This is a genomic window from Deinococcus terrestris (assembly GCF_009377345.1).
Taxonomy (GTDB): domain Bacteria; phylum Deinococcota; class Deinococci; order Deinococcales; family Deinococcaceae; genus Deinococcus; species Deinococcus terrestris.
Genome location: NZ_WBSL01000001.1, coordinates 882,107 through 938,283 on the forward strand (window position 1 = coordinate 882,107; position 56,177 = coordinate 938,283).

General features: G+C 69.7%; 51 protein-coding genes and 1 tRNA gene (2 of these 52 running past the window's edge). 25 read left to right on the forward strand and 27 right to left on the reverse strand.

Annotated elements, in window-relative coordinates:
• The 4 genes from F8S09_RS04395 to F8S09_RS04410 all read left to right on the forward strand — a co-directional run.
• Window positions 1-507, forward strand: the 3' portion of a protein-coding gene (locus F8S09_RS04395) for a proline dehydrogenase family protein (protein ID WP_152869223.1). 426 nt of this gene lie to the left of the window's left edge; 507 of the gene's 933 nt are visible here — the last part of the coding sequence; the start codon falls outside the window, past its left edge; it ends in the stop codon at window positions 505-507.
• A 14-nt stretch (window positions 508-521) separates the two neighbouring features.
• On the forward strand, window positions 522-956 hold the full coding sequence (locus F8S09_RS17595; protein WP_194165210.1) for a hypothetical protein: 435 nt from the start codon (window positions 522-524) through the stop codon (window positions 954-956).
• The gene (gene pruA / locus F8S09_RS04405; RefSeq protein ID WP_152869224.1) at window positions 953-2,524 is read left to right on the forward strand and encodes an L-glutamate gamma-semialdehyde dehydrogenase; all 1,572 of its coding nucleotides are present in this window, start codon (window positions 953-955) and stop codon (window positions 2,522-2,524) included. The genes F8S09_RS17595 and pruA overlap by 4 nt, the downstream gene beginning before the upstream one ends.
• Before the next feature lie 348 nt (window positions 2,525-2,872).
• The gene (locus F8S09_RS04410; protein ID WP_152869226.1) at window positions 2,873-4,621 is read left to right on the forward strand and encodes a S8 family serine peptidase; all 1,749 of its coding nucleotides are present in this window, start codon (window positions 2,873-2,875) and stop codon (window positions 4,619-4,621) included.
• 79 nt (window positions 4,622-4,700) lie between these two features.
• Here the strand turns inward: F8S09_RS04410 and F8S09_RS04415 are convergent, their stop codons facing one another.
• Together F8S09_RS04415 and F8S09_RS04420 are read right to left on the reverse strand one after the other, a co-directional pair.
• Window positions 4,701-6,089, reverse strand: coding sequence for a phytoene desaturase family protein (locus tag F8S09_RS04415; RefSeq protein WP_322618522.1), 1,389 nt, complete (start codon window positions 6,087-6,089; stop codon window positions 4,701-4,703).
• The gene (locus F8S09_RS04420; protein ID WP_152870119.1) at window positions 6,086-6,964 is read right to left on the reverse strand and encodes a UbiA family prenyltransferase; all 879 of its coding nucleotides are present in this window, start codon (window positions 6,962-6,964) and stop codon (window positions 6,086-6,088) included. Before F8S09_RS04420 ends, F8S09_RS04415 begins: the two co-directional genes overlap by 4 nt.
• A 265-nt stretch (window positions 6,965-7,229) precedes the next feature.
• Here F8S09_RS04420 and F8S09_RS04425 point away from each other — a divergent pair, with 265 nt between their 5' ends.
• Window positions 7,230-8,165: a MerR family transcriptional regulator gene (locus tag F8S09_RS04425; protein ID WP_152869228.1), complete on the forward strand. Its 936-nt coding sequence runs from the start codon at window positions 7,230-7,232 to the stop codon at window positions 8,163-8,165.
• The gene (locus F8S09_RS04430) at window positions 8,162-9,037 is read left to right on the forward strand and encodes a complex I NDUFA9 subunit family protein (RefSeq protein ID WP_152869230.1); all 876 of its coding nucleotides are present in this window, start codon (window positions 8,162-8,164) and stop codon (window positions 9,035-9,037) included. The genes F8S09_RS04425 and F8S09_RS04430 overlap by 4 nt, the downstream gene beginning before the upstream one ends.
• Window positions 9,038-9,097: 60 nt before the next feature.
• Here F8S09_RS04430 and F8S09_RS04435 read toward each other — a convergent pair whose 3' ends face one another.
• From F8S09_RS04435 to hspR, 5 genes are read right to left on the reverse strand one after another with little or no spacing between them, the layout of a single operon-like run.
• On the reverse strand, window positions 9,098-9,658 hold the full coding sequence (locus F8S09_RS04435) for a phosphoribosyltransferase family protein (protein ID WP_152869232.1): 561 nt from the start codon (window positions 9,656-9,658) through the stop codon (window positions 9,098-9,100).
• A 4-nt stretch (window positions 9,659-9,662) separates the two neighbouring features.
• A complete protein-coding gene (locus tag F8S09_RS04440; RefSeq protein ID WP_152869234.1) occupies window positions 9,663-10,238 on the reverse strand; it encodes a GNAT family N-acetyltransferase in 576 nt (191 codons plus the stop codon).
• A gap of 14 nt (window positions 10,239-10,252) precedes the next feature.
• On the reverse strand, window positions 10,253-10,783 hold the full coding sequence (locus F8S09_RS04445) for a phosphoribosyltransferase family protein (RefSeq protein WP_194165211.1): 531 nt from the start codon (window positions 10,781-10,783) through the stop codon (window positions 10,253-10,255).
• Entirely contained in the window at window positions 10,780-11,643 is an 864-nt protein-coding gene (locus F8S09_RS04450; RefSeq protein ID WP_152869238.1) for a metallophosphoesterase, read from the reverse strand. Before F8S09_RS04450 ends, F8S09_RS04445 begins: the two co-directional genes overlap by 4 nt.
• Window positions 11,640-12,401, reverse strand: coding sequence for a heat shock protein transcriptional repressor HspR, fused homodimer type (gene hspR, locus F8S09_RS04455; RefSeq protein ID WP_152869240.1), 762 nt, complete (start codon window positions 12,399-12,401; stop codon window positions 11,640-11,642). The genes F8S09_RS04450 and hspR overlap by 4 nt, the downstream gene beginning before the upstream one ends.
• Window positions 12,402-12,604: 203 nt before the next feature.
• Here hspR and F8S09_RS04460 point away from each other — a divergent pair, with 203 nt between their 5' ends.
• From F8S09_RS04460 to F8S09_RS04480, 5 genes are all read left to right on the forward strand, one after another.
• A complete protein-coding gene (locus F8S09_RS04460; protein WP_152869241.1) occupies window positions 12,605-13,984 on the forward strand; it encodes a dipeptidase in 1,380 nt (459 codons plus the stop codon).
• 58 nt (window positions 13,985-14,042) lie between these two features.
• The gene (purN, locus tag F8S09_RS04465) at window positions 14,043-14,615 is read left to right on the forward strand and encodes a phosphoribosylglycinamide formyltransferase (protein WP_152869243.1); all 573 of its coding nucleotides are present in this window, start codon (window positions 14,043-14,045) and stop codon (window positions 14,613-14,615) included.
• Window positions 14,612-15,163: a DUF402 domain-containing protein gene (locus tag F8S09_RS04470; RefSeq protein ID WP_152869245.1), complete on the forward strand. Its 552-nt coding sequence runs from the start codon at window positions 14,612-14,614 to the stop codon at window positions 15,161-15,163. Before purN ends, F8S09_RS04470 begins: the two co-directional genes overlap by 4 nt.
• 52 nt (window positions 15,164-15,215) lie before the next feature.
• Window positions 15,216-15,305 (forward strand) — tRNA-Ser (locus tag F8S09_RS04475).
• Between the two features lie 95 nt (window positions 15,306-15,400).
• Window positions 15,401-15,799 (forward strand): hypothetical protein, encoded by a 399-nt coding sequence (locus tag F8S09_RS04480; protein WP_194165212.1) that lies wholly within the window; start codon window positions 15,401-15,403, stop codon window positions 15,797-15,799.
• Here F8S09_RS04480 and F8S09_RS04485 read toward each other — a convergent pair.
• Both F8S09_RS04485 and F8S09_RS04490 read right to left on the reverse strand, forming a co-directional pair.
• Window positions 15,768-16,985, reverse strand: a complete 1,218-nt coding sequence (locus F8S09_RS04485) for an MFS transporter (protein ID WP_322618523.1) — start codon at window positions 16,983-16,985, stop codon at window positions 15,768-15,770. The two genes, F8S09_RS04480 and F8S09_RS04485, sit on opposite strands and share 32 nt — an antisense overlap.
• Window positions 16,978-17,397, reverse strand: coding sequence for a cobalamin B12-binding domain-containing protein (locus tag F8S09_RS04490; protein ID WP_152869249.1), 420 nt, complete (start codon window positions 17,395-17,397; stop codon window positions 16,978-16,980). Before F8S09_RS04490 ends, F8S09_RS04485 begins: the two co-directional genes overlap by 8 nt.
• Window positions 17,398-17,612: 215 nt before the next feature.
• Between F8S09_RS04490 and F8S09_RS04495 the strand changes: the two genes are divergently transcribed.
• Complete coding sequence (locus F8S09_RS04495; RefSeq protein WP_227978444.1) at window positions 17,613-18,620, forward strand: WD40 repeat domain-containing protein; 1,008 nt, start codon at window positions 17,613-17,615, stop codon at window positions 18,618-18,620.
• Window positions 18,621-18,629: 9 nt separating this feature from the next.
• Here F8S09_RS04495 and gltX read toward each other — a convergent pair whose 3' ends face one another.
• Window positions 18,630-20,072: a glutamate--tRNA ligase gene (gene gltX, locus F8S09_RS04500; protein ID WP_152869251.1), complete on the reverse strand. Its 1,443-nt coding sequence runs from the start codon at window positions 20,070-20,072 to the stop codon at window positions 18,630-18,632.
• Window positions 20,073-20,172: 100 nt separating this feature from the next.
• Between gltX and F8S09_RS04505 the strand changes: the two genes are divergently transcribed.
• Entirely contained in the window at window positions 20,173-20,688 is a 516-nt protein-coding gene (locus F8S09_RS04505) for a hypothetical protein (protein ID WP_152869253.1), read from the forward strand.
• A gap of 25 nt (window positions 20,689-20,713) precedes the next feature.
• Window positions 20,714-21,277, forward strand: coding sequence for a flavin reductase family protein (locus F8S09_RS04510; protein ID WP_152869255.1), 564 nt, complete (start codon window positions 20,714-20,716; stop codon window positions 21,275-21,277).
• On the opposite strand, the gene mutL is transcribed toward F8S09_RS04510, so the two are convergent.
• From mutL to F8S09_RS04530, 4 genes are all read right to left on the reverse strand, one after another.
• On the reverse strand, window positions 21,250-22,911 hold the full coding sequence (gene mutL, locus F8S09_RS04515) for a DNA mismatch repair endonuclease MutL (protein WP_152869257.1): 1,662 nt from the start codon (window positions 22,909-22,911) through the stop codon (window positions 21,250-21,252). The two genes, F8S09_RS04510 and mutL, sit on opposite strands and share 28 nt — an antisense overlap.
• Window positions 22,912-23,760 carry a DUF4238 domain-containing protein gene (locus F8S09_RS04520; protein ID WP_152869259.1) on the reverse strand — a complete coding sequence of 283 codons (849 nt, stop codon included), beginning with the start codon at window positions 23,758-23,760 and terminating at the stop codon, window positions 22,912-22,914.
• Window positions 23,753-26,218, reverse strand: coding sequence for a DNA mismatch repair protein MutS (gene mutS, locus F8S09_RS04525; RefSeq protein WP_152870126.1), 2,466 nt, complete (start codon window positions 26,216-26,218; stop codon window positions 23,753-23,755). The genes F8S09_RS04520 and mutS overlap by 8 nt, the downstream gene beginning before the upstream one ends.
• 170 nt (window positions 26,219-26,388) lie before the next feature.
• The gene (locus F8S09_RS04530; protein WP_152869261.1) at window positions 26,389-27,168 is read right to left on the reverse strand and encodes a hypothetical protein; all 780 of its coding nucleotides are present in this window, start codon (window positions 27,166-27,168) and stop codon (window positions 26,389-26,391) included.
• A gap of 343 nt (window positions 27,169-27,511) precedes the next feature.
• On the opposite strand from F8S09_RS04530, the gene F8S09_RS04535 reads away from it, so the two are divergent.
• The gene (locus F8S09_RS04535) at window positions 27,512-27,841 is read left to right on the forward strand and encodes a 4a-hydroxytetrahydrobiopterin dehydratase (protein ID WP_152869263.1); all 330 of its coding nucleotides are present in this window, start codon (window positions 27,512-27,514) and stop codon (window positions 27,839-27,841) included.
• On the forward strand, window positions 27,838-28,302 hold the full coding sequence (locus tag F8S09_RS04540) for an acyl-CoA thioesterase (protein ID WP_152869265.1): 465 nt from the start codon (window positions 27,838-27,840) through the stop codon (window positions 28,300-28,302). The genes F8S09_RS04535 and F8S09_RS04540 overlap by 4 nt, the downstream gene beginning before the upstream one ends.
• Before the next feature lie 115 nt (window positions 28,303-28,417).
• Here the strand turns inward: F8S09_RS04540 and F8S09_RS04545 are convergent, their stop codons facing one another.
• The 5 genes from F8S09_RS04545 to F8S09_RS04565 form a co-directional block, all read right to left on the reverse strand.
• On the reverse strand, window positions 28,418-29,035 hold the full coding sequence (locus F8S09_RS04545; protein ID WP_152869267.1) for a LysE family translocator: 618 nt from the start codon (window positions 29,033-29,035) through the stop codon (window positions 28,418-28,420).
• 79 nt (window positions 29,036-29,114) lie between these two features.
• Window positions 29,115-30,308, reverse strand: a complete 1,194-nt coding sequence (gene kynU / locus F8S09_RS04550) for a kynureninase (RefSeq protein WP_152869269.1) — start codon at window positions 30,306-30,308, stop codon at window positions 29,115-29,117.
• The gene (locus tag F8S09_RS04555; protein WP_152869272.1) at window positions 30,308-30,946 is read right to left on the reverse strand and encodes a cyclase family protein; all 639 of its coding nucleotides are present in this window, start codon (window positions 30,944-30,946) and stop codon (window positions 30,308-30,310) included. Before F8S09_RS04555 ends, kynU begins: the two co-directional genes overlap by 1 nt.
• Window positions 30,947-31,029: 83 nt before the next feature.
• Window positions 31,030-31,512 (reverse strand): hypothetical protein, encoded by a 483-nt coding sequence (locus tag F8S09_RS04560; protein ID WP_152869274.1) that lies wholly within the window; start codon window positions 31,510-31,512, stop codon window positions 31,030-31,032.
• Window positions 31,513-31,627: 115 nt separating this feature from the next.
• Window positions 31,628-33,661: a vWA domain-containing protein gene (locus F8S09_RS04565; RefSeq protein ID WP_152869276.1), complete on the reverse strand. Its 2,034-nt coding sequence runs from the start codon at window positions 33,659-33,661 to the stop codon at window positions 31,628-31,630.
• A 234-nt stretch (window positions 33,662-33,895) separates the two neighbouring features.
• Here F8S09_RS04565 and F8S09_RS04570 point away from each other — a divergent pair, with 234 nt between their 5' ends.
• A complete protein-coding gene (locus F8S09_RS04570) occupies window positions 33,896-35,860 on the forward strand; it encodes a DNA topoisomerase subunit B (protein WP_152869278.1) in 1,965 nt (654 codons plus the stop codon).
• Window positions 35,861-35,995: 135 nt separating this feature from the next.
• A complete protein-coding gene (locus F8S09_RS04575; RefSeq protein WP_152869280.1) occupies window positions 35,996-36,793 on the forward strand; it encodes a hypothetical protein in 798 nt (265 codons plus the stop codon).
• Window positions 36,794-36,802: 9 nt separating this feature from the next.
• Here F8S09_RS04575 and F8S09_RS04580 read toward each other — a convergent pair whose 3' ends face one another.
• From F8S09_RS04580 to F8S09_RS04600, 5 genes are all read right to left on the reverse strand, one after another.
• Window positions 36,803-38,329 carry a S10 family peptidase gene (locus F8S09_RS04580; RefSeq protein WP_152869282.1) on the reverse strand — a complete coding sequence of 509 codons (1,527 nt, stop codon included), beginning with the start codon at window positions 38,327-38,329 and terminating at the stop codon, window positions 36,803-36,805.
• Between the two features lie 61 nt (window positions 38,330-38,390).
• A complete protein-coding gene (locus tag F8S09_RS04585) occupies window positions 38,391-38,951 on the reverse strand; it encodes a GNAT family N-acetyltransferase (RefSeq protein ID WP_152869284.1) in 561 nt (186 codons plus the stop codon).
• Window positions 38,948-42,088 carry a DEAD/DEAH box helicase gene (locus F8S09_RS04590; RefSeq protein WP_322618524.1) on the reverse strand — a complete coding sequence of 1,047 codons (3,141 nt, stop codon included), beginning with the start codon at window positions 42,086-42,088 and terminating at the stop codon, window positions 38,948-38,950. The genes F8S09_RS04585 and F8S09_RS04590 overlap by 4 nt, the downstream gene beginning before the upstream one ends.
• A gap of 50 nt (window positions 42,089-42,138) precedes the next feature.
• Complete coding sequence (locus tag F8S09_RS04595) at window positions 42,139-43,233, reverse strand: serine hydrolase domain-containing protein (protein WP_152869286.1); 1,095 nt, start codon at window positions 43,231-43,233, stop codon at window positions 42,139-42,141.
• Window positions 43,234-43,274: 41 nt separating this feature from the next.
• Window positions 43,275-43,652 (reverse strand): MliC family protein, encoded by a 378-nt coding sequence (locus F8S09_RS04600; protein ID WP_152869289.1) that lies wholly within the window; start codon window positions 43,650-43,652, stop codon window positions 43,275-43,277.
• A gap of 77 nt (window positions 43,653-43,729) precedes the next feature.
• On the opposite strand from F8S09_RS04600, the gene F8S09_RS04605 reads away from it, so the two are divergent.
• On the forward strand, window positions 43,730-44,701 hold the full coding sequence (locus F8S09_RS04605; protein ID WP_322618525.1) for an ABC transporter substrate-binding protein: 972 nt from the start codon (window positions 43,730-43,732) through the stop codon (window positions 44,699-44,701).
• Between the two features lie 9 nt (window positions 44,702-44,710).
• Here F8S09_RS04605 and F8S09_RS04610 read toward each other — a convergent pair whose 3' ends face one another.
• Entirely contained in the window at window positions 44,711-45,067 is a 357-nt protein-coding gene (locus tag F8S09_RS04610) for a hypothetical protein (RefSeq protein ID WP_152869293.1), read from the reverse strand.
• A gap of 147 nt (window positions 45,068-45,214) precedes the next feature.
• On the opposite strand from F8S09_RS04610, the gene F8S09_RS04615 reads away from it, so the two are divergent.
• From F8S09_RS04615 to treY, 4 genes are all read left to right on the forward strand, one after another.
• The gene (locus tag F8S09_RS04615; RefSeq protein WP_152869295.1) at window positions 45,215-45,931 is read left to right on the forward strand and encodes a hypothetical protein; all 717 of its coding nucleotides are present in this window, start codon (window positions 45,215-45,217) and stop codon (window positions 45,929-45,931) included.
• Window positions 45,932-46,115: 184 nt separating this feature from the next.
• Window positions 46,116-48,251 (forward strand): glycogen debranching protein GlgX, encoded by a 2,136-nt coding sequence (gene glgX / locus F8S09_RS04620; RefSeq protein WP_152869297.1) that lies wholly within the window; start codon window positions 46,116-46,118, stop codon window positions 48,249-48,251.
• 160 nt (window positions 48,252-48,411) lie between these two features.
• Window positions 48,412-50,211, forward strand: coding sequence for a malto-oligosyltrehalose trehalohydrolase (gene treZ, locus F8S09_RS04625; protein WP_152869299.1), 1,800 nt, complete (start codon window positions 48,412-48,414; stop codon window positions 50,209-50,211).
• Window positions 50,208-53,039: a malto-oligosyltrehalose synthase gene (gene treY / locus F8S09_RS04630; protein WP_152869302.1), complete on the forward strand. Its 2,832-nt coding sequence runs from the start codon at window positions 50,208-50,210 to the stop codon at window positions 53,037-53,039. Before treZ ends, treY begins: the two co-directional genes overlap by 4 nt.
• Before the next feature lie 4 nt (window positions 53,040-53,043).
• On the opposite strand, the gene F8S09_RS04635 is transcribed toward treY, so the two are convergent.
• Window positions 53,044-53,415, reverse strand: a complete 372-nt coding sequence (locus tag F8S09_RS04635) for a hypothetical protein (RefSeq protein ID WP_152869304.1) — start codon at window positions 53,413-53,415, stop codon at window positions 53,044-53,046.
• A 120-nt stretch (window positions 53,416-53,535) separates the two neighbouring features.
• Here F8S09_RS04635 and F8S09_RS04640 point away from each other — a divergent pair, with 120 nt between their 5' ends.
• Complete coding sequence (locus F8S09_RS04640; RefSeq protein WP_152869306.1) at window positions 53,536-54,222, forward strand: Bax inhibitor-1/YccA family protein; 687 nt, start codon at window positions 53,536-53,538, stop codon at window positions 54,220-54,222.
• Between the two features lie 66 nt (window positions 54,223-54,288).
• On the opposite strand, the gene treS is transcribed toward F8S09_RS04640, so the two are convergent.
• On the reverse strand, window positions 54,289-55,965 hold the full coding sequence (gene treS, locus F8S09_RS04645; RefSeq protein ID WP_152869308.1) for a maltose alpha-D-glucosyltransferase: 1,677 nt from the start codon (window positions 55,963-55,965) through the stop codon (window positions 54,289-54,291).
• Between the two features lie 90 nt (window positions 55,966-56,055).
• On the opposite strand from treS, the gene F8S09_RS04650 reads away from it, so the two are divergent.
• Window positions 56,056-56,177 carry the 5' end (the start) of a metal ABC transporter solute-binding protein, Zn/Mn family gene (locus tag F8S09_RS04650; RefSeq protein WP_152869310.1) on the forward strand. It continues 790 nt past the right edge of the window, so 122 of the gene's 912 nt are visible here — the first part of the coding sequence; it begins with the start codon at window positions 56,056-56,058; its stop codon lies off the right edge, out of view.

The window sequence follows — 56,177 nt, forward strand, 5'->3', positions numbered from 1 at the left end:
GACCAGACCCTCGCGCAGTTTCGCCTCCTCGTGGGTGAGTTCGGGCACGCGCATGTCGGCACGGTCCTCCAGAGCTACCTCTACCGCTCGGAGGCCGACCGGGACAGCCTGGACGACCTGCGGCCCAACCTGCGCATCGTGAAGGGCGCGTACCTCGAACCCGAGTCGGTCGCCATGCCCGACAAGGCGGACGTGGACGCGAGTTACCGCCGACTCGTGTACGCGCATATGAAGGCCGGGAACTATGTCAACGTCGCCACCCACGACGAGTCCATCATCGAGGACGTGAAGCTCTTTGCCCTCGCGCACGGGATCAGCAAGGACGCCTTCGAGTTCCAGATGCTCTACGGCATCCGGCGCGACCTGCAACAGGACCTCGCGCGGCAGGGCTACCGGGTGCGGGCGTACATCCCCTACGGGCGCGACTGGTACCCCTACTTCTCCCGCCGCATCGCGGAAACGCCGCGCAACGCCGTCTTTGTGCTGCGCGGCATGCTCAAGGGCTGAGGAGGGAGCGGGGCGTGTTGTATCCCGACGGCGGCCATGTGAACGGCTTTTACCTGGGGCAATTCCTGGGGATGCTGGGCTGGCGTTCCGGGCAGGCGGCGCACCCGCTGACCTACCTCGACCCCGACAGCGAGGTGGGGCTGGACACGCTCGCGGCGCTGCTCTTGCCGCACCTCGACGCGCTGGGGGAAGCGCAGGAGGCGGCGCTCTCGCGCACCTGGGCCTACGCCCTGACCGAATTCGACGACCGCGACCTGGGGTGGTTCCTGCTGGGCCGCCTGCCCGAGTCCCCCCGGCACCCCCGCGCCTTTCTCGCGGGCCTCGCCCGCCGCCTCTTTCCCGGTGGCCTGCCCGACCCCGGCCCCCACGCCCGGCGGCTCGACCGCCCCGGCGATTCCCTCTTCGACCTCGTGCCGCCGCCCGAGCGCGGCTTCCGGAGTGCCCCATGATCAAAGTTCAGGACTACCGCCCCCAACCCTTCACCGATTTCACCCAGCCCGAGAACGTGCAGGCCTATCAGGAGGCGCTGAAAAAAGTCCGCGCCGAACTCGTGGGCAAGCATTATCCGCTGATCATCAACGGCGAGAGGGTGGACACCGCCGAGCGGCTCACCTCGCTCAATCCCTGCGACACCTCGGAAGTGGTGGGCACGACCGCCAAGGCGACCATCGAGGACGCCGAGCGTGCCCTGCAAGGGGCCTGGGACGCCTTCGAGAGCTGGAAGAAGTGGGACATGGACGCCCGCGCCCGCATCCTGCTGAAAGCCGCCGCGATCCTCAAGCGCCGCCGCCTGGAAGCGTGCGCCCTGATGAGCATCGAGGTGGGCAAGAACTACGCCGAGGCCGACGTGGAGGTCGCGGAAGCCATCGACTTTCTGGAGTACTACGCCCGCAGCGCGATGAAGTACGCGGGCTTCGGGGCCGCCGAGACGACGTGGTTCGAGGGCGAGGAAAACGGCCTGCTGTACCTGCCCCTCGGCGTGGGCGTCTCGATCTCGCCTTGGAACTTCCCCTGCGCGATCTTTATCGGGATGGCCGCCGCGCCTATCGTGGCCGGAAACTGCGTGATCGCCAAGCCCGCCGAGGACTCGGGCTTGATCGCCGGGTTCATGGTGGACATCATGCTGGAAGCCGGGCTGCCCGCCGGAGTGCTGCAATTCCTGCCGGGCGTCGGCAAGGAGGTGGGCGAGTACCTCACCACGCACGCGAAGACGCGCTTTATCACCTTCACCGGGTCGCGGGCCGTCGGATTGCACATCAACGAAGTGGCCGCTAAGACCATGCCCGGCCAGAAGTGGATCAAGAAGGTGATTCTGGAACTCGGCGGCAAGGACGCGATGATCGTGGACGAGACGGCGGACCTGGAGGTCGCCGTGACCGCCGCCGCGCAGGGCGCCTTCGGCTTCAACGGCCAGAAGTGCAGCGCCATGAGCCGCCTGATCGTGGTGGACGAGGTGTATGACGCGGTGGTCGGTCAGTTTGTCGAGCGGGCTAAAGCCTTGAAGATCGGCACGGGCGAGGAGAACGCCAACGTGACCGCCGTGGTCAACCAGATGAGCTACGACAAGATCAGCGGCTATCTGGACCTCGCCCCGCAGGAGGGCAAGGTGCTGCTGGGCGGCCAGCCTCTGGGCGAGGTGAACGGCAAGCAGGGCTACTACATTCAGCCGACCATCGTGGGGGACGTGGACGCGCACGCCCGGATCGCGCAGGAGGAGATTTTCGGGCCGGTCGTCAGCGTCCTGCGGGCGCGGGACTGGGAGCACGCGTTGGAGATCGCCAACGCGACCGAGTACGGGCTGACGGGTGGGGTCATCAGCAACAAGCGCGAACGGCTGGAGCAGGCCCGGCACGAGTTCGAGGCCGGGAACCTGTACTTCAACCGCAAGATCACCGGGGCCATCGTGGGCGTGCAGCCCTTCGGCGGGTACTACATGAGCGGCACGGATTCCAAGGCGGGCGGGCCGGACTACCTCGCCAATTTCCTGCAACTCAAGAGCGTGACCGAGCGCTGGTGAGCTGGCCGGAAAACTCAGCCATGGGAGGGCGGACACCGGGATGGGTGGCCCGCCCTCTCCTCTGTGACGTGAGGCCGGACGGACGCAGAAGCATAGACGAATGAATCACGCTTCGGGCCGAATGTGCGGCGCCACTGCGCCGTTTCCAGAGGCCCAGACCGCAAATCTGACTGATTCTTGACTGGGTGCATTTCTGTCTAGACCGGGTGGAGGTGTGCCTCTCACTGCGCTCTAGTATTCGCCCCACATTCCATTCATCTGAGCAGGATCTTCCTCCCAGTTCCTTCTGCACCGGGGACCGGCGCGGCCGATTTCGTCTATCGCCTTCTCACTTTTCCAGAGGTTTTCATGACGCACACCCGCACCCTGCTCGCTGCCACCCTCGCCCTGACGCTCGCTGCCTGCGGCCAGCAGACCCAGGCCCCGGCGCCCGTCGCCGCGACGCCCGCCCCCACCGCCGACGAGGCCATTGCGGGCGCGTACCTCGTGGGGTTCAGGGAGAGTGCGCTGGGTGCCCAGAGCCTGAGTGCCCAGGAGCTGGCAGCGCAGGCGCAGCTTCAGGCGCAGGCGATCACTGCTGCGGGCGGCGTGCTGACCAGCCAGTGGTCCGAGATCAGCGCGGCGGCGGTGCGCCTGAGCCCCGAGGCGCTGCGCAAGCTGGAGGGCAACCCCCTGGTGGAGTACGTGGAACCCGACCTCAAGCGGGTCGCACTGGGTCGCCGCAGCGGAACGACCGACGCGCAGGTGGGCGGCGGCCTGAGCGCTCAGGGCCTCTCGGCGCAGGCCACGCCCCTCTATGCCCCCAGCGGCGAGTACACCTGGGGCGACAACGCGCTGCGCGTCTCGCAGATGCGGGCGAGTGGCTACACCGGGGCGGGCGTGGCCGTGTGCATCGGGGACACCGGCATTGACGGCAACCACCCCGAGTTCGCCCGCAAGCTCAAGGGCTTCCGGAACTTCACCGGCGAGGCGGGCCGGGGCGACGCCTACCTCCTGAACGACGTCAACGGGCACGGCACGCACGTTGCCGGAACGGTGTTCGCCCAGTACGGCGCCGGAACGGGTGCGGCCGGGCAGCAAGGCGGTATGGACGCGAACGGCGTGGTCGGCGTGGCGACGGGCGTGAACCTGTACATGGCCCGTGTGCTGGGGGACGACGGCTCGGGCAGCTCCAGCGGGATCATCAACGGGGTGAACTGGTGCGCGGCGCAGCTCAAGTCGCAGGGCGGCACCGAGGCCAAGGTCGTGATCAGCCTGTCGCTGGGCGGGGGCCGCGCCAGCCAGACCGAGCAGCGGGCCTACACCAGCGTCCACAACAAGGGAGCCCTGATCATCGCCGCGACCGGCAACGACGGCGCCGCCGTGTCCTACCCCGCCGCCTACACCAACGTGGTCGGCGTGGGGGCCATCGACAGTGCGGAAGCCAAGGCCGACTTCTCCAACTTCGGCACCCAGGTTGATCTGGTCGGCCCCGGTGTGGGCGTACTCAGCTCGGTGCCGTTGGGCCACGGGACCAGGGCGAGCGCCTCGGGCGGCGGGGTGACCTTTACCGACGTGCAGGCGGCCGACCTCAGCGCCAAGGCCACCTTCACGGGCACGGTCGTGGCGGCAGGCGGCACCAACGAGCTGTGCGGCGTCGGCACGCGCAACGCGGCCCTGAGCGGCAACATCGCCCTGATCGCCCGTGGCACCTGCTCCTTCGAGGAAAAGGTCGCCAACGCGGTCGCCAGCGGCGCAAAGGCCGTCATGCTCTACAACAACGCCGCCGGGCCGCTGGGCATGAGCCTGACCAACAGCCCCAGCGTGCCCGTCGTGGGGATCACCCAGGCCGACGGCCAGGGCCTGCTCGCCAAGCTGCCCACCTCCGGCACGGTCAGCGTGACGGGCGCGGACTACGAGTACTTCAACGGCACCTCCATGGCGACCCCGCACGTCAGCGCCGCCGCCGCCGCCGTGTGGGCCGCCAAGCCCACGCTGACCAACGCGCAGCTCCTGAGCCTGCTGACCTCCACCGCCAAGGACCTGGGCACGGCGGGCAAGGACAACAACTTCGGCCACGGGCTGGTCAACCCGCTGAGGGCGATCACGGGGCAGTAAACCAGACCTTCCAGGGGGCCGCCCTCCATATTGGAGAGCGGCCCTTCGGGTTGACCTGCGCTGGCCCGCGCCCTGGGGATCAGGTCTGCGCGATGAGCCGGTCCACGATCAAGGCTCCCCCCAGGACCGCCGGAATCCCGCCGCCGGGATGGACCCCGGTGCCGACCTGCCACAGCCCCGGCGCCCGGCGGTAGGTCTGTGGGTGCAGGGGACCGCCGCGCCACACGGGGAGCGCCGCCCCGTAGATCGCCCCGCCCGGATGCCCACCCGCCGCGTAGTGGGCCGGAGGCAGGGCCACCACGTCCCGCGCCGAGGCGAGCAGGCCGGGCACGCCGAGCAAGTGCTCGACCCGCCCCACCTGACCGCGCACCCAGGGATGATCGGGGCCGAGGTCACGCCCGGTCGCCGGGGCCGTGAGCAGCACGGCGAGGCGGGGACCGTCCGCGTGGACGAGGGCCAGTGTGTCGGGTGGCAGCGCCCCAGCCCTGACCGCGGCCCGGAACACTCCGAAGTCGGCGGGGGGCAGGACCGAGGTCGCGGGCAACCCCGACTCCCCCGGCAGCGCGGCGTAGAGGGCCACCCCGCTCACGGTGCGGCGGTGGGCGGGGGAACGGACGGGGCGGCCTAGCAATCCGGCCAGCCGGGCCGGGTCTAGGGCGCTCACCAGGAGGTCGTGGCGCCGCTCCTCCCCGCCGCGCAGGGAGAGGCTGCCGCGCCCGGCGCCGACCCGCACCACCTCGGCCCCCTCCAGCACCCGCACGCCCCGCGCCCGGCCAAGGGCCAGGAGGGTGTCCAGCAGGGCACCCATGCCGGACGCGGGCCGGGCCACGTCCCCCGCAGCGAGCGCAGGAATCAGCGCGTAGAGGGAGGGCGCGTCCTGCGGCGCGAGGCCCGCGTTGAGCGCATGCGTCCCCACCGCGTGCGCCAGCGCCGGGGGCAGCCGCCGGGAGTGCACCCAGGCTGAAGCGGTGAGGTGCCCCCCGGTCGCCCGGAAGAGGGCCGCACTCGCCCGCCGAAAGATGGGGTCGGTCAGGTGGGGCGGGGTTGTGAGGAGGGTGGTCAGGTGAGGCGCGAGGGGCTGGGCGGCGGCACGGTACGCCTCCCAGGCTGGGTGGAGCGGGTGCCCCGGCGGCACGGGCATCGGCACCGCCCCGAACGGCGTGTGGTGCAGGCCCAGGCCCCCCGGCAGCGGGCGCAGGTCGAGGGAGTCCCCCTCCTCCCCCAGCCGCGCGAGGAAGGCCCGCCACACGTCCGGGAAGGTAAAGAGGCTCGGCCCGGTGTCGAAGTCCAGCCCGCCCACCGTCACCCGCCGCAGCTTGCCCCCCGCCCGGTCCCGCTCGTACACGGTGACCGCGTGGCCCCGGTGCCCCAGCAACGCCGCGAGCGCAATTCCCGCGAGGCCGCCCCCGAGAATGCCCACCGACCGGGGGGCTGACGGCTGAGGGCTGAGGGCTGAGCGCTGCCTCACGGCCACAGCCCCCGCGCCAGCAGGTACACCAGCGGCACTCCCGCCACCGTCCCCACGGCCCAGGGCGAGAGGATGCTCAGGGGATAGAGCCGCGCGGCCCGCTCGGGCGTGGGCTGACGCCACAGGGCGAGGGCGAGCCCGCCGCACACCCCCCACAGCGCGAGGGCGGTCAGCCGGGAGACGGGCCACAGCAGCGCCCCCGCCACACCGAACCACGCCAGGGCGTAGAGGGCCGTCCCGCGCACCCCCAGCGTGGTCGCCACGGTCCTCACCCCGGCGGCGCGGTCGGCGGGCACGTCCTGCGCGGCGTCGAAGGCGTGTTTGCCCACCGCGTAGGCCATCAGCGCGGCGAGGGGCAGCGCGGGCACGGGTTCCCCCAGGGCCAGCGCCGGGAGGGCCAGGGGCAGCGCGTAGGCCACGTTGCTCAGGCCGTCGAGCAGGGGCCGGGCCTTGAGGCGCACGGGTGGCACGCTGTACGCCGCGAACAGGCCAGCCGAGAGCAGCAGCACCAGCAGGGCGGCGGGCGGCAGCAGGAGGGCCAACAGCCCTAGAAACGGCAGGTTCAGCAGCCACACGGCCCGCAGCAGCGGCCTGCCCTCTCCTGGCCCCAGCCGCGCTCCCTGCCAGCCTCCCTTGCGCCCGGAAGCGGCGTCCTCCTCGCGGTCGGCGAGGTCATTCAGGCCGTAGATCAGCAGGTTAAAGGGCAGGGTCAGGTAGATCAGCAGCGCGAGCAGCCCCGGCTCGGGGGTCCACAGCCGCCCGGTCAGCCACATGCCGACCACCAGCGGCCCCACCGTATTCACCCACAGGGCGGGGCGCGATACGGTGAGCAGGCGGCGCAGGGGCAGGTGGGCGGGCAGGTACAGGGAGCGCATCGGGGTGGGAAAGCGGACCGGACGGGGGGGGGAGGGCACGGCCGCTTGCCCGCGCATTGTAGGGGGCGGGGGCCGGGACAGGTTGCCGCGCTCCGGCATTCTGGGGGCAAGCAGCGTTCCTTTGTGCGCCGCCTGCTGTTCGCCGCCGCCCACCGAGCACGAGAAACCTTACGGTCGAGTCGCGCCCGGCGTGGCCCAATAGAGCCTGCTGTCCCCGGCGTCCTCCCTCCGTCTCGCTGCCTTCCCTCACCTGCCCAGGAGCCTCATGCCCCAAGACACCCTTCCCGACACCACCCCCCTGTACACGGCCGCCGAGGCCGAGATGCGGACCGGGGTGCCTGCCGCCACGCTGCGGCAATGGGAGCGGCGGTACGGCATCCCGGCTCCAGCCCGGAACGCCAGCGGCTACCGGATGTATTCGCCCCTCGACCTCGCGCAGATCGGGCAGATGCAGACCCTGCTGCAAGAGGGGGTTCCGGCCAGCCGCGCGGCGGCACTCGCCCGGCGGGAGCCTTTGGCCCCGGCTCCCGCGCCCACCCCACCGCCGACCGCCACCCCGCAAAAGCGGCTGTCGGACGAGTTGCTGGCCGCGCTGCTCGAACCCGATCTGGAACAGGCGGCGGTGGTGCTGGGCGCGGCGCACGCGCAGTTCCCGGTCGAGGAGGTGGTGCTGGCCGTCATCGCCCCCACGCTCGCAGAGATCGGAACCCTGTGGGCGCGGGGCGAGATCACCATCGCGCACGAGCATCAGGCCAGCGCGTACCTGCGCGGACGGCTGATGGGCCTGCTGGAACTCGCGGGCCGCGCCGAGTTCGGGCCGCGGGTGCTGGCCGCCTGCGCTCCTGGCGAGCGGCACGAGATCGGCCTGCTGATTCTGGTCCTCCTGCTGCGGCGCCGGGGCGTGCAGGCCGAATATCTGGGCGCCGACCTGCCGCTCGCGGACCTCGCCGCCTACGCCCGGCACCGCCCGGCCGACGCCGTGCTGCTGGGCCTGAACGGCGAGTGGGCGCTGGGGCCGACCCAGGCACAACTCGGCGCCCTGCGGGGCCTGAAGATTCCCGTCTTTTACGGCGGCGGGCTGCTCAATGCCCGGCCCGCTCTCGCCGCCGACCTCGGCGGGCACTACGCGGGGGCCGACGCGCAGAAGGCGGCCGACACCATCGTTGCGGCGCTGCGCCCCGGCGCACAGGAGGAGTCATGAACATTCTGGTCACCGGAGCAAGCGGGTTCGTAGGAAAAGCCGTCGTCGCGGAACTCGTGCGGCGCGGGCGTACGGTCGCGGCGGGATCACGCCGGGGCACCGACTTGCCGGGCGCTCCCGGCGTGCGGCTGGACGTGACCGACCCCGCCAGCGTGCTGCGGGCAGTGGCGGAGGTGCAGCCCGACGCCTTGGTGCATCTGGTGGGCATCATCGCGGAGGAAGGCGAGCAGACCTTCGCGCGGGTCCACCTGGAGGGCACCCGGCACGTCCTCGCGGCGGCCCCCCGCCCGGTGCGCTACCTCCACATGAGCGCCCTGGGGGCGGACGAGGCGAGCGGAAGCGGCTACAGCCGCTCCAAAGCCCAGGCTGAGGCCCTGGTCCGGGAAAGCGGGCTGGACTGGACCATCTTCCGGCCCAGCCTGATCTTCGGCCCCGGCGACGACTTTTTCGGGCGGGTGCTGCGGGACCTCGTGAGCACGGCCCCGGTGGTGCCCCAGATCGGGGACGGCAAGTTTCCCTTCCGGCCCGTCAGCGTGGAGGACGTGGCGCTGGCCTTTGCGGAAGCGCTGGAACGCCCGGACACAGTCGGTGAAACCTACGAACTGACTGGGCCACAGGAGTACACCTTCCGCGAGCTGCTGGAACTGGAACTGGGGGCGCTGGGCAAGCGCAAGCCCATCGTGCCGGTACCGCTGCCGCTGATGGACCTGATGGTCCCTGCGATGGGGATCCTGCCCAAGCCGCCCATCACCCGCGACCAGTACGCGATGCTCAAGGCCGGAAACACCGCCCCGCCCGAGCGGGCACGAGACGCCTTTGGCCTCCCGATGCGGCGGCTACCGGACGCGCTGCCGGGGATTCTGGGGCGGTAGGGGACCGAAGAAGACAAAAGCCCTCTCCGAGCGGAGAGGGGTCTTGTCCGCCCGCCGCCCTCAAACGCTCCTGGGCAGCTCCTGCAAATACGTCAGCGGCAGCGTGCTGTCGCCCTGCTTGAAGGCGGCGAGGTAACCGACAAGCGTGCCGCCCGAGCGCTCCACGAAGCGGCCCAGGGCCTGCGCGGTGCCGCCCGAGGCAATCACGTCCTGCACGACGAGTACCCGCTTGCCGCGCAGCCGCTCGGCGTGGGGGCCGTCGAGCCACAGCGTTTCAGCCACGCCCATCGTCATGCTGGGCACGTCCTGAATCAGGGGGGACTGCATGTAGGTGCGGCGCTTCTTGCGGGCCACCACGTAGGGCACCCCCGCCCGGTCGCTGATCTCGTGGGCGAGGGGCAGCGCGTTGGTGACCACCGTGAGCAGCACCTCGGTGCCCTCCGGGATCAGGGGCAGCATCGCCTCGGCGGCGGCGTTGGTGAACTCGCTGTCGCCCAGAAACTCGACGAGCGGCACCCGCCCCACGCTGCCCACCCGCACGGTGGGAAGGTCGCGGGTGACGTTCCCGACGGTGACGCGCAGGCCAGTCTGTTCGGTGCCGGTCGGTTGGGAAAGGGTCATGGTCCTACCCTAGCGGAAGAGGGGAAGGCGGCACCTCCAACGGACGCAGGAAGGTGAATTCGTCGCTCACGGTCCCCCGGATCACGTCGGCCCCCGGCGTGAAGCCGCCGCGGACAAAGCCCAGCCGCTCCAGCAGCCGGATGGAGGCGGCATTGCGGGAATCGACCTGGGCCAGCGCCTCCCGCACCCCCCAGCCTCCCGCCAGAAAATCGAGCAGGGCGGTCATGGCTTCGGCCGCGTAGCCCTGTCCCCACGCGGACGGAGCGAACAGGTAGGCCACGTCCGCCTCAGCCAGAGTGGGGCGGACGGTCGCCTGCACTGTTCCCAGGGCCGATCCGCCTGGCCGCGCGAACACCACCCAGTTCAGCCAAGCCTCGGTCCCATCAGGTGAGGCCCGCGTCTCCAACCGGGCGAACCGTTCGCACAGGTCGCGTTCCTGCGGCGGCGAGGACGGCAGGAAGGTGTAGACGCGCGGGTCGGCCAACGCGGCGGCCATCCCGGCGGCATGTTCGGTCCGCTGGGGGTCCAGCGTCAACCGCGCCGTGAGGAGGCGGGGGTTGGGGTCCTGGGGTGCCCGCACTCAGGAAGCCCGACTCAGGAAAAGAGCGGCAGGTGCCCCAGCGCCGTCACGTCGGGGCGCTCCTGGCCCTCGGTGAAGACGGCCACGACCGCCGCGACCTCACCGCCGACCTCCTCGATAATCTGGCGCAGCGAGTGCAGGGTGCCGCCGCTGGACACCACGTCGTCCACGATGGCGACCTTCTTGCCCTTGACCTTGGGGACGTCAAAGCCGTCGAGCACGAGCAGTTGCGGCTTGCCCGTCGTGATGCTGACCACTTCGCGGGCGATGGGGTCCACCATGTAGGGCTTCTCGGTCTTGCGAATGACGATGTAGGGCTTGCCTGTCTCGCGGCTGATGACGTGCGCGAGGGACAGGGCCTTGACCTCGGGGGTCACCAGCACGTCGATGTCGTCCGGGAGGCGCATGGCCAGGGCACGTCCGGCGGCTTCGGTCACCTCGGTATCGCCCAGCATGTTGAAGAGGGCCACGCTGACGCCGGGACTGACCTCCACCACGGGCAGCTCGCGGGACACGTTCCCGACCTCGACCTTGTACGTTCTCACGCGCCCGAGTGTAGCGCCCGCTGTCCCGCCTGCCCCAGCGAGACGACTTCCTCCACCCCGCGAGGCCCCAGCCGGGCCAGGAACCCCGCCTCCGGGCGGTAGGCCATCGCGCTGTCGAGGGCCACGCAGCGCCCGCCCCGGTAGGTCAGCGGCTCACCGGGACCGGGCGGCCACCCTCCCCCGCCCCCCAGCAGCGGCACCGGGGTGTGCCCGTGCGCCAGCCGCCGCCCCCCGAAGGTGCCCAGCAGCGCTTCCACGGCCGCCTCGCCGCCCGGCTCCGCGAAGGCGTAGCGGGCCGCGAAGTCGCTGGCAAAACGTGCCCAGACGTAGGGGTCGTCCCCCTGAAGGCGGCGGCGCACGGCGGCATTGACGGCCTCCACACTTCCCCCCAGTTCCAGATACAGGGTGCTGTCGGCGTGCAGCAACAGCCAGCGCCCGGCGCGGGCCAGGGCCGGACGCGCCGCGAGCCACGCGAGGTCGTCTTCCGTGAGCTGCCGCAGGTCGCCTGGCTGGCCGCCGTTCTCCAGCCAGTACTCGCGCAGGCCGTGGGGGTCGCGGCGGCCCGGAGCGAAGCGCTGGGCGCCCAGCAGCATGACCTCGTGGTTGCCCAGCAGCGCGGTCACCCGCCCGCCCGCGAGCGGGGCCTGCGCCTCCAGCGCCCGCACCAGCCGCACCACCCCGGCTCCGTCCGGCCCCCGGTCTAGGTAATCGCCCAGGAAGACGAGGTGGGCCGCGCCGCCTGTCCAGCCGCTGTCCTCCCCGATCAGGCCCGCGCCGCGCAGCAAGGTACGCAGCTTGCTCGGCACCCCATGCACGTCGCCCACCACCCACAGGGAGGGCGAGGAGGCCGCCGGGGTCATCGGGTCAGCTCTCCGGCCTCCGGTTCCGGCGCGGTCCCGGCCTCGTCCTGCGGCGTCTCGCCGCCTTCGCCCTGCGGGGCGGGGAGGGTGCGCCAGCTTGTCATCCGGTCGGTGATGTCCTGCTGGAGGCGCCGCACGTTGCCCTCCATGTGCGAGCGGGCACCTTCAAGCTGGTGGCGCAGCCGCATGATCTCCTCGACCCCGGCGAGATTGACGCCGAGTTCCTGGGTCAGGCGGCGGATTTCGCGCAGGTGCTCGATGTCGCGCTCGGAATACAGCCGGGTCTTGCCGCTGCTGCGCCCCGGACGGATCAGTTGCTTGCGCTCGTACAACCGCAAGGTCTGGGGATGCATGTCCACCAGCTCGGCGGCGATGGAAATCACGTAGACGGGACGGTCCCTGGGGTCGAGCTTGCCGTCCTCGGAGGCAGGCTCGGGGGCGGTGGCCCGCTCGCGCAGCTCGTCTTCGAGGCGCTCGATCTCGGCCTCGAACTCGCCCTGAAGGTCGTCAAGTTCGTGCTGGAGGCGCATGACTTCCTCAACCCCGGCGAGGTTGACACCGAGTTCCTGAGTCAGGCGGCGAATCTCGCGCAGGTGCTCGATGTCGCGTTCGGAATACAGCCGCGTTTTGCCGCTGCTCCGGCCCGGCCGAATCAGACCCTTGCGCTCGTACAGCCGCAGGGTCTGGGGGTGCATGTCCACCAGCTCGGCGGCGACCGAGATCACATAGACGGGGCGGTGCTTGGCGTCGGCGGGCATATGGAGCTTGAGTATACCGGAGGCAAGGTTTTTGAAGGTGGCGAAAGGTGGGATAGGTGAACTTGTGCGGGCTGGGGGCCTCGCGGGAGTCAGGTGGCCGCTTTCGACGTCTGCGGGAACGGGCCGAACAGTTCCCCCGCGGCGCGGACCGGAAGCTTTCCCGTCCCCCTCCCCGCCCCGCTGCCCCCCGCTATCATCCCCGCATGACCCCGTCCCCCACCGATTCGGCCCAGACCGACCTCGCCGCCCTGCTCGACCGCGAAGGGGCCGAGCGCGAACTGTTCGACCTGCTGCGGATTCCCTCCGTCAGCGCCGACCCGGCTTACAAGGCCGACATGACGCGGGCCGCCGAGTTCCTGCAACGGAAGCTGGCGTCGCTGGGCTTCACGGCACGGGTGGACGCGACCGCCGGGCATCCCCTCGTGTACGCCGAACGCCAGAACGTCCCCGGCCAGCCCACCGTGCTGATCTACGGGCACTACGACGTGCAGCCGGAAGCCCCGCTGGAGGAGTGGACCACGCCCCCCTTCGAGCCCACCGTGCGGGACGGGCGCATCTACGCCCGCGGCTCCACCGACGACAAGGGGCAGGCCTACGCCCACGTGCGCGGGGTCGAGCTGCTGCTCTCGCAGGGCGAGCTGCCCGTGAACGTCAAGTTCCTGCTGGAGGGCGAGGAGGAGGTCGGCAGCCCCAACCTCGAACCCTACCTGCGCGAGCACGCCGACGAGCTGAAGGCCGACGTGATCGTCATTTCCGACGGCAGCCGCTTTGCGCCCGACGTGCCCACCGTGACCTACGGCCTGCGTGGGCTGAGCTACGTGGAGATTCACGTGCAGGGGGCCAACCGCGACCTGCACTCGGGGTCCTACGGCGGGGCCGCGCCCAACCCGATCAACGCGCTGGCCGAGATTATCGCCAAGTTGAAGGACGACCAGGGCCGCGTGACCATCCCCGGCTTCTACGACGGGGTAGAGGAACTGACCGGGGAGGAGCGCGAAATGTGGGCGCGGCTGCCGCACTCGGACGAGGAGTTCGCCGCCTCCATCGGCGTCCCGGCCCTGCCCGGCGAGGCGGGCTATTCCACCCTGGAGCGGCTGTGGGCGCGGCCCACGCTGGACGTGAACGGCATCTGGGGCGGCTACCAGGGCGAGGGCAGCAAGACGGTGATTCCGGCCAGGGCGGGCGCGAAGGTGTCCATGCGGCTGGTGCCCGGCCAGGACCCCGAGCGGATCACGCGGCTGATTCAGGAGTACGTGCCTACCATAGCCCCTGCTGGAGTCACGGCGGAGGTGCGGGCGCACCACGGCGGGCAGCCCGTCAAGGTGGACCTGGATTCGCCCTACGTGAAGGCCGCCGACCGCGCCCTGACCCGCGTGTACGGCAAGCCCGCTGCCTTCGGGCGCACGGGCGGGAGCATCCCCATCGTGGCGGCCTTCCGGTCGCTGCTGGGCGCCCCCGTGCTGCTCGTCGACTTCGGCCTGAACGAGGACGCGCCCCACTCGCCCAACGAGAGCTTCGCCGTGGAGGACTACCACAACGGGATTCTGACGAGCGCCTACCTGTTGCAGGAGCTGGCGGAGTGAGGGGAGGCGGGGCCACACTCTCCCCCGTCCGGTTGCTCACGCTGTCTCCAAATCACCCATGCGCCTAGGCTTTCTCGCCTCCCACGGCGGCAGCGCGGCTCGCTTCCTGGCGGGGGCCTGCCAGGAGGAGCGGCTGAGCGCCGTGCCCGTCGCCCTCGCCAGCAACAACAGCAGTAGCCCCGCGCTGGCGTGGGCGCGGGAGGCGGGGCTGGCGGCGGCGCACCTCAGCGCGGCGCGGCACCCGGACCCGGACGCACTTGACGCGGCGATCCTGGCCTTCCTGCGGGGAGCGGGGGTGGACACGCTGGTCCTCAGCGGCTACATGAAAGCGCTGGGGCCACGGGTGCTGGACGCTTACGCGGGGCGGGTGCTGAACATCCACCCCAGCCTGCTGCCCCGGCACGGCGGGCGCGGCATGTACGGCGACCGGGTCCACGCGGCGGTGCTGGCCTCGGGGGACGCGGAGTCGGGCGCGACCGTCCACCTCGTCACGGCGGGCATCGACGAGGGGCCGGTGCTGGCGCAGTCAAGGGTGCCCGTGCTGCCCGGCGACACGCTGGAGAGCCTCAAGGCCCGCGTGCAGGCGGTGGAGGGCGCGCTGCTGCTCTCGGCGCTGCGGGAGTTGGGATGAAACGGAAAGTCTTTGACCTGCGCCCGTGGTCCCGTGCCCTGCGCCACACCCAGACCATGCTCCACATCCCCGGCTTCGCCATCGTGGACTTCACCGCCCACGAGGTCGGGCGCGTGCTGGACGTGCTCTTCGGAAGCCGCACCGTCCGCATTCTTGACCACGGCTTTCGCTGGGTGCGCGTTCATCCGACGGGCACGGGCGAGGGCACGCTCGGCGACGCCCTGACCGCCATGCTGGACGCCTTGGGTCAGGTCCGGCAGCTCTACGTGGACATTCACGGGGGCGAGGGAATCGGGGAGGGCGGTCTGCCCTGGTGCGACGACCTCTATCTGGACGTGATCGCGGACTGGACCCCGGACGGGCGCGTCACCGAGACGCACATCATCGACGGCGACGAGTTGGAGGACGCAGTGCGGGCCGGGCTGGTGACCCCCGCTCTGGCAGAGGCGGCGTGGTCACACGCGCGGACGGTGGAGGCAGCGCTGCGGGCGGGAACGTACCCACCCCTGCGGGTGATGACCGACTATCTGCGCGACCCCTATACCTGAACCCTGGCCAGGTTTGCATTTCGTGCCCTGACCCGCTAATCTTCTGTGCGCTGGAACGGTGCCCGAGTGGTTGAAGGGGCACGCCTGGAAAGCGTGTGTACGGGCAACCGTACCGAGAGTTCGAATCTCTCCCGTTCCGCCAGCAGAGAAAAGGAGTGCCGCAGCCCTTGGTTGCGGCCTTTTTCGTGGGCACCCGTGGCCCCGGACGCGACGCCGGAATATGACAGCATGGCCGACATGCTGCTGACCCTGTTGCTGTGGCTGCCCGCCTTGCTGCTGCTGGCGTTCGGCGCAGCGGGGCTGGCCGCGCTGGGCGAGCGCTCGCGCACCGGGTCACCCTCGGCGGGGTGGCGGGCGGCGACGTGGCTGGTGACGGCGGCGGCCTGCGGGCCGGTGGCCTGGGCGGCGCTGGACGCGGCCCTGGGAGGCACTGGGGTCATCACGAACACCACCCCCCTTCTGCTCCTGCTGGCGCTCAGCGGGGCACTGTACCTGCCTGCCGCCCGGCGAACCCGGCGGGAACGCGGCGGACGGCCCACCCGCGGCGTGCTGCTGTGGCCGCCCGCGTTCCTGCTGCTGCTGTTGCCCTGGGCCGGGGAAGTGCTCAGCGTGCTGCTGGGCCTGCTTCCGGGTTGACGCCCCGCCCCGCTCGCCACGCGCTCCACAGGGGCAGTACCGCCAGCACTGCGCAGCCGTAGGCCAGCACCGGAAAGCCTGTCCGCGCGATGACTAGGCCGCCCAGCAGGGTTCCGGCCCCGGCGGCCACGTACCCCAACCCATCGGTGACGCCCTGCGCGGCCGGGTGGCGCGAGAGGGCCTTGCTCCCCGACACGAAGGCCAGATTCCACCCCAGCCCCAGCACGAACATGCTGACGCCCAGCCACGCGGTCCCCGGCAGGGTCGCGGTGAGGGCCGCCGCCGCCAGCAGAGCCGAGCCACCCACGTACCCCACCCGCACCCCCAGACGATCGATCAGCGGCCCGGTCAGCCAGCCGAAGCCGAACATCCCCACGATGTGACCCGAGATCAGCGCGGCGACCCCGGCGTGGTCCACGCCCATCTCGTGGGCGCGGTGGGGGGTCAGGCTCATTAAAGTGACCATCAGGCCCTGCGCGGTGGCGAGGGCGAGGGCGGTCGAGCGCACGCCCGGCAGCCGGAAGGTGGCGGCGAGGTTGGGCCGCCCTCCCGCCACCCGCTGCGCCGGACCGGTCACCGGACGCCACCCCACCATCAGGAGGGCGGCCACCCCCAGCAGCCCGCCGCCGACCAGCCACCCGGCGACCTCCGGGGTGGTCCCCAGGCGCTCGCCCAGCCGCTCTACCCCGCCGGAAAAGCCGGTCATCAGCAGCGACCCTGCCACGCTCATCAGCATCAGGAGGCCCAGGGCCGTACCCCGGCGCGAGTCGGGCACACTCTCGGCGGCGGCGTAGCGGGCCTGCTGGTAACCGCCCTGCGCCGCGCCCATCAGCGAGGCCCCCAGCAGGAAGACGGGGAGAAGGCCCGCCCGCGCCCCCGCGAAGCCCAACCCCGCACCCACGGCCCCCAGCGCGAAGGCCGAGGCCAGCCCCACCCGCCGCCCCCGCGAGAGCATCAGCGCTCCGAACAATCCCGCCGAGAGCGCTGCCGACGCGCTGATCAGGGTGGCGGGCAGGCCGATCAAGGACTCGAAGCCGAGGTTGCCCACCACCAGCGCCGCGAGGATGGTGCTGACCGTGGTGGCCCCGGTCGCCAGTGCCTGGGCCACGTACAGGGGAAACAGCCGCCCCAGCGAGAAGACGGGAGCGGCGGCGGGGACAGCGGCGGTGGCGGGCGGCTCAGCCACCCTGGGCGGCCCAGCGCTCGGCCACGGCGGTCTTCAGGTAGGCGGCGGCGTCCTGGGTGCTCGCGCCGGGGGTAAAGACCTTGCCCACGCCGAGTTCCTCCAGTTTGGGCAGGTCCTGATCGGGGATGATGCCCCCCCCGAAGAGGATGATGTCCTCGGCGCCGCGTTCCTTGAGCAGCGCGGACACCTCGCGGAAATAATGCATGTGGGCGCCCGACAGCACGCTGAGGCCGATGGCGTCCACGTCCTCCTGAAGGGCGGCGTTCACGATCATCTCGGCGGTCTGGCGCAGGCCGGTGTACACGACTTCCATTCCGGCGTCGCGCAGGGCGCGGGCCACCACCTTCGCGCCCCGGTCGTGGCCGTCCATGCCGGGCTTGGCGATCAGGACCCTGATGCGGCGATCTTCCATAGTTGGGTGTTCCTCCTCAAAAAAACGGCTCTTGCCGCGCATTGTAGCCGCCGGGGGCGTGCGAAGGGGTTCAGGCGAGGATCACCCCTGCAATTCAGACTGGGCAGGTGCGAATGCTCCTTCTCCTGGGTCTAGCGACGGCTTCTCAGGCGGCCGCCTCCTTCCCGGCTCCCATTCAGACGGTGAACCGTCCAGAGGCGCGGGCCGTCTTTTCCATGGACCGCCAACGCACTCTGGCGACCAACATGGAGAATGGCATTCTGCTGGTGCCGCGCACGGGGACGCCGCGCAGCTTCGAGGTGCCGGGCAAATTGTGGGCAAACACCCTCACGCCGCAGGGCCGAATGCTGGCGGTTCAACTCGCCTTTGATGACTGTCAGGTGGTGGTGTGGGACGTGACGGCAGGGCGGAAAGTGACGGCGCTGCGGGGCGACTTCAGGGAGGTCCTGGCCTGTGGTCGGGAAACCGAGTTTGTCTTCGACGTTCAGTTCACACCCGATGGCCGCTTTCTGCTGACCGCCGACCAGACGGGCCTGCGCCGCTGGGACGCTCACAGCGGGAAGCTGCTCAGGACGCTGCCGGGCCAGTTCTTCAGCCTGGGCGTCAGTCCAGATGGCCGTAGCGTCGTCACCGTTGGGGCGCAGTACCGGGCCGAGGTATGGACCGCTGACCTCTCGCGCCGCCTGAAGGCCCTGCCCCAGCAACCCGCCGACTGCTACCGGGGGCCGGGTGTCTGGCCGAGTGGCCTGAACTGGAGTCCTGACAGCACGCGCCTCGCCTTCTCCTGCGACCGCGAAGTGCGGGTCTGGAACGTCAGCGCCGGGGGATTGCGAAGCTACCCACGCCAGGCCAAGCGCGAGTACCCCGACACGCCCACCTTCAGCCCGGACAATCAGTTCGTGTTGGCGAATGAACGTCAGTTCGGGGTGGCGGTCTGGAATGTGGCGAGCGGTCAGCGGCTCGCCCAACTCACAACCACTGACTCCGGCGTGCAAGTCACGGACATAGCGGTCACGCCGAACAATCTGCTGTTCGCGGCGCTGGACGACGGCCACATCTTGCGGGCGAATCTGAAGCAGCCCGCTCAAGTCCTGGAACCCCTGCGTCCCTTCCCCGACAAGGCCAGACTGTGGCCCTCCGTGGCTGTGAGCTGGGAGGGGGACCGTCTGGCAGTGGCCTCCGGGGACGGCCGGTTGAACGTGTACGCGCTGCCGGGGAACTGAGGCGGGAACCTATCCGCCCCGCGCCGCCCGCTCCACCCGTGCCACCACGCGCTCCCGCCCCAGCGCTTCGAGCATCTCGAACATGCCGGGGCTCTCGCTGGTGCCCGCGACCGCCGCCCGCAGGGGCTGCATCACCTTGCCGGGCTTGAGGCCGCGCTCCTCGGCAAAGGCCCGCAACTCGGCCTCGGTCGTGGCCTGGTCGAAGGCGGGAAGGTTCTTGAGCCGCGCGGCGAGGTCGGGCAGGAAGGGGCGGCCCTCCTCGATCAGCTTCTGCGCCTTCTCGGTGACCGGGTACTCCTCGGACCAGAAATACGGCGTCTTCTCCAGAAACTCGGAGAACACGTCCATGCGCGGAATCATCATGCGGACGACCGCGCGGAAATAGTCGTCGAGGGGCAACTCGTGCTTCTGCGAGGCAAGGTAGGCGTGCAGGCGCCGCGCCACCTCCTCCTCACTCAGGACCTCGCGCAGGTACTTACCGTTCATCCATTTCAGCTTGTCGAGGCTGAAGACGGGGCCGCCCAGGGTCACGTCCTCCAGCCGGAAGACGCGCTGGAATTCAGCCAAGTCGAAGAGTTCCTGGCCCTCCGGGTGCGTCCAGCCCATCGTGGCGAGGAAGTTGAGCATCGCTTCGGGCAGGAAGCCCTGGTCCATGTACCACTCGACGGAGGTGGGGTTCTTGCGCTTGCTGATCTTGGATTTGTCGGCGTTGCGGAGCAGCGGCATATGCGCCCAGACGGGTTCGGGCCAGCCGAACGCCTGGTACAACAGCACGTGGATGGGCGTGGAGGTGATCCACTCCTCGGCGCGGACGACGTGGGTGACCTCCATCCGGCGGTCGTCCACCACGTTGGCGAGGTGGTAGGTGGGAAAGCCGTCGGCCTTGAGCAGCACCTTGTCGTCGATCTCGCGGTTCTGGAAGGTGATGGGGTCGCGCAGCCGGTCGTTCACGACGGTCTGGCCCTCACGCGGCACCTTCAGCCGGATGACTGCCGCCTCGCCCGCGTCCACCCGCCGCTGCGCCTCCGCCGGGTCGAGGTCGCGGCTGGGAACGGCGATCACGCGGCCCTCCTTCTGGGCCTCCTCGCGCAGGGCGCTCAGTTCCTCGGGCGTCTCGAAAGCGTAGTAGGCGTGCCCGGACGCGACGAGTTGCCGGGCATAGTCGCCGTACAGGGCGAAGCGCTCGCTCTGGCGGTAGGGACCGTTGGGACCGCCTTGCAGGGGAGACTCGTCGGGCGTCAGGCCCAGCCACTGCATCATCTGGAAGATGCGCGTTTCCGAGTCCGCGACGTAGCGGCCCCGGTCGGTGTCCTCGATGCGGAGGATGAAGCGGCCCTCCTCGCCCTGGGCGCGGGCCTGCGCCGCGAGGGTGTGGTTGAACAGGCCGATGTAGGCGGTCCCGACGTGCGGGTCTCCGGTGGGGCTGGGGGCGATGCGGGTGACGACAGGCATATGGGGGCCATGTTACGAGAGCGGGGCGGGAGACGGGGCGGGGACGGCCCTGCCGTAGATTCGTCCGCGCCCTGTCCCGCCCCCTGGTACGCTCGCCCGCATGACCCGCCGCGCCGCCGTGACCTGCCTCGCCCTGCTGACCGGGGGCGCCTGTGCCCAGTTCGCCCCGACGACGCCGGTGCCCAGCCCGTACCTGTTCGTCCAGCCTATTCCCAACCAGCCCGACCTCGACCTGAACGGCGAGTACATCGGGCGCCTGCGGGGGTACAACAACCAGACCGGGCTGCTGGACATTCAGGTCACCGTAAGGGGCCACGAGGTAACCGCGACGGTCGTCAGCCGGGCGCTGAAGCAGACCTTTCAGGCCAGCGGCACCCGCAGCATCTTCCGCGCCAGCCCCGTCACCGTCAATCTGGTGGGACAGAGCGGGCAGGGCAGCGCCTGCGAGGGCAGCTTCACGGAGCTGTATCAGGTCAACGTGACCTTCGTCCGGGCCAGCGAGCTGAGCGGCGAAGGCGGGCGCGGCTCCATTCAGCGGATGATCTGCGACAGCGTGACGCGGCAGTTTCGCCCCGACCCCCAGAACAGCGGCGAACTGGAGGTGGCGCGGAAGTAAGGCCCGGCCGCCTATCCTCGGGGCCATGCTCTCGGCCCAGACCACCCGCTTTTTCGGCTACTACCCCGGCACCGTCGCCCTCGTGACCGCCGAACACGCGGGGACGCGCAACCTGCTCAGCGTGGGCTGGCACACGGCCCTCAGCGCCGAGCCGCCGCTGTACGGGGTGGCGGTGGGGCGGGAGCGGGCCACCCATCCCCTCATCCTGGGAAGTGGGCGCTTTGGGGTGAACTTCCTGCCCTTCGCGGCGGCGCGGGCGGTGCAGGGGGCGGGGGTGCTGAGCTTGCATGACCTGGGCCTGCACGGCGGCGGGGACAAATTCGCGCGGCTGGGGCTGGAGACGCTGCCGGATGCACCGCTGGCCCTCGCCGGGGCCTACCTGCACTACACCTGCGAGGTGATGGAGGTGGTGCCGACCGGCGACCACGACCTCTTCGTGGGGCGGGTGATGGGGGTGCGGTACGACCCGGCGACGTACGACGACTCCGGGCTGTTCGCGGGCGAGGCCGCCGTGTACCTCGGCCGCAGCGCCTACGTGACGACGACGCGGGAGCGGGTGGCCTACCCGCCGGAGGTTTTTGAAGACTGAGCGGCGTCCCGCCCCCGCGCCACGTCGCGCACCCCCCGGCGCCCGAAGGCGTGGGCGAGGTCGCGCTCGGGCAGGCGCAGCACCGTGGGCCGCCCGTGGGGGCACGACCAGGGTTGCTCACAGCCGGAGAGGGCCGCCAGCACCCCCTCTCCCCTCCCCGCGTCCAGCATCCCGGCCTTGAGCGCGGGGGCGCAGGCGAGGCGGGCGAGCACCTCCCGGCGAGGATCGGGACCGTCCCCCAGGGCCGCCTCCACGATTCGTTCGTGCAGCCGGGGCACGGGCAGCGCGGCCAGAACGGCGGGCAGCGTCCGCAGCCGCACCAGCCCCGCGCCGAAGTCCTCCAGGGTCAGGCCCCAGCCGCGCAGCTCGGGGCCGCGCTCGTGCAGGCGGGCAACCTGCTCGGGAGTGAGGTGCAGCAGTTCGGGCTCGGGCAGTTCCACGGGTGGCTCTCGCCCCAGCGCCCGCGTGAAGTGCTCGTACAGCGCCCGCTCGTGCGCCGCGTGCGCGTCCACGACCCACAGGTCGCCCTCGCCCTGCGCGAGAAGGTACAGCTCCTGATAGACGCCGAGGAGGGTCAGGGTGGGAAAGTTGCCGCTCGCAGCGGGCACGGCAGACGGCTCGGGCGGGGCGAGAGGAGCCGGAGCCGCCCGCACCAGCGGATGCGCCACGAGCGCCCCCGTCACCGCCGCCTGCACCCGCGCCGCCACGCCGGGGAGGTCTGCCAGCGCGACGATCTGCTTGGCCGGGTGGACGTTGGGATTGTGGTCCTCCGGCGCGACCGTCAGGTCCAGCACGCACAGCGGCGCCACCCCGGACGGCAGCAACTCCGCGAAGCCCTCGATGACGGCCCGCTCCAGCTCCGGCGGGGCCAGCACGGGCCGCCCGTTCACGCTGAAGTGCATCCGGTCGCGCCGGGCGCGGGTCAGTTCGGGGCGGGAGACGACCCCGCGCACCCCGTCCGCTTCGACCGTCAGCACGCGGTTGGCGCTCAGCGGGCCGTACACGCTCGCCACCGCGCCCCGGTGGTCGGCGGGGGCGTGGGTCAGCCGGGCCTCGCCGTCCACGGTCAGGCGCCAGTGCAGGCCCGGATGGTGAAGCACGTAGCGCCCCACCAGCGCGGTGATGTCGCGCACCTCGGCGGCGGCGGGGGCCTGGGTGCGGAGGCGGGCGGGCAGCCGGGCAAAGAGGCGCCGCACCGTCACCGTCGTCCCGGCCGGGGCGGAGGTGCGGCGCACGGTCACGTCGTCGCCCAAAGCCGTCACTTCCACCGCGCCCACCTGCGCCGCCGGGCGGGTCACCAGATGGAGGTCGCCCGCCTGCGCCGCCGCCCACAGCGCCTCGCCCCGGAAGCCCAGGGTGGTCACCCGCTCCACTGCGCCCGCCTCCGGCGCCAGCTTGCTCGTCGCGTGTCGGGCGGGGGCCAGCGCGACCGACTCGGCGGGGATGCCGCCGCCGTTGTCACGCACCCGGATCAGGGCCAGGCCACCGCCCTCCACCTCGATCTCGATGCGGCTCGCGCCCGCGTCCAGCGCGTTGTCCACGAGTTCGCGCACCACGTCGAGCGGGCGCGACACGACCTCTCCGGCGGCGATCAGCCGGGCGACGTGGGGGGGAAGAATTACGATGTTGGGCATTTAAGTGACCAGATTTTCGATGAATGTATTAGGTGGCAGCCCAAAAACAAATCTTTCTGCGGTCGAGAATAAGTTGTGGTTGATGTCTATCGCTGCACGCTTATCTCTAGAGTGAAGGTGCATACCATCGCGTTCCAAGAATTCAGGATACCGCTCCTTTCTCAAAAGCTGTATGCAAATTTTGGGACTTAATGGGTAGTAAACAACTTCTTTTACGCCATTTTGGCTGTAGATAATAACGGGGTTATCCGAAGTCAAAAACGGAGTTTGCGATTTATTGACTAAAACCATCCAATAAAACTCAGAGACTAGTTCCTCACACATGTCGGCTCCCCCTGTTTTAGGATCAAACATCATCTTTACTATGTGGAAACTGTAGTCTTTTGGTTCTGGTATAAAGTTTTTAAGCTTCGAATCCTGACCATGCCTGCTCTCTATATAACTCAACCATGATCTCTCTATCACCTCGTTATATAAATTTCTAAATCTCGGACTTCTATATATCTGAGTGAACATCATATGTGCCAACCCATATCTAGACTCTTCAATTAAATTGATTTCATTGTCAATCATTTTCAAAACTGCTTCTGCATGTACAGCATATTTAGACTCAAGTTCAGAAAATAGTTGCTCGATGAAAACCCTTTGATTTTCATCCTCGAAATCCATATGTATTAGAGAGTTTAAACCACGCTCACCAGCTATTTTATTGATGTTTGCCAAAAATGATCTCTTTTTTTGAAGGTCGTATGCCGTAATTTGACCTCTACTGTTGGCGAAACGTCGCAGGTAGAATTTTGGCACATAATGATGGAAACTCCCCATCAAATTTTTCGCCCAATCATCCATTGGAAGACCCCTTCACATCTCGTTGCCAGCGGTGCAGCAGCTCCAGCGCCGCCATCGGGGTCAGACGGCCCAGGTCGAGGGCGGCGAGTTCGCGGGTCAGCTTGCGGTCGTCCCCGCCGCTGTTCAGGGCGGTCAGTAGCCGGGCGGCGCGGGCGGTGACGGGCGCGGGCAGCCCGGCCAGCCGCGCGACCTCCACCCCGTAGCTCTGCCGGGCCGCGCCGGGAATGACCTGGTGGTAGAAGGTCAAGCCACTCCCCTCGTCCTCCTCGGCGGCGACGTGCAGGTTGACCAGCCCCGGCAGGTCCGCCTCCAGCCGGGTCAGCTCGAAGTAGTGGGTGGCGAAGAGGGTATGCGCCCCGGTCGCGTGCAGGTGCTCCAGCGCCGACTGCGCGATGGCGAGGCCGTCGAGCGTGGAGGTGCCGCGCCCCACCTCGTCCAGAATGACGAGGCTGCGGTGGGTCGCCCCGTGCAGGATGGTCGCCAGTTCGCTCATCTCCACCATGAAGGTGCTGCGGCCGCCCGCGAGGTCGTCCGAGGCCCCGATGCGGGTATGGATGGCGTCGTAGACGGGCAACTCGGCGTGGTCGGCGGGCACGAAGGAGCCGACCTGATGCAGCAGCGCACAAAGGGCCACCGTGCGGAGGTAGGTGCTTTTGCCCGCCATGTTCGGCCCGGTGAGCAGCAGGGTGTGGCGCGTCCCGCCCAGCTCGGCGTCGTTGGGCACGAAGCGCCCACCCGTCGCCCGCTCGACGACTGGGTGCCGCGCCTGGGTTAGCCGGGCCGCCCCCCCGGAAGTCTGGGGCCGCACCCAGCCACATTCCACGGCGATCTCAGCCAGGGCCGCCAGCACGTCGAGGTCAGCCAGTGCTCCCGCCGCCTCCGCCAGCGCCTCGGCGTGGGTGGCGAGGCCGTCGCGCAGGCCGGTGAAGACCTCCAGCTCCAGCCGCCCCGCCGCCGCCTCCAGCCGGGCGATCTCGCGCTCGCGGTCGCGCAGGTCGGGCCTCGTGAAGCGGGCGCGGTCTTTCAGGGTGGCGATCTGGCGGTAGTCGGCGGGCACCTTGCCCAGGTTCGCGCTGCTGACCTCGAGGTAGTACCCGAACACGTTGTTGAAGCCCACCTTCAGGCTCCCGATCCCGGTGCGGACCCGCTCGGTGGTTTCCAGCTCGGCCAGCCACGCCCGGTGCCCCAGCGCCTCCGAGCGCAGGCCGTCGAGTTCGGCATGGAAGCCGTCGCGGATCAGGCCGCCCTCGCCCGCGCGGATGGGGGGGTCGTCCACCAGCGCGGCGCGGATCAGGGTCACCACGTCGGGGAGGCCGCCCAGCCGGGCCTGCAAGCTTCCCAGCAGGCCGTCCTGCTCGGTCAGCAGCCGGGTGGCCTCGGGCAGCAGCTCCAGCGTGCGGGCCAGGGACGCCACCTCACGCGGGGTGGCCCGGCGGGTGGCGACACGGGCGGAGAGGCGCTCCAGGTCGTGCGCCCGGTACAGCAGCGCCCGCACGCCGCCGCGCAGGTCGGGGGCACGGGTCAGGGCCTCCACCGCGTCCAACCGCGAGCGGATGCTGAGTTCGTCCAGCAGCGGCGCCCGCAGCCAGGCCCGCAGCCGCCGCCGCCCACCCGCCGTGCGCGTCTCGGCCAGCACCTCGGTCAGCGTGACCCCCTGCGGGGACTGCGCGTGAAAGATTTCCAGCGCCCGCGCCGCCGCGTCGGTGAGGCGCATGTGGGCGCCCGGCTCGTAGCGCACCACCCGGCGCACCATCTCCAGCCGCCCCTGGAGGACCTCGCGGGCATACCCCAGCACCGCCCCGCACGCCCGCACGAGCGCCGCGCTGCCCAGCGACCCCGGCACCTCGCCCAGCACGGTCCGCAACTCGTCGCGGGCGGCGTCCTCCCCGAAGTTGGCGGGCGAGAGCATGACCGGAAAGCGCGTCTGGAAGTCGGCCAGCAGCGCCGCGTTGCCGGACAGCTCCGGGGCCAGCAGCACCTCGCGGGCGCGGTGGCGGGCCAGTTCGTCGTACAGGGCGGTGCGGGTGTGAAAGGCGGCGCAGCGAAATTCCCCGGTGGAGAGGTCCAGCAGCGCGAGCGCGTACCCGTCCCCGGTCGCCACCGCACCGAGGTAATTCTCGTCGGCGGTGAGGTGCCTCTCCTCGGTCACGGTGCCCGGCGTCAGCAACTGGGTGACCTTGCGGTCCACCAGCCCCGAGCCGGGTTCCTCGATCTGGTCGGCCACCGCCACCCGCACCCCCGCCGCGAGCAGCCGCTCGACGTTGCTGTCGAGGGTCCGGATGGGGACGCCCGCCATCGGGGTGGAGAAGTCCTTGCTGCTCTTGTGGGTCAGGGCGATGCCCAGCAGCCGCGAGAGGCGCTCGGCGTCCTCGCCAAAGGTTTCGTAGAAGTCGCCGCATTGAAACAACAGGATGAAGTCAGGATGCTCGTCCCGCAGGGCGACGTACTGCTCCAGCATCGGCGGCAGCACCCCCGACCCGGTTCCTTTGAGCACATGTTGGGCAGCAGCTCCCGGCACGCGCCGAGCATAGCGCAGGGCATTCTGTTGTCAGCGGAATACAGGTCGCGTTTGGGAGAGGGAGAAGGAAAAGCCGCCCCGCGTGGGGGCGACTTCGTGGCAGAAGGGGTTCAGCGGCCCAGGAAGGTGGGCTTGGGCAGTTTGGACTTGAGGCTCAGGCCGGTCAAGTCCGCGTCTAAGAAGACCCAGTTGTCGGACGAGAAGCTGCCCGAGACGGCGCTGACGGTATAGACGCCGGTCGCCTCGTCGCCGGTGACGGCGAGCTGCACCTTGTTCCAACCCTTGCCCAACCGCAGATCAGTCTGCACTGTGAGGCGCTCGCCTTCCACGGTGCAGGTCCGGTTGCCTTTCAGGGTGACGCTACGGTCAACGTAGGTCAGCCCGCCGAAGCTGAACGTCAGCCTGCCTTGCCCAGGCGTCCCGTCAAGCGACAGAGTGGCAGGCTGAACAGCGCCGTCCTTGCCCGCGTCCACCTCCACGAGCAGCGAGGTGCTGCGGACCGATCTGTCGCTGAGCGTGATCTGCGGCAGGCAATCGGCGGCGAAGTCGTAGTCCTCCGGCAGGGCACCGAACAGGTCCGTGTCAATCGCGCTGAGCTGCGCCGCCGTGGGCGTGGGCAGCGTCAGGACGAATTTGCCGTCCGCCGTCAGGGTTCCCGTCGTGGCAGGTTGCCCCGTCAGCCCGTCCTCACCGACGAGGTATCCGCGCACACTGCCCGCCCCGCCCGTCCACGGCCCCGTCGTGAGGCGGAAAGAGGTCGCCGTCTCCGTGAAGCTGCCCTCCACGACGGTGCCGGAGAGCGCAGCCAGGGAGCTGGGCGCGGGAGTCTGATTACAGGCGGCCAGCAGCAGGCCAGTCGAGGCCAGGGTTAACACGGCAAAGTTTTTCATGACCCCCGCACCGTAACCCTCTTCAGCTCAGTCCACAAGCAGAGTTGACGGCTCCGCTCTCGCCCGTCCCCACCCCTACTCGTCGCACCCCAGCGCCCGCAACAGATCGAACTCCGTGATAGCGGGAATTACCACTGGCCGACCCCGAACCGGCGAGCGACGACGCCCCAACAGCCTGAGCAGCAATACGCGCATAGCTCCCCCTTCCTGACGGCAACCTGATGAGGGCCTAAGCCTAGCTCAAGATGCTAGGAATGTCACACCTTCCCCTCTTGGGGTGAGGCGTTGCACCGCGTTCCGGCTGAGCAGAGGTGGGAGGTGGGGGCGCTCTAGCATGGGCCGCATGAGCTACCACCCCTATGACCCGCGCATGGCGCACGACGCCAGCCGCAAACTCAGCGACGGAGACGTGCAGGACCTCAAGCCCGAAGGCTGGTGGGGCAACGACGGCCAGCTTTACCGGGACTTCAAGTTCGGGAGCTACATGGACGGCGTGGACTTCACCCTGCGGATCGCCCGGATGGCTGAGGAAGCCGGGCACCATCCCGACCTCCACCTCCACTACGCGCGGCTGCGGGTGCGCTACTTCACCCACGACGCGGGCGGCGTAACGATGGCAGACATTGAGGGGGCGCGGGCCGTGAACCGGCTGTGGGAGGAGGCGCAGGCTTGAAGCTCTCCATCCCCGACGCCGACGTGCTGTGGGCCGAGTTGCCCGCCCAGCGCAAGCATGAGGTCACCCTGACCGTGGAGCCGGACGACCTCGACGACCTCAACCACGTCAACAACACCGTCTACCTCGCGTGGTGCGAGCGGGTGGCCCGCGCCCACGCCCTGCGCGAGGGGATGGGCACGGAGGCGCTGACCGCGCTGGGGGCCGTGCCCGTCGCGCGGCAGCATGTCATCACGTACCACCGGCCCGCCCTGCTGGGAGACCGGGTGCGCGTCCGCACCGCCCTGACCCATCATGCAGGCGTCCGCAGCGTCCGCGCCTACACGCTCGACCGCGCGACCGACGACGGCACGGACGGCGAGCGGCTCGCGGAGTGCCAGACCGAGTGGGTGTGGGTGGACCCGGTGACCGGAAGGCCCAGGCGGGCGCCGCGCGAGGTGCTGGAGGCCTTCGGGTTCTAGCGTGTGGACCGGGGCCTGTGGCGTGTAGAAGAAGGTGGGAGACGTTCCAGGACGCCTCCTACCTCCTCTTTCCTTTTTCCCATAAGCTCCAGGCCACCCGCCGCAAGCGCCCCAGTCAACGGCTCAGCGCCACCCGCAGCCCCAGCGCCACCATGACGGCGCCGGTCACCCGTTCGAGGGACGCCCGGACGCGCGGCGAACGCAGACGTGGGGCGAGGGTGCCGATCAGCAGCACGAGCAGGCCCAGCCAGATCACCCCCCAGCCGAAGTGGATTAGCGCCAGGGTCAGCGACCGCTCCAGCGCCCCCTCGCCGGGGCGGACGAAGCCGGGCAGCACGGTGAGGTAGAACAGGGCCACCTTGGGGTTGAGCACGTTGGTGGTCAGGCCCTGCGCGAGGGCGGGGCCGAAGCCCAGGCGGGGGCCGGGCTCCCCGGCAGCCTGCGCCGTGTGCCGGGCCTCGCGCCACGCCCGCACACCGAGGTAAAGCAGGTAAGCGGCCCCCGCCAGCCGCACGGCCTCGTACAGCGCCGCGCTGCGGGCCAGCAGCACGCTCAGGCCCAGGGCGCTCAGGGCCGCGTGCACGAGCAGCCCGCTCGTCACCCCCAGCACCGCCCCGAACCCCGCCGGACGCCCCCCCGCCAGCGCCGCCCGCGTCACCAGCGCCGTGTCTGCCCCCGGCGTGACCGTCAGCAGCAGCGAGAGGCCCGCGAAGGCAAGGAGGGCGGAGTCCATGGCTCAGGGTAACAGGGGGGGAGAGGAAGGTGGGAGGCGTCCCAGAACGCCTCCCACGCCCTCCCCTCAGCCCTACGCGCTATGTCACCAGCCCCGCCGCCTCCACCGCCCGGTGCGCCCCAGTGTCCAGCAGCTCGCGCAGGACGCGCACGGTCTCCTCTATCTCGGCCTCCGCGTTGTACAGCGCGACTGGGGCGAGGCGCAGAATGTCCGGCTGGCGGAAGTCGGGGACGATGCCGCGCGAGCGCAGGGCGAGGCTCAGGGCGTGCGCCTCCGGGTGCGCGAGGGCGACGTGCCCGCCCCGCCGCCCCGGCTCGCGCGGGGTGACGACCCGCACCTCGGGCAGATGCTCGGCCACCTGCGCCATCAGGTGGGAGGTCAGGTCCAGGCTGCGGGCGCGAATCTCGGCCATGCCCATCGTGTCAAAGACGGTCAAGGCCCCCTCCAGCGCGGCCAGCGCCAGGATGGGCGGCGTCCCGAGCTGATAGGCCCCGGCCCCCGCCGCCGGGCGAAACTCGTGCGCCATCTCGAACTGGGTCGCCTTGTCGTGACCCCACCATCCGCGCAGACCGGGACCGAGGTCGTGGTGCCGCTCGTGCAGGAAGAGGCCGCCCGGCGCCCCCGGCCCGGCGTTAACATACTTGTAGTGGCACCACACCGCGAAGTCTGCTCCGGCCTCGTGGAAGGCGTGCGGCACGCTCCCGATGCTGTGCGCGGCGTCCCAGCCGATCAGGACGCCGCGCTCATGGGCCAGGCGCGTCACCCCCGCCACATCCAGCAGTTGCCCGGAGCGGTAAAGCACGGTGGGGAGCAGCACCAGCGCCACATCATCCCCCAGCGCCGCCGCGATGTCGTCGTCGTGGAGGGTGTGGCCGTCGCGGGAAGGAATCAGCCGGACCTCCGCCCCGTGCCGCGCGGCCCAACTCTGGAGGGCGTACACGTCCGACGGGAAATCGAGCGAGGTGGCAACGAGGTGCCGCCGCTCGCCCTGGGGCCGGTACAGGGCCGCGAGGAGCGAATGGAGATTGGCGGTGATGCTCCCGGTAGCGATGACCTCGTGCGGGTGCGCCCCCACCAGCCGCCCGATCTGGGGCGAGAGCGACTCCGCGAGGCCGAACCAGGCGTCCCACCCGCCCACCGCGTCGCATTGCCACTCGTCCAGTCGGCGCAGCACCGCCTCCCGCGCCGCGTGGGGCATCAGGCCGAGGCTGTTGCCGTCGAGGTAGATGCCGGGGGGCATGGCGAACAGGTCACGTCTGAGGGCACCGTTCATCAGGGAACCTCCGGGAGCGTCCCAGCGGGCAGCAGCACCGCGCGGGCGGGGGCACCGTCCGCCCCGACGAGGGGCAGCGGCAGGCACACGAGGTCATAGTCGCCCTCCGGCACCGCGCTGAGGTTGAGGCCCTCCAGAATCAGGACTCCGGCCTCGCGGCAGGCGTGGTGGGCGTCCAGCGTCTTGCTCGTCAGCGGGTCCACGCTGGGGCTGTCGGTGCCGATCAGCCACACGCCGCGCCGGGCAGCCTCGCGGACGAAGTCGGGCGAGAGGGCGGCGAAGTCCTCTGGGAACTCGGCCCAGTGGGCGGGCTGGCCGGTGTGCAGCAGCAGCCGGGGCGGGAGCATGTCCGGCAGGCCCTCCAGCGCCTCCGGCCCCACCAGGCCCTCCCGCGCCCGCACCGTCAGCACCCGGCAGCGGCCCAGGTAAGGCTCCAGGCCGACCTCCTCCAGCCTCGGCGCGTCGTCGGCGTAGTGCCAGGGGGCGTCCACGTGGGTGCCGGTGTGGGTGCTGGTCCGCAGTTCGCCCGTATTCACGCTGTCGCCCCGCGCGATCCGGGCGCCCGGCTCCAGGCGGTACGGCGCGTCCCCCGGCCAGGTGGGGTGACCGGGGGTGAGGGGTCTGGAGATGTCGTGCATGGGAGAGAGGCTACCAGCCGCCAGCTTCCAGCGCCCAGCCCTGGCCCGCCTTTGCTGGCTACTGGCTGCTGGCGGCTGGCCGCTCACGTCCCCGGCGTACTTCCCGGAAACACCGCCACGCGCCCCACCATGTACGCGCAGCCATACAGGAAGAGGGTCACGACGGGCAGAAAGCGCAGGCCCCGGCGGTGCTCGACGAGCTTGCCCCGCACCAGCACCTCCAGCACGTAGAGGCTCAGCAGGCAAAAGGCCGAGTACATCCAGTGTTCCCAGTCGCGGCTGGGGTCGGCGGGATAGCCGTACTTGGTCTGGGTGCCCTGCACGGCAGTGGCGCTGGGGACCTTCGCGCCCCCCAGCGAGAGGATCACGCCCGTCACGACCGGAATCAGCGTCAGCACCCACGTCAAGCGCAGCCACACCAGGAAGCCGCCGCGCAGCTCCCCCTTCAGCGCCGGGCCGAGGCTCCAAACAAACAGCACCAGCGTGGCGAGCGCGTAGGGGGTGGGAAAGAGAAAGGCCAGCGCATTGTTGAACTGATACCCGTGAATGAGCCGCAGCAACTCCATGCCCAGCAGCCTAACCTGAAGCGGGAACCGGACCGCTCATGCAGATTCTGTCCGGGTGCCGTTCCCTTCGGCCAGAGTTTCGGGGGGGTTCAACGGCCTGCCGTCGGCCTCCGGGTCACCACTCCAGCCGCGTCTCGGGGGGCAGATAGGTGCCGGGCCGCAGCTCGGCGCCGTCGGCGGCGCGGCGCAGCTTCAGGCCTGCCGGAACGGTCGCCAGCAGGATGCGCGGGCCGCTGACGGTCACGCGCAAGCCCGCGAGGGCAGGCGCCCCCAGCAGCGTGCCTAGGTCCACCAGCCCCGGCGACAGCGTGACAGCGTGTTCGCCGTAAGGGCCACTCAGGCGCAGCCCCACCCCGTCGGCGTGCAGCGAGAGCGGCAGGCCCAGGCCCACCAAGCTGCCCAGCGGCGGGTGCGGCGAGCGCGAGGGGTGCGCCACCGCCAGCCCCAGCAGGGTGCCGGGGCGAACGACCTCGCCCCCTTGCAACAGCCGGGTGCCCTGACTGACCTCCAGGTCGGCCGGAACGCGCAGCACCCGCAGGCCGCCGGACTCGTGCCCAAGCCGCAGCCCGCTGAGGTGCGGCACCCGCGCAAGTTGCCCCAGATCGAAGGGCGCGTCCAGCGGAGCCGCCAGCGGTTGCCGCCGCCCACCCCGCCCCACCAACCACAGGGCGAGGTCGGGGGTGTATTCCAGCCCCTCGATGGCCTCGGGGGGCGCGTGAACGGGCGCGGGTGCGGGCGCCCGGCGGCGGCGGCGACGGCGGCGGCGCCCCAGCCCCAGCAGGCCAGCGCCCACCAGCGCGGCCAGGCCCACTCCGGCAAGGACAGCCCACAGCGCCCCCAGACCGTTCCCCGAGCCGCCCGGGGCATCCTCCGGCCCCCCCACCGGGGCGAGGGCGAAGGTCTGCCCACCCACAACCAGCCGGGGCACCCCCGCGCCTGCCGCCTCCCCCACCCGCGTAAGCTGCACGGTCACCTCGCGCCCACCCGGCAGGGTCCAGACCTCCCCGCCCAGGCCGGGGGGGAGGCGCAGGGCAGGGGCCACAGACGCCACCCCAGCGGGCAGACGGTAGCGCAGGGTGACGCTCTCGCCGGGACCCAGGGTGCGGTCGGCGCCGGGGTTGAGCCACATTAGTCCGGTCTGCCGGGGCTGCACCGGAGCAGAGGTCGCCGCACTCGGCGCCGCCGTCTCCCCCACTGCCAGCCGCAGCAGCGCCCGCCGGGGCAGACCGCCCGCTTCCGGCGCCGGGGCGCACAGTAGGGCCGGGGCGCCGGGGGCCACCTCCCGCCCGACGCGCAGGGCCGCCCGCCCCTCCTCCACGACCGGGGCGGCCAGCGTGACTCCCTCCGGGGCGCTCAGCGTGAGCGGCGTGCCGTCGGGCCAGGGCACCGGCACCCGCGCGGGGTCGGGCACCGTGCGCAGGGCCGTGCCCGGCGCCACCCGCGCCAGCACAGGCACCTCGCCCACCGGCAGGCTGACGCCCCGCGCGTAGCCGCTCGCCCGCAGCGCCGCCCGCGCGTCGGCGGGCAGGGGCGTGCCCAGCGCCACGTAATGCAGCGTGTCCAGCCCCCCGCGCCCCCCGAAGGCCGCGAGCGCCCGCGCCGCCGTCCAGTCCCCGGCGGGGTCGTTGTCGGTGCCGTCGGTCAGGACGATCACGGTGGTGACGTACCCTCCAGCCTGCAACGGGGCCAGCCCTTCCCCCAGACTGCGGTAGAGGTAGGTGTTGCGCCCGTCGGCCCGCAAGGCGGCGAGGTCGGTGTTCCAGCGCGTCCGGTCGGCCGGGAGACTGTAGCCCTGGCGCGAGCGCAGCCCCTGGTCGAAGGTGAGCAGCTCCACGCGGTCGGGCTGCTCGGAGCGCACATACCCGTTGACCGCCGCCTTGACTCGCCCGAAGATGTCCGCCTGCCCGTCGCCGATGCCGCGCATGGAGCCGCTGGTGTCCAGCACGAAGACCGCGCGGGTGCGCGTGGGGGCGGGCGTGGGCAGGCGGCACTGCTCCGGCGGGAGCGCGGCGGGGAGGCGCTGCAAGGTCACGCGCGGGGCTGGGGCAGCCGGAGCCGCCGCCCCAGCCAGTCCACCCGGCCACGCCGCGAGTCCAGGGGCCAGCAGCCACGGAGCGAGGACGAGAAGAGCGGCAGAACGCGGGCGCATGCGTAGGCCATTGTGACCGCTGATACCGAGGCCGTCCAATACCGAGCGAAGCTCTGCCGCTACGCCCGCCCAACTCCCCACCCCTTATTACGCCCCGTGCGTAATCCATTTGACCCGTTTCAAGTCCGGGAGTATACTGTGAAGACCTTCGGGGGCGCACCCAGCGCCCGTTTTTTCCGAATCGACCCATCCAAGCTCAGGACGTGTCCCCGTGGGGGCAACGCCAGGAGGATCATGACCCAGACTCCCGCCTATGACGCCAGCTCCATCTCGATTCTCAAGGGGCTGGAGGCCGTTCGCAAGCGCCCCGGCATGTACGTGCAGGGAGGCACCGGCATCGACGGCTACCACCAATTGCTGACCGAGATCATCGACAACGCCATCGACGAGGGCCTGGGCGGCTTTGCCGACGAGGTCCACGTCATCATGCACGCCGACGGTTCGGCCACTGTCACCGACAACGGGCGCGGCATCCCCGTCGACATGATGAAGAGTGAGAACCGCCCCGCCATCGAGGTGATTTTCACCGAGCTGCACGCGGGCGGCAAGTTCGGCGGCGGCGCCTATAAGGTGTCCGGCGGCCTGCACGGGGTCGGGAGCAGCGTGGTGAACGCGCTGTCCACCTACCTCGACGTGACCGTCAACAAGGGCGGCAAGCTGCACCACATCCGCTTCGAGCGCGGCGAGGTCGTCACGCCGCTGGAAGTGCTGGGCCAGACCCCCGCCGACGTGACGTGGTCCACCAAAGTCACCTTCCACCCCGACCCCACCGTCTTCTCCGAGTTCGAGAACCTCTTCAATTACGACCGCATCCGGGGCCGCCTGCGCGAGCTGGCTTACCTGACCGGCCTGAAGATCGTCGTGCGCGACGAGCGGACCGAGCTGCACGCCGGGGAGGTTCGGGAAGAGGTCTTCCACGAGCAGGGCGGCATCGCCAACTTCGCGCGGGCGCTGGTCACCGACGACTCCAAGCTGCTGTACGACCAGCCTATCGTGATGCGCGGCACCCACCTGGACGTGGAGGTCGAGGTCGCGTTCATCCACGCGAACACCTACTCCAGCGACAACATCCTGACGTACGCGAACATGATCCGCACCCGCGACGGCGGCACGCCGCTAACCGGCTTCAAGACCGCCTACACGCGCATCCTGAACAAGTACGCCAAGGACAAGAACCTGATCAAGTCCGGCAACCCGGTGCCCAGCGGCGACGACCTCTTGGAAGGCATCTACTGCGTGGTGTCGGTCAAGCTGCCCGAGCCGCAGTTCGAGTCTCAGGCGAAGGTCAAGCTGCTCAACAGCGAGGCCCAGACCGCCGTGAACGCCATCGTGGGCGAGAAGTTCGCGGAGTTCCTCGAAGAGAATCCCAAGGTCGGCAAGACCATCGTGGAGAAGGCCGCCGAGGCTGCCCGCGCCCGCGAAGCCGCCCGCAAGGCCCGCGACATCGTGCGCCGCTCCAACCCCCTGGAGAACGACGACCTGCCCGGCAAGCTGGCCGACTGCTCGAGCCAGGACCCGGCCGAGTCCGAGCTGTTTATCGTGGAGGGGATCTCGGCGGGCGGCTCGGCCAAGGGCGGGCGCGAGCGGCGCTTCCAGGCCATCCTGCCCCTGCGCGGCAAGATCCTGAACGTCGAGAAGTCCGAGCTGAACAAGATTCTCAAGAATGCCGAGATTCGTGCCCTGATCGGGGCCATCGGCGCGGGCGTGGAGGGCACCGGGGACCGGATGCACTTCGACCTCTCCAACCTGCGCTACCACAAGATCATCATCATGACCGACGCGGACATGGACGGCGGGCACATCGCCACCCTGCTGCTGACCTTCTTCTACCGCTACATGCGCCCGGTCGTCGAGCAGGGCTACCTCTACATCGCGCAGCCGCCGCTGTACCGCATCACCGTGGGCCGTGAGAAGAAGGGCACCTACCTCTACACCGAGGAAGAACTCAAGACGCACGTCGCCCGCGCCAACAAGGAAGGCAAGAAGTACGAGATCCAGCGCTTCAAGGGCCTGGGCGAGATGAACGCCGATCAGCTCTGGGACACCACCATGAACCCCGAGACGCGGGCGCTGAAGCAGGTCAAGGTCGAGGACCTGATGGTCACCAACGAGGTCTTCGAGGACCTGATGGGCTCGGAAGTCGCGCCGCGCAAGAAGTTCATTCAGGACAACGCCCGCTTCGCTGAGATCAGCGTGTAAGCGAAGCCAGAACCGAGGAGCCCGCCCCGACACACTGGGGCGGGCTTCCTCCATTGGGGGCTTGACCCGCTCACCGGAGGGCGGACAATGAGGCATCCGCCCTTCCTGACCCTGCCACCCACCCCAGGAGTTCCCATGACCCATCGGCTGGCGTCCACCCTGTTCTTCATGCTCCTGGCCTCTTCCGCCCACGCCCAGTCCGGCCCGAACAGCAGCCTGGTCAGCGCCCAGTTCACGCCTGACGCAGTGATCGTGACCGACCGCACCGCCGTCAACGAGTTCGCCGGAGCGCTGCGGGAGGCCGCGGCCCTGGCGGGGGGCACCTGTCAGAAGAGCGAATATGTGGTGTGGCCGGAGTCCAGAGACAACCTCGCCGAGCAATTTCAGGACGGCCTGGGGGCATTGGGCTACACCCTGACCCTGCTGGACGAGACCGACGATAAGGACGGGTATGTGGCTGCCTTCCGGCTTGCCGGGACGGGCAAGACCCCGTTGGCTGGTCTGTGGGCGGACGATGGTGACGGGGTGGTCCTGGGGTGGTGCACCCTGAGCGCGGGCGCTGCTGCGCCCCGCACCAGCCCTGCGGCTCCGGCCCCCCGTCCGGCGGCGGCACCTGTGCCCACCCCGCAGGTCAGTGCCATTCAGAGCGGCAAGTATGGCTGCACCGAGACCCAGCCCCGGCTGGTGAACGGGTCATGGCAGTTCGAGTTCCAGTCCCGCGGGGTTGTGCAGTTGCAGGCCGATGGGCGCTACGTGGACCCCTTCGGCGTGGCGGGCCGCTACGGGCTGAATGCCGCGCGAACGGTCGCCACCTTCTCCGGCGGCGCGCTCGGCGGCGGCACCGCCACCCCCATTGAGGGCGAGGTGGGCCGCCTGCGCGTCGTCATCCCCACCGCAAGCGGCGAGCGGCGCTGGACCTGCGGGCGGATGTAGGCTCCTCGCTCAGCCCCGGGCTGCCCCCCACTCCACAAACGCCGTCAGGTCCGCGTACTGCCGCTCCAGGCTGGGGCGGTGGACATACATCATGTGCCCGGCCTCGTAGAAGACCTCGCGGACATTCCCGCGCAGGCTGGGGTCGAGGCTGAGGTGGTCCAGCGTGTGCCGCGTCGCGTGGTACGGCGTGGCGAAGTCGAAGTAGCCTGACGCCACCAGCACCTTGAGGTGCTCGTTCTGGTGCATGGCCCTCCGCAGCGTGTCCGAGACGCGCACGTGCTTGTTCTCGAACTCCTTGTAGCTCCAGGGCCGCACCCGCATGGTCAGGATCTCGTAGGGGAGGTCGGACTCGAAGCCCAGTTCGGCGCGAACATAGTGGTTCATCGCCGCCGTGTACGGCCCCAGGATCGCGCTCATGCTGGGGTCATACTCGTTCGCCTCGCCGCCGGAGTCACGGTCCAGCCCGGTAAAACGGCTGTCGAGGCGCCCCACCGTGCGGCCCTCCTCGCGCAGCAGCTCCTTGCAGAAACGGGCCAGGGTCACGCGCAGGTTGTTGCGGAGGACGAAGGCCACGTCCAGCCCGGTCAGGGCGGCGTACCGCTCGGCCACCGCCCGCTGCTCCTCCTCACTCAGACGCGGGCCGAGGTGCAGGGCACGGGCATAGTCGCCGTCCGCGAAAGCTTCGGCCTCGCGCAGCACGTCAGCCAGCGAGCGCTCGCTGCCGAGTTTGCCGTGGCACCAGGCGGTCGCGGCGGCAGTAGGCAGGTGAACGATATACGGCAGGTCATGCCCCGGCGTGAAGTCCACCGTGGAGAAGTCGAGGATCGAGCTGATGAGCATGATGCCGTTCAGAAACAGCCCGTGCCGCTCCTGCAAGTACCCGCTGAGCCCCGCCGCCCGCGTGGTGCCGTAGCTCTCCCCGATCAGAAACTTGGGGCTCAGCCAGCGCCCGGCCCGGCTCGTCCACAGCCGGATGAAGTCGCCCACCGACTCAATGTCTTTCTGAAAGCCGTGGAAGTCGCCGGGCTTCTCGCCTTCCTCGACCCGTGAATAGCCGGTGCTCACGGGGTCGATGAACACGAGGTCCGAGTGGGTCAGCAGGGTGAACTCGTTGTCGGTGAGGTCGTAGGGCGGCCCGGTCAGCGCCCCCGCGTCGCCCATGACCACCCGGCGCGGCCCCAGCAGGCCGAGGTGCAGCCACACCGAGGAACTGCCGGGGCCGCCGTTGAAGCTGAAGGTGACGGGCCGCGTGCGCGGGTCGTGTTCGCCGTCGAGGGCATAAGCCACGAAAAAGACGCGGGCGCGGGGCTTGACGCCCTCCGACTCGCCCTCCTTGGCGTGCTTCTCCTCGGCCAGCACCATCGTCCCCGCTGTGACGGTGTAGGCCAGTTCGCGGTCCCCCACGGTGACGCGGTGGCGGGTGACGCTCACCTCGTCCTGGGGCCGGTCCTCGGGGCGGTCGCCCTCCGCAGTGCGGACCTTGACCTTGACTTCGGTGCCGGGCTCGGCGGCCTGCTTCTCGTGTTCGTCGCTCATGGGTGGGGTAGTTCTAGCGCGTGGGACGGGAGGGCGGCGCGGGGTTCCGGTTGCCGTGCCCCTACCACACGTCCCCGCGGCGGAACTCGCAGGTCAGGGGCGCACCCTCCTCCTGGGCCGCGTCCAGGGTGCCCGCCGGGGCGTAAACCAGCACGCCGCCCCCCTCCTCCGGCGTCTCCCGGACACCCGCAGGCGTCATCACCCGCAGCGGGCCGCGCCACACGCGCCAGCCGCCCGCCTGGTAGAGCCCCAGGCCCTCGTCGCTGGTCGAGAGCGCCCCGAAGTCGTAGGCCCGGGTCACCTGTGCGTTGACCTGCCGCAGCAGGGTCCGTCCGACGCCGCGGCGCTGCCAGGCCGGGTGCACGGCCATCGCCTCGAGGTACCCCACCCGCCGGGGTGCGTCCCCGACCAGCAGCGTGCGCTGCACCAGCGCCGCGTGCCCGATCAGCCGACCGCCCAGCCAGGCCAGGGTGTGCAGTCCCCCCAGGGCGTGGTCCCAGTCGTCGTCGCTGAAGTCCTCGCCGTACGCGGCGGCCAGCAGCTCGCGCACGGCCCGGCGGGTCGGCGCGGACAGGTCGGCGGTGTGCCGGACCTCGGTGACCCACCCCGCTCCCCTGTTCACCCGAAGTACCCCAGCAGATCGATCAGTGTCCGCGCGTAGTCGTCCGGCTTGATCCCTCGCTTTTCCAGCTTGACCGAAGGTGGGAAGGTCGTCACCTCAGTCCGGTGGGGGAAGCGCTTCAGGCCCGGCGCGTCGTAGTCCAGCGACTTGTACGCGAAGGTCACCTGAAGGTGCGTCATCGTCTCCCCGATGCTCAGGACGCGCTTGGCGACGGCGGTCAGGCGCAACTTGGCGAGGTCGATGAAGTTCTGAACCTCCGGGGTGGGCGGCCCGTACTTCTTGCGCAGGTCGCGCTCGACCCGGCTGACGGCCTGAAGGGTCCGCGCCTCCGAGAGCCGCCCGTAGGTGGCGATGCGTTCTTCCTCGTTCCCGCCGAAGTACTCCGGCGTGAGGCGCGAATTGATGGGCAGATCGATGGAGACCGAAGCGGGCGTCTCCATCTTCTCGCCCTTGAGCTTGGCGACGGCCTGCGCGAGCATCTCCGTATACACGTCGATGGACACGGCCTGCACGTGCCCGTGCTGTTCCTCACCCAGGATGTTGCCCACGCCGCGAATCTCCATGTCCTTTTCGGCCAGCAGGTGCCCCGAGCCGAGGTCTTGCAGGTCGGCAATCGCCCACAACCGCCGCTGGGCGTTCTCGGTCATGCGCGGGGGGTAAAAGAGGTAGGCGTAGGCGGTTTGCTGCCGCCGCCCGACCCGCCCCCGGAGCTGGTAGAGCTGCGCGAGGCCGAGGCGGTCCGAGCGCTCGATCAGGATGGTATTCGCCTCGGGAATGTCCAGCCCCGTTTCCACGATGGTCGTGGAGATCAGCACGTCAAAGGCGCCCTCCGCGAAGCCCAGCATGATCTCCTCGAGTTCCTCCTCGTTCATGCGGCCGTGCGCCACGCCGATGCGGGCTTCCGGGATCAGGTTGCGGAGGTATAGGCTCCGCGCCCCGATGGACGCGATGCGGTCATGGATGTAAAAGACCTTGCCGCCGCGCTCGATCTCGGAGAGGATGGCGTCGCGCACGGTCACCGGGTCGAAAGGTGCGAGCACCGTCTGGATGGGCTTGCGGCCCTTGGGCGGCGTCTGGATGGAGCTCATGTCACGCAGGCCGACCATGCTCATGTACAGGGTGCGCGGTATGGGCGTGGCGGAGAGGGCCAGCGTGTCCACGGCCTTGACGCCTTCCGGAATCTCAATCTTGCCGTCTTTGGGCACGTCGGGCAGCCCACGCATGGCCCGCAGCTTCTCCTTCTGGCCGACCCCGAAGCGGTGTTCCTCGTCCACGATGATCAGGCCGAGGTCCTTGAACCCGATATCGCCCGACAGCAGGCGGTGCGTCCCGATGATGATGTCCACCTTGCCCTGCGCGAGGTCGCCCAGAATGCTCTTGGCCTGCTTGTCCCCGGTGAAGCGCGACAGACCCTCCACCCGCACGGGCAGGTCCTTGAAGCGTTCCACGAAGGTGGAGGTGTGCTGCTCGGCCAGCAGGGTGGTGGGCACCAGCATCGCCACCTGCTTGCCGTGCCCCACGACGCGGTGCGCGGCCCGCAGCGCGACTTCCGTCTTACCGAAGCCCACGTCGCCCGAAATCAGGCGGTCGGCGGGAATGGGGCGTTCGAGGTCGCCCATCGTCTCCTTCAGGGCCGTCTTCTGGTCGGCGGTGAGGTCAAAGGCGAAATTCTTCTCCACCTGCGCGTCCCACTCGGGCTGGGCGGGGAACGGGTTGCCGGGCGTGACCTGCCGGGCCGCGTACTGCACGAGCAGTTTGCCTGCGACCTCCTCGGCGTTCTTGCGGGCCTTTTCCTTGGCCTTGGCCCAGTCCTTCTTGTCGAAGGAAGACAGCACCGGGGGATCGTCGGTCGTGCCAGGGTGCCGCCGCAGCACGGGCAGTTGCTCGATGGGTACGGCGAGGCGGGCGCCCCCCCGGTAGTCGAGGTTGAGGTAGTCACGCGTGACGCCCAGCACCGTGCGCGTCTCCAGCCCCTGGAACTGCCCGATGCCGTGCTCGGGGTGGATGAGGTAGTCCCCGACGTGCAGCCCTAGCGCGTCAGTGACAGGTTTGCCCGCCAGCTTGCGCCCCCGCAGCGCCGAGCCGCCCTGAAAGCCGTAGATCAGGTCCTCGGTCAGCACGACCGTGCGGTGCTCGGGGATGGCGAAGCCGCCCTCGCCATTCGCCCGCAGGAAGCCCAGGCCGCCCTCCTCCACGCGGGGGACGCTCAGCCAGGGGATTTCGTGCGTGTTCAGCAGCCGGTCCGCGAGGTAAGCGGCGGTGCGGTCGTGCCGAACCAGAATCAGCACCCGGTACCCTGCCCCGCGCCACTCGCCGATGTCGCGCTCCAGGTCCGAGAGGCGGGCGCGGTAAAAGGGCAGCGACGTCAGGCCAAGGTCGTAGTCGGTCAGCTCCAGCGGGGCGCGGCCAAACGACGTGACCTCGCGCTCCCGCAGCCGGGGCCACAACGTGTCGGTCAGCGGTCCCAGCGCGGAAGCGTAGAACTCCGGCGCGTCCAGAAACACGCGGCCTGGCAGCAACTCCAGGCGGGTGGCGTCCCACTTCACGTCGGTCAGGTAGTCGGCGGTGGGCTCCAGGGTAAAGGCCGCGATCTTCTCGCCCGTTAGCTCGCCCGACTCCAAGCGGCGCAGGGTGTCCAACTCGTCCCCGAAGAACTCGGCGCGGAGGATCAGCGCCTCCTCGCCCACCGGCACGCCTACCCCCGGCACCAGCCGCAGCTCCAGCGTGTCGCCGCGCAGGAGGTAGCCCGTCTCGTCGTCCTCGGGGTCCTGAAGGCGCTCGTAGCCTAGGCGCTCCAGCCGGGCCAGCAGCTCCTCACGCGGATAGCTCGCGCCCACCCGCAGGGCGAGGGCATGGTCCTCGGGGTGGGCCGGGAAGAGGTCCAGCGCCGTATTCACGTCCAATACCACGTGCTCGTGCCTGCCCGCCCAGTCGCGCAGCCCCGGATTGACCGAGACGGGCGAACCCAGCGCCCCAGCGGAGGCGTAGGTGCCCAGGCGGTCGGGGGTAGTGAGCAGCACGGCGGGGCCGGGGTGGGCGGCGAACAGGGCGGCGCGGGCCACCTGCGGCAGCAGCAGCACGTTCCCGACCGGAGCGGTCGGCATCAGTCTGGAGAGGTTGGGGGCGGCGACCGTCACCCGCAGATTGTACGCGGGGAGGGTAAAGGGGACGGGGGTAGAGGGAACGGTCAGGCGGAGGCGAGGGCGAGGATGCGGTCGGGGAAGGAGGCGAAAGCGCTGGCCTCCTCGTGGGCGCGGGGCTGCCCCTCGTCGATCAGGCGCACGGCGACCAATCCAGGCCCCGGCAGGACGTGGAGATGCTGGCCCAGCCACCCGTCGTGTCCGAAACCGACCACCGGACCGAACTGCTCGTCCGCCCAGCGCACGCCCCTGGGCATCTGCTCACGGTCGAAGCCGTGGGCCACCAGCCGGGGCCACAGCTCCCCCCAGGACGTCCACTCGCCCATGCAGGCCTCCAGGGCCGCCACACTCGGCGTGACTCCAGCAGCGGCGGCCACCGCCTCCACATGACCGGAGGTCACCACGATCCGGGTCCACTGTGGCCGCAGCCACCACAGCAGGCCCATATGGGGATAAGCGGAGGTCGCGGGACGCGTGCTCTCCTCCACCCACTCCCGCGCAATCAGCGCCGCCCCACCCGCCTCTCCCCCATCCAGCGCGAGTTGTCCCAGCCGCGCGAGGTCACGGGCACGCAATCCCAGGCCACTCATGCCGTGCGGGTTTCCGGCTTTGTCCCGAATCCAGTACGTCTCTTCAATCCTCAGCGGCCCGAACAGCTCCGCGTGGGCGAAGTCGTCGGCTTTCTGTCCGGTGGCGCGTTCCAGCAGGCCGCAAATCAGGTTGGCGGCCTTGTTGTTATAGGCGAAGACGCTGCCGGGGGCGTGCTCCAACTCAGCGCACAGGGCGAGTTGCACGAAGTCCGGGCTGGGATAAATCTCGGCGGGGGCCATCGGCACGTTTTGCAGCCCGCTCGTGTGCGTCATCAGGTGCCGCAGGGTCACGTCCCGCTTGCGCCCCTGCCGCCACTCCGGGAAGAAGTCGCTGACGGGCACGTTCGCCCCCGGCAGATGCCCCAGCGTGATGGCGCGGCCCACCACCAGGCTCAGCACAGCCTTGGTCACGCTCATCGTCTCTATGGGGCGGTCGCCCCGCCCGTTCAGCACCTCGTCTACGAGGAGTTCCCCGTCCTGCATCACGGCGAGGGCGCTGGTGTTGCTGGCGCGGGCCTCATCCACGAGGGCGTCAAGCTGGGCTGTGGGCATGGCCGCAGCGTATCCCGGCGGCTCATCCTGAGTCCGCCGATTTATCGCCCGGTGAGGCACCCCGTCAGCAGCGTCTGCGTACGCCCCGTGCCAGTCCCGACAAAGGTGCTCAGGGTGGACTCGCCCTGATGCTCCCACCACTCCAGGCCGCCGCGCGCTCCCGCCGGTCCGGCCAGGCTGGCGTAACGGGCACCGCTGGCGCTGAGGGCCTCGGCCAGACCGTACTGCCGCCCGCGCCAGTTCAGGACCACAAAGGTGGGACCACTCTGACCGAAGGTGGCATAAGTGGCGCTGATCCTCTGCCCGCCGTCACAGGTGTAGTGGAAGGTGCGGGACGTGCCGGACGTGGGAGGGCCGCCCCCCGCTGCTGCGACCGGGGCGAGGGCGAGCACCAGCAGCGCAGCCACAGCGAATCTCATCGCTCCAGCCTACAGGCCGGGGAGTACCCGCTATACAGATTACAAACTTGGTCAACTTCTCTGCTATGCTTTGTTTTGTGAAGCGGACGATTCTTTCTCTTACTGCCCTGGTGCTGCTGGGCAGCGCGGGCGCACAGCAGGTTAAGGAACTGCGCCTCGGGGTGTTTCCCAATGTGACGCACGCCGCCGGACTGGTCGGCGTGCAGCGCGGCCTTTTCCAGAAGGAACTCGGCAATGTCAAGCTGGTCGTCAAGGAGTTCGCCAACGGCTCGCAGGTCAACGAAGCCTTTGCGGCGGGCGCCATCGACGCCGCCTACGTCGGCCCCGGCCCGGCCATGAACGCCTTTATGCGCGGCGTGCCAATTCAGGTGTACGCGGGCGCGGCGAACGCGGGCGCGGTGCTGGTGGGCCGTAAGGACAGCGGCATCCGCAACGTCAAGGCCCTGAAGGGTAAGAAGGTCGCCGTGCCCACGCGCGGCAGCACGCAGGACATCAGCCTGCGGCACCTGCTGCACGAAAACGGTCTCAAGGCCACCGACGAGGGCGGCAACGTGACCATCGTGCCCATCGACCCGGCGAACATGCCCGCCGCCTTCGCCACCAAGCAGGTGGACGCCGCGCTCGTGCAAGAACCCTGGGGCGCGATCATGGAGTCGCAGGGGGCCAAGCTGATCGCCAACGAGAAGGCGATCTGGGAGGGCGGCAACTACACCACCACCGTCCTCGTGGTGAATACCAAGTTCGCCTCGCAGAACCCCGAAGTCGTCAAGGACCTGCTGCGCGGACACCTCGGCGCCATCAACTTCATCAAGAAGAGCAACGCCGGGGCGCAGAAGTCCATCGCGGACCAGATTCAGGCCTTTACCGGCAAGCGGCCGGGCACCGCCGACCTGTTCAAGGCGCTCGCCCGCACGAAGGTCACCTGGGACATCAACCTCAAGACCCTGGCCGAGTACGCGCAGCTCAACAAGGAAGCGGGCTTCGCGCGGGACGTGCCGGACCTGAACAAGTTCGTGAACCTCAGCGTGATTCGCGGGCTGGCGAAGTAACGGGTCAATTCAGCAAAGAAGTCGGGACGGGGCGAGCCATGCCCCGTCCCTGACCTTTGGGGGGAGTGAGCGCGGCTCCTCGACCGGGCCGTCCGGCGTGAACAGCGAGGTGTTCTCCACCGGGGCCTCGCTTTCCTCCTCCACAACCTCGTCCAGGGGCCTGCCCACGTCCTCCCCGGTCGCCTCGATCCGCAGCGCGTCACTGGGCGCTAGGCCCTCCAGGCAGTTTTCCCTCACGGTCCAGAAGATGTCGCCGCGCACCTGGTTGTGCGCGTAGCGTTTGGCGTCCAGCAGGCTGCCGAACTCGCGCTGGAAGTGTTCAGCGGCCGAGTTGCTCCGGATCTCGATGGTCAGGTGATAGGGCATGGGGCCTCCTTTCTTCCTGCATGGTGTCACCTGCGGGAAACCGGAGCGTGTGCCGCCGCCCGGACCTTCAGCGTGACGCCAGGAAGGGCGGGCGGAGCGGCTGGACCCTGGGGCTGCCCGCCGGGGGCTGGCCGCTACACTACCCCCATGACCGGACCCAGAAAAGGCTCCAGGGGCCGACCGCCCAAACGCACGGCCGCGCAGGGACGCGGCGGCATTACCCGCGACACCAGCCGCCCCGCCCGTGAGCCGGGAAGCCAGGAAGAGAAACAAAGCGCCGGGGAACGTCCCCGCAGCCAGGGCCAGTCCCAGGGCCGGGGCGCCCTGTCCGGCACCAATCCGGCCCGCCGCAAGCCCGGCGAACGCGGGGAGGGACGGGGAGGCAGCGAGCGGCCTTTCCAGCCGGGTCCAGGGCGCAAGGCTCCACCCAAGGTCACGCGGGGGGAGGGCGCGGGCGGCGGCAAGAAGGCCCTGCCAGACCTCAAGCGGGTGCAGCTCGACGCGCCGGACCCCGGCACGACCTTCCGCGACCGCGACGGCGAGCGCCTGACCTTTGCCGACAGCGCCCTCAAGCGGGTGGCCGCCCAGATCCTGACCGACAGGAACAAGGCGTGGCGCTACCGGGCCTTTCCCTTTCCCCTCTTCACCGACCGGGGCACCGAGCAGTCCTTTTACTTCGACTTCTATATCTACGACGCCGAGGACTCGGTCATCCGGCTGATTCTGGTGATCCCCTTCGAGTCGCGCGAGGTCTGGGACCGGGTGGGGCGCTTCAAGCGGCAATATCCGATGTACCGCTACGAGCTGTGGACACCGGAGAAGCTGGCGCAACTGGGGCGGCCACGGGCACAGCTCGGGTTCTGAACCGTCCCCCCGGCGAAGTGTCTTCAGGCGTCAGAGCGCCGTGAGAGCGATCTGGTAACGTTTCCAACTATGGGCGGCGACCTCGCGGCAGCGGGCCTGACCGGGCCAGCGCGGGGCCGCCGCCGCCTCTGACTTCCGCGCACTACACCGGGCCTTTCCCAGCCCGTGGAGGACCCCAGCACCCATGACCATCACCGATCTTCCCACCACCCAACCCGCCCTGCTGCGGCCCGGCAGCCCCTACCCCCTGGGCGCGACCTGGGACGGTAAGGGCACCAATTTCGCCCTGTATTCCGAGAACGCGGCCGAGGTGGAACTGTGCCTCTTCGACGAATCGGGCCAGGAGACGCGCGTGCCGTTGACCGAGCAGACGGCCTTCGTGTGGCACGGCTACCTGCCGGGCGTGGGGCCGGGCCAGCGCTACGGCTACCGCGTCCACGGCGAGTACGCGCCTGAAAAGGGTCTGCGCTTCAACCCCAACGTGGTGCTGCTCGACCCCTATGCCAAGGCGCTTGACGGGGTGGAGCAGCACGACCGGGGCATCCTGGGCTATCAGGGCGGGGACGACCTCACCATGCAGACGGGGGAGCAGCGCGGCGCCCCGCTGGGCATCGTCATCGATCCCCTGTTCAACTGGGTGGGCGACCAGAAGCCGAACGTGCCCTTTCACCAGTCGGTGATCTACGAGGCGCACGTGCGCGGCCTGACCATGACGCACCCCGACGTGCCCGAGGCGCTGCGCGGCACCTACGCGGGCGTGGCGACCGAGCCGGTGCTGCGTTACCTGCGCGACCTCGGCATCACGGCGATCGAGTTTCTGCCTGTGCACCAGCATGTGGACGACGGTTTCTTGCTGGGCAAGGGCCTGAGCAACTACTGGGGCTACTCCACCCTGAACTTCTTCGCGCCGGAGGTCCGCTACTCGGCGGCGGCGCGGCGCGGGGACCCGGCGGGCGCGGTGCCCGAGTTCAAGAACATGGTCCGGGCGCTGCACGACGCGGGGATCGAGGTTATTCTCGACGTGGTGTACAACCACACCGCCGAGGGCAACCACATGGGGCCGACGATGAGCTTCAAGGGCATCGACAACCCCACCTATTACCGGCTGGTGGCCGACAACCCGCGCTTCTACTTCGACTACACCGGCACGGGCAACAGCCTGAACGTGCGGCACCCGCAGACCCTGCAACTCATCATGGATTCGCTGCGCTACTGGGTCACCGAGATGCACGTGGACGGCTTCCGCTTCGACCTCGCCTCCACACTGGCGCGGGGGCTGCACGAGGTGGACCAGCTCTCGGGCTTTTTCACCATCATCCACCAGGACCCGGTGATCTCGCAGGTGAAACTCATCGCCGAGCCGTGGGACGTGGGCGAGGGCGGCTATCAGGTCGGCAACTTCCCGGTGAACTGGGCCGAGTGGAACGGCATCTACCGGGACGACATGCGGGCCTTCTGGAAGGGCGAGGGCGGGCTGGCCTCCGAGATCGGCTACCGCCTGACCGGGAGCAGCGACCTCTACCAGCGCGACGGGCGCAAGCCGTACGCCTCCATCAACTTCGTGACCGCCCACGACGGCTTTACCCTGCGCGACTCGGTGACTTACGAGCAGAAGCACAACGATGCCAACGGCGAGGGCAACCAGGACGGGCACAACCACAACCTCACCTGGAACTGCGGGGTGGAGGGCGAGACCGACGACCCGGCCATCACCGCCCTACGCTCGCAGCAGCAGCGCAACTTCCTGGCGACCCTGCTGCTGGGGCAGGGCACCCCGATGATTCTGGGCGGCGACGAGATCGGACGCACCCAGCGGGGCAACAACAACGCCTACTGCCAGGACAACCCTGTCAGTTGGTACGACTGGCAGAACATTGACGCCGACCTACTGGCCTTTACCCGACGCTTGATCGCGCTGCGTAAGGCGCACCCCGCCCTGCACCGCCGCAAGTTCTTCTCGGGCCGCACCATCCGGGGCGAGGACGTGCGCGACATCGTGTGGCTGCGCTTCGACGGGGCCGAGATGAGCGACGAGGACTGGAACAACCCCCAGACCCAGTCTCTGGGCATGTTTCTCGACGGCGACGGCCTCGACGACGTGGACGCCGAGGGCCGCCCGCTGAAGGACGACGACCTGCTGCTGCTGTTCTCGGCCTCGCACATCGACCTGCCCTTCCGGTTGCCGGACTTCGACGGGTGCCCGGCGTGGCAGTTGCTCCTCGACACCACCGACGACGGGGCGCACGAATTGCGGCCTGCCGGAAGCGAGACCACCCTCAAGGCCCGCAGCGTCAAGCTCTACCGCTGCACGCGGGAGTAAGGGCGCCCCGCCGGAGGTTCAGGGCTGGCCTGAACCTCCGGCCTGCCCGTGGTCCGTTCCCCCGAAGGCTTTACCCTCCCTTCATCGGGGGTCTATGACGCACGCCTACCCTGACCCGTTCGCTGCTCGCCCCAGGGGGGAGCGGCCTGAAAGGAGTGTCATGCGTTCAACCCTTCCCAGTGCCTCCGTGGGGGCGCTGTCTTCCCCGCCCGCGCCCCGTCTGGGGGCCGAACTGCTGCCCGGCGGCGCGGGCACCCGCTTCCGCGTCTGGACGACCACCGCGCAGGCGGTTGCCGTGCGCGTGAATGGCACCGACCACCCCATGCAGGCCCTCGGCGACGGTATTCACGAACTGACGCTCCCCGTCGGCCCCGGCACCCGCTACAAGTTCGTGCTGGACGGGCAGGCCTGGCCTGACCCCTATGCCCGCTTCCTGCCCGACGGGGTGCACGGCGAGGCAGAAGTCGTGGACCCCGGCGCTTACGCCTGGCAAAACACCGACTGGCAGGGCCTCCCCCTCTCCGAGTGCGTGTTCTACGAGCTGCACGTGGGCACCTTCACCCCGGAAGGCACTTATCGGGCGGCGATGGAGCGACTGCCCGAATTAGTGGAACTGGGCGTGACGGCCCTTCAGGTTATGCCGCTCGCCGCCTTTCCCGGCTCGCGGGGGTGGGGCTACGACGGGGTGGCGCTGTACGCCCCCTACGCTCCCTACGGCCGCCCCGAGGACCTCAAGGCCTTTGTGGACGCCGCGCACGGGCATGGACTGGCGGTCTTTCTGGACGCCGTGTACAACCACTTCGGGCCGGACGGCAATTACCTCGGCGTCTACAGCCCGCAGTATTTTACCGAGCGCTTTCACACCCCCTGGGGCGCGGGGCTGGACTACGCCGAGCCTCACATGCGCCGCCTGATCACCGGCAACGCGCGGATGTGGCTGCATGAATACCGCTTCGACGGCCTGCGGCTGGACGCCACCCAGGAGATGCAGGACGACTCCCCGGTCCACATCCTGCGCGAGCTGGCCGACCGCATTCACGAACTGGGCGGCACGAAGGAACTGCTCGCCGAGGACTACCGCAACCTGCCGGAGCTGGTCACCGAGCACCACCTCGACGGCATGTGGGTGGACGACTTCCACCACGTCATGCGTGTAACGCTCACCGGGGACCGCGACGGGTACTACCAGCACTACCAGGGCGGGCCGGAGGCGCTCGCCCAGGTCATCAACCGGGGCTGGGTGTACGAAGGCCAGCATTGGGCCGAGTGGAACGCCCCGCGCGGCCAGCCCGCCGACGCGCTGGAGGCCCCCTCGTTCGTCTACTTCATCCAGAACCACGACCAGATCGGCAACCGGGCGGTGGGCGACCGCGTGCACCACCTGGAGCGCGTGACGCCTGCGATGTACCGGGGCTCGTCCGCCCTGCTGCTCACCCTGCCCATGACCCCGCTGCTCTTCCAGGGGCAGGAGTGGGCCGCGTCCAGCCCCTTCCCCTTCTTCAGCGACCACCACGGCGAGCTGGGGCGGCTGGTGTCCGAAGGCCGCAAGCGCGAGTTCGGCCACTTCGAGGGCTTCTCCGGCGAGAACGTGCTGGACCCGCAAGCGGAGGAGACGTTCCGACTTGCCAAGCTCGACTGGGATGAGCGGGGGACGGACGAACATGCCCGGACGCTGGAGCTGTACCGCACCCTGCTGCGCCTGCGCCGCGAGGACCCAGTGCTGCGGAACCGCGAGCGCCGCACGCTGACGGCGGGGCACACCGGGGATGTGGTCTGGGTGCGCCGGGTGACGGACGTGGGCGAGCGGGTGCTGCTGTGGAACGTGGGCCGGGAGGCGATGAGCGTCGAGAGTCTGCCCCTCCCCTTCCCCCTTCCGCCCCGCCCCATCCTCCACTCGGAGGGCCGCGCCGACCTCGGGCTGGAGCGCGGCGAGGCCCTGCTGCTAGGGTCGGAAGGATGACCGACGGCGCCACCCCCCACGTTCCGTCCTCGACCTATCGCCTCCAGCTTCACTCCGGCTTTGACTTCGCCGCCGCCCGCCGCCTGCTGCCGTACCTCGCACGGCTTGGCGTGACGGACGTGTACCTCTCGCCGATCTGGACAAGTGCGCCGGGGTCTACCCACGGCTACGACGTGACCGACCACGCCGAGGTGAATCCAGCCCTGGGCGGCGAGGCGGGACTGCGGCGGCTCTCGGCGCGGGCGAAGGAACTCGGGCTGGGCCTGATCGTGGATTTCGTGCCCAACCACATGGGGATCGCGGGCGGCCACAACCCCTACTGGGAGGACGTGCTGACCCACGGGCAGGCCAGCCGTTACGCGCATTTTTTTGACATCTCGTGGCAGCCGCTCAAGCGGGCGCTGGAGAACAAAGTGCTGCTGCCGGTGCTGGGCGAGCAATACGGCCGGATTCTGGAGCGCGGCGAACTCGTGCTGAACCGCGAGGGCGGCGTCTTCTTCCTGACCTACTGGGAGCGCCGCTTGCCGATCTCGCCGCGCACACTGGCGGGGCCGCTGACGGCGCTGGCGGCGGAGCTGGTGGGCACGCTCCCGGCGGCCGACCATGCCGAACTCGCCTCGGTCGCGCGGGCGGCGGCGAACCTGCCCGTCTCGACGAGTACCGACCTCACCGACGCCGACCGCCTTGCACGGGCGCAGGAGTCGGAGGTCATCACCCGGCGGCTGGGGGCGCTGGCCGAGACTTCGCGCCCGGTGCGAGCGGCGCTAGACCGGATGGTGGCGGACATGAACGCCGACCCCGCCCGCCTCGACGCCCTGATTCAGGACCAGAACTACCGCCTCGCCTCGTGGCGGGTGGCGTCCGAGCAGATCAACTACCGCCGCTTTTTCGACATCAACGACCTCGCGGCGCTGCGGATGGAAGACCCCCGCGTCTTCGAGTGGGCACACGCCAAGCTGTTTGAACTGATCGGGGACGGGGTGCTTCAAGGCGTGCGGCTGGACCACACCGACGGCCTCTATGACCCCGCCGGGTACTTCGTGGCCCTGCAACGGGGGGCGGCACGGGCGCTGGGGCGCGACTGGGAACCGGGCGAGGCGCTGCCCCTGTACGTCGTGGCCGAGAAGATTCTGGAACCCGGCGAGAAGTTGCCGGAGGACTGGGCCATTCACGGGACGACCGGGTACGACTTCCTCGCGCAATTGAACGGCACCTTCGTGGACGGGGCGAACGAGGAGGAGGTCACGGCAATCTACCGCCGCTTCACCGGGGACCGGGACTCTTACGGCGACCACCTTTACCGGGGCAAGCACCTGATTCAGCGCGTCTCGCTGCCCGGCGAGGTCAACGTGCTCGCCGAGCATCTGGAGCGGCTGGCCGAGGCCGACCTGCGCTTCCGCGACTTCACCCTCAGCGGGCTGCGCGAGGTCATCCGCGAGACCATCGCGTCCTTTCCGGTCTACCGCACCTACGTCCGCGAGGGGGGCGAGCGCGAGCCCGGCGACGACGCCAAGATTGAACACGCCATCCGCGACGCCAAGGCGCACCGGGCGGCGGCCGGGCGCGACCTGGACCCCAGCCTCTTTGACTTCTTGGAGGCGGTCCTCAAGCTGGACGCCCCCGACGAGGCCACCCGCGAACGCTACGCGGGCTTCGCGCTGAAGTTTCAGCAGCTCACCGGCCCGGTCACGGCGAAGGGCGCCGAGGACACCGCTTTCTACCGCTACGCGCGGCTGCTCTCGCTAAACGAGGTGGGCGGCGACCCGGCGCTGTTCGGCACCCCTCCCAGGGCCTTTCACCGGGACGCGCAGGCCCGCGCCGAGCGGTGGCCCCACGCGATGCTCGCCACGTCCACCCACGACACCAAACGCGGCGAGGACACCCGCGCCCGTATCTCGGTCCTCTCCGAGCTACCGCAGACGTGGGCCGCGTACCTCAGCGGCTGGTCAGGCCTGCTGCGCGGCTCCGAGGTGGAGACGGCGACGGGCCGCGCCCCCTCCGCGCTCGACACCTACACCTTCCTCCAGAACGCGCTGGGCGCCTATCCGCTGGACGGGCGGCTGGAGGGCTTCCCCGACCGCCTGGCCGACTACGCCCTTAAAGCCGCCCGCGAGGCCAAGCTGCGGACGAGCTGGGCGGCGGGGGACGCCGAGTACGAGGAGGCCCTGACGGGGATGGTGCGCGGGCTGCTCGCCGACGAACGCTTCTCGCGGGACCTCGCGGAGTTGCACCGCCGCATCAGCCCGTATGGGGCACAAAACGGCCTCTCGGCGGCCCTCGTGCGCCTGACCGCCCCCGGCGTGCCCGACACCTACCAGGGAGCCGAGGGCTGGAACCAGAGCCTCGTGGACCCCGACAACCGCCGCCCGGTGGACTACGGTTGGCGCACCCGGACGCTGGCCCGCATCGAGAAGCGCCACGCCGAGGACCCCGCCCGCCTCGCCAGCGACCTTCTCGCCCGCTACGAGGATGGCGGCGTCAAGCTGCTGGTGACCTGGGCGGCCCTGCAAGCCCGCCGCGCCCACCCGGAGCTGTTCAACCAGGGAAGCTACCGCCCCATTGAGGCCGGGAAATACCTCCTCGCCTTCGCCCGCGAGCATGGGGACGAGGTGGCGGTCACCGTCGCCCCCCGCCTGACCTACACGCTCACCCGCGAGAAGACCCCCTGGGCGCTGGGCGAGGTCTGGGGCAACCGCCAGCTCACCCTGCCGCGCCCCGGCACCTACCGCAACGTGCTGACGGGCGAGCGCCTGCGCGTGCGCGGCGAGAAGGTGCCCGTGGCGAAGGTGCTGGAGACGTTTCCGCTGGCGCTGCTGGTGAGGGAATAGGCGGTCAGGGGGACGGTGGGCACCCGCGCGAGGGCACCTGCAAGTCCACGCGGGTCGCGCCCCGGAAGGTGACCACCGTTCCCTGCGTGAGCTTCCCACTCACACACCCTGGATTCAGGGCACGCGACCCGACCCGCACGCTTCCGCCTCGGAAGCGGAGGCTGTAGCTGACCGTCCGCCGCGCCGTCAGTGTCCCACTGACCCAGGAGGCGGTGAAGGAATGGGTGCCGCCCTGATTCCTTTCCACCGAGAGCAGCGAACTGTAGCTGCCCCACCGGACGGCCGGGCCAGTCGAGGTCGCGCCAAGCGCCGCCGGGCCGATCAGCCATAGACCAACCAGACCCAGGACAAGGAGGGAAGTGGGCAGGTGTCTCATGGGGCCTCCGGAGGACGGGAGGGGTGAGGGGCGGGGCCTTCAGCGTACCCCTCCGATGAGAAGGAACAGGCCCCAGATGTGCCGGAACCTTTTTACCCCCCACCCCGTATCCTGCCTTGTATGCAACTGACTGCAACCCGGACGGAAAATCTGGTTCGCACCTTCATGGCGCGGACGTACTCGTGGATGGCGGCGGGCCTCGCGCTTACGGCGGGCGTCGCCTACCTGACGGCCCAAAACGAGGTGCTCGCCGCGCAGGTCTTCGGCTGGCGCTGGGGCCTGATCATCGCGCAGCTCGTGATCGTGTTCGCGCTGAGCGGGCTGGCGCACCGCATGAACAGCGCAGTCGCGGGGATGCTCTTTATCGCCTACGCCGCGCTGACGGGCCTGACCTTCAGCTCGCTGCTGGTCGCCTATGATCCCTCGGCGGTGACGGCGGCCTTCCTGACCACGGCGGGCACCTTCGGCGCGATGAGCGTGGCGGGCTTCGTGATCAAGAAGGACCTCAGCGCGATGGGCCGCTTCTTCCTCTTCGCGGTGCTGGGCCTGTTCATCGCCATGATCGTCAACCTGTTCGTGGCGAGCAGTGCGCTGACCCTGGGCATCAGCATCGTGGGCGTGCTGCTGTTTGCGGGACTGACCGCCTACGACACCCAGATGCTGCGCAACCTGGCGCTGAGCGGCATTCAGGGCGAGATGGCCGAGCGGGCGGCGATCAATGGGGCACTCGCGCTGTACCTCGACTTCGTGAACATGTTCCTGTTTATCCTGCGCCTGTTCGGCTTCGCGGGCAGCAGCAACGACTGAGCGCCCAGCAAGACAGAAGGCCCCGGCAGATGCTGAGGCCTTCTTCTGTGGCCGGCGGCTGGCTGCCTACCTCACGCCCGTCAGCTTCAGCCAGTAGTACTCGTGCTTGCCCATCAGCACCGGGTACGGCTCCTCTCCCACCGCTGGAAAGTGGCTGCCGCCCGCCAGGGTCACGGGCACGCGGCCCACGTGCGCGGAGAGGTCCAGCGAGGCAGCCTGGGCACTTCCGGCGAAATTGGAGAGGATCAGCAGCGTCTCCCCGTCGTACTGGCGGGTAAACGCGAGAATGGCCGGATTGCCCGTCTCAACGAAGGTGAGGTCGCCGTGCGCGAAGGTCGGGTGGGCGCGGCGCAGGTCGAGCTGGCGTGAGAGCCATTTCAAGAGGCTGCCGGGGTCCTGCTCCTGCGCGGCCACGTTGACGCGCCCGTAGCCGTACACCGGATCCTGGATAGGCGGGTAGAAGCACTGGTCGGGCAGGGCGGTGGAAAAGCCGCCGCTGATCCCCGCGTTCCACTGCATCGGCGTACGGACCCCGTTGCGGTCGGAGAGGGTCAGGTTGTCGCCCATGCCGATCTCGTCGCCGTAATACAGAATCGGGCTGCCGGGCAGGGCCAGCAGAACCGCGTGCAGCAGCTCGATGCGGCGGCGGTCGTTGTCGAGCAGCGGGGCGAGGCGGCGGCGGATGCCCACGTTGATCTTCATGCGGTGGTCGGGCGCGTAGGCCGCGTACATGAAGGCCCGCTCGTCGTCGGTCACCATCTCCAGCGTCAGCTCGTCGTGGTTGCGCAGGAAGGTCGCCCACTGCCCGAAGGAGGGCACGTCGGGCAGGCGGCCCATGATCTCGCGGATGGAGGTCGTGTCCCCACGGGCCAGGCTCATGTACAGCCGGGGCATCACCGGGAAGTTGAAGCACATGTGGAACTCGGGGTCGGCCTCGCCGCCGAAGTACTCCACCACGTCCTCGGGCCACTGGTTGGCCTCCGCGAGCAGCAGGCGACCGGGATACTCCTCATCCACGACCCGGCGAAGCTGGCGCAGGATCGCGTGCGTCTCGGGGAGGTTCTCGCAGTTCGTGCCCTCGCGCTCGATCAGATAGGGCACCGCGTCCACCCGGAAACCGTCGAGCCCCAGGTCCAGCCAGAAGCGCAGCGCCGAGAGCAGTTCCTCCACCACGCGCGGATTGTCGAAATTGAGGTCCGGCTGGCTGGAAAAGAAGCGGTGCCAGTAGTACCGGCCGCACCCCTCGTCCAGGGTCCAGTTGCTCGTCTCGGTGTCGGTGAAGATGATGCGGGCATCCGCGTACTCGGTGCCCGTGTCGCTCCAGACATAATAGTCGTGGTACTCGTTGGGGCTGCCGTCGGGCAGGGTAGGGCCGCGCCGCGCCGCCTGAAACCAGGGGTGGTCGGAGGAGGTGTGGTTGGTCACGAGGTCCCCGATCACCCGCAGGCCCCGTGCGTGCGCCTCGCGCAGGAAGACCTTGAAGTCCTCCAGCGTGCCCAGGTCGGGGTGGATGCCCAGGTAGTCGGCCACGTCGTAGCCGTCGTCGCGCAGGGGGCTGGGGTACCACGGCAGCAGCCACAGGCAGTCCACGCCCAGGGCCTTGAGGTAGTCCAGCCGTCCGGTCAGGCCGGGAAAGTCGCCCTTGCCGTCGCCGTTGCCGTCCGCGAAGGTGCGGACCGAGAGTTCGTAGAAGACGGCGCTCTTGTACCACTCGGGTGGGGAGGAAGGCTGGGCCTGCGTCATGCCCGGCAGTGTACGGGGCCGGGTGGAAGCGGTGCCAGGGGGCAGTCTCCTCATCCGGCCCATCCGCCTTTTTGATAAACGTAAATCATTATGCGCTTGACCTCCCGCCTGGTGCCCACCCTCCTCCTCTGCGCCGCCGCGTCCGCCCAGGCTGCCCCTATTGCCGTGAGCGCGACGACGAGCATCGTGGGCGATTTCGTGAAGGCGGTCGG

Bases quoted from the DNA above. Each gene is read 5' to 3' on its own strand.
- pruA (WP_152869224.1), top strand. From the start codon at position 953: ATGATCAAAGTTCAGGACTACCGCCCCCAACCCTTCACCGATTTCACC.
- F8S09_RS04410 (WP_152869226.1), top strand. From the start codon at position 2,873: ATGACGCACACCCGCACCCTGCTCGCTGCCACCCTCGCCCTGACGCTC.
- F8S09_RS04420 (WP_152870119.1), bottom strand. From the start codon at position 6,964: ATGCGCTCCCTGTACCTGCCCGCCCACCTGCCCCTGCGCCGCCTGCTC.
- F8S09_RS04425 (WP_152869228.1), top strand. From the start codon at position 7,230: ATGCCCCAAGACACCCTTCCCGACACCACCCCCCTGTACACGGCCGCC.
- F8S09_RS04430 (WP_152869230.1), top strand. From the start codon at position 8,162: ATGAACATTCTGGTCACCGGAGCAAGCGGGTTCGTAGGAAAAGCCGTC.
- F8S09_RS04435 (WP_152869232.1), bottom strand. From the start codon at position 9,658: ATGACCCTTTCCCAACCGACCGGCACCGAACAGACTGGCCTGCGCGTC.
- F8S09_RS04450 (WP_152869238.1), bottom strand. From the start codon at position 11,643: ATGACCCCGGCGGCCTCCTCGCCCTCCCTGTGGGTGGTGGGCGACGTG.
- hspR (WP_152869240.1), bottom strand. From the start codon at position 12,401: ATGCCCGCCGACGCCAAGCACCGCCCCGTCTATGTGATCTCGGTCGCC.
- F8S09_RS04460 (WP_152869241.1), top strand. From the start codon at position 12,605: ATGACCCCGTCCCCCACCGATTCGGCCCAGACCGACCTCGCCGCCCTG.
- purN (WP_152869243.1), top strand. From the start codon at position 14,043: ATGCGCCTAGGCTTTCTCGCCTCCCACGGCGGCAGCGCGGCTCGCTTC.
- F8S09_RS04470 (WP_152869245.1), top strand. From the start codon at position 14,612: ATGAAACGGAAAGTCTTTGACCTGCGCCCGTGGTCCCGTGCCCTGCGC.
- F8S09_RS04480 (WP_194165212.1), top strand. From the start codon at position 15,401: ATGCTGCTGACCCTGTTGCTGTGGCTGCCCGCCTTGCTGCTGCTGGCG.
- F8S09_RS04490 (WP_152869249.1), bottom strand. From the start codon at position 17,397: ATGGAAGATCGCCGCATCAGGGTCCTGATCGCCAAGCCCGGCATGGAC.
- F8S09_RS04495 (WP_227978444.1), top strand. From the start codon at position 17,613: ATGGACCGCCAACGCACTCTGGCGACCAACATGGAGAATGGCATTCTG.
- gltX (WP_152869251.1), bottom strand. From the start codon at position 20,072: ATGCCTGTCGTCACCCGCATCGCCCCCAGCCCCACCGGAGACCCGCAC.
- F8S09_RS04505 (WP_152869253.1), top strand. From the start codon at position 20,173: ATGACCCGCCGCGCCGCCGTGACCTGCCTCGCCCTGCTGACCGGGGGC.
- F8S09_RS04510 (WP_152869255.1), top strand. From the start codon at position 20,714: ATGCTCTCGGCCCAGACCACCCGCTTTTTCGGCTACTACCCCGGCACC.
- mutL (WP_152869257.1), bottom strand. From the start codon at position 22,911: ATGCCCAACATCGTAATTCTTCCCCCCCACGTCGCCCGGCTGATCGCC.
- F8S09_RS04520 (WP_152869259.1), bottom strand. From the start codon at position 23,760: ATGGATGATTGGGCGAAAAATTTGATGGGGAGTTTCCATCATTATGTG.
- mutS (WP_152870126.1), bottom strand. From the start codon at position 26,218: ATGCTGGAGCAGTACGTCGCCCTGCGGGACGAGCATCCTGACTTCATC.
- F8S09_RS04530 (WP_152869261.1), bottom strand. From the start codon at position 27,168: ATGAAAAACTTTGCCGTGTTAACCCTGGCCTCGACTGGCCTGCTGCTG.
- F8S09_RS04535 (WP_152869263.1), top strand. From the start codon at position 27,512: ATGAGCTACCACCCCTATGACCCGCGCATGGCGCACGACGCCAGCCGC.
- F8S09_RS04545 (WP_152869267.1), bottom strand. From the start codon at position 29,035: ATGGACTCCGCCCTCCTTGCCTTCGCGGGCCTCTCGCTGCTGCTGACG.
- kynU (WP_152869269.1), bottom strand. From the start codon at position 30,308: ATGAACGGTGCCCTCAGACGTGACCTGTTCGCCATGCCCCCCGGCATC.
- F8S09_RS04555 (WP_152869272.1), bottom strand. From the start codon at position 30,946: ATGCACGACATCTCCAGACCCCTCACCCCCGGTCACCCCACCTGGCCG.
- F8S09_RS04560 (WP_152869274.1), bottom strand. From the start codon at position 31,512: ATGGAGTTGCTGCGGCTCATTCACGGGTATCAGTTCAACAATGCGCTG.
- F8S09_RS04565 (WP_152869276.1), bottom strand. From the start codon at position 33,661: ATGCGCCCGCGTTCTGCCGCTCTTCTCGTCCTCGCTCCGTGGCTGCTG.
- F8S09_RS04570 (WP_152869278.1), top strand. From the start codon at position 33,896: ATGACCCAGACTCCCGCCTATGACGCCAGCTCCATCTCGATTCTCAAG.
- F8S09_RS04575 (WP_152869280.1), top strand. From the start codon at position 35,996: ATGACCCATCGGCTGGCGTCCACCCTGTTCTTCATGCTCCTGGCCTCT.
- F8S09_RS04580 (WP_152869282.1), bottom strand. From the start codon at position 38,329: ATGAGCGACGAACACGAGAAGCAGGCCGCCGAGCCCGGCACCGAAGTC.
- F8S09_RS04595 (WP_152869286.1), bottom strand. From the start codon at position 43,233: ATGCCCACAGCCCAGCTTGACGCCCTCGTGGATGAGGCCCGCGCCAGC.
- F8S09_RS04600 (WP_152869289.1), bottom strand. From the start codon at position 43,652: ATGAGATTCGCTGTGGCTGCGCTGCTGGTGCTCGCCCTCGCCCCGGTC.
- F8S09_RS04610 (WP_152869293.1), bottom strand. From the start codon at position 45,067: ATGCCCTATCACCTGACCATCGAGATCCGGAGCAACTCGGCCGCTGAA.
- F8S09_RS04615 (WP_152869295.1), top strand. From the start codon at position 45,215: ATGACCGGACCCAGAAAAGGCTCCAGGGGCCGACCGCCCAAACGCACG.
- glgX (WP_152869297.1), top strand. From the start codon at position 46,116: ATGACCATCACCGATCTTCCCACCACCCAACCCGCCCTGCTGCGGCCC.
- treZ (WP_152869299.1), top strand. From the start codon at position 48,412: ATGCGTTCAACCCTTCCCAGTGCCTCCGTGGGGGCGCTGTCTTCCCCG.
- treY (WP_152869302.1), top strand. From the start codon at position 50,208: ATGACCGACGGCGCCACCCCCCACGTTCCGTCCTCGACCTATCGCCTC.
- F8S09_RS04635 (WP_152869304.1), bottom strand. From the start codon at position 53,415: ATGAGACACCTGCCCACTTCCCTCCTTGTCCTGGGTCTGGTTGGTCTA.
- F8S09_RS04640 (WP_152869306.1), top strand. From the start codon at position 53,536: ATGCAACTGACTGCAACCCGGACGGAAAATCTGGTTCGCACCTTCATG.
- treS (WP_152869308.1), bottom strand. From the start codon at position 55,965: ATGACGCAGGCCCAGCCTTCCTCCCCACCCGAGTGGTACAAGAGCGCC.